This window comes from Gordonia desulfuricans NBRC 100010 (assembly GCF_001485495.1).
GTDB lineage: Bacteria > Actinomycetota > Actinomycetes > Mycobacteriales > Mycobacteriaceae > Gordonia > Gordonia desulfuricans.
In genome coordinates this window covers 1-57,640 of sequence record NZ_BCNF01000044.1, presented here as the reverse complement: position 1 = coordinate 57,640, position 57,640 = coordinate 1, and the positions used below count along the sequence as shown (strand labels likewise).

Sequence of the window (57,640 nt, the reverse complement as noted above, 5' to 3'; positions counted from 1 at the left end):
GCCCCGCGAACTCCGCCCCCGGCGGTGGACCGGTCCCGAACGGCCCCTTCGGATCGCGGGCACCGGGCGGTGCGCCACCGGCGGGCGGCAACCCGTTCGGACCGGGTGCCGGCGGGCAGCCGCCGTCTCCGCCGCCGGCGGCACCGCCTCGTGGCGGAAACCCCTTCCAGCCCTGAGACCTCCATCCCCTGAGACGACCCCGCGTCGAGGTAAGGACACCACGTTATGAAACGACTGTTGATCGTCGGCTGCGGCGGATCCGGCGGTGCCGCACTGGCCTACATGATGGACCAGCTGCGCTCCGACCTGGCCGGCCACGGCATCCATCGGTTGCCCGCCGGATGGCAGTTCGTCCATCTCGACGTACCCACCTCGCCGTCCCGGGTCGAAGGTGTCGGCAACGTCCGCGACCAGGGTGGCGTCTACGTCGGCACCGGCCCGGAGAGCGACAGCTACAAGGTCCTCGACAACGCGATGACCCAGCGCCTGGCCACCAACCAGGCGGTCGACGGGATCGCCACCTGGGCCCCGCGCGACCCGGACTCGGTGTACACCCCGCTGTCCACCGGAGCCGGCCAGTACCGGTCGCTGGGTCGCATGATCACCCTCAGCCGGGTGGGGCAGGTCCGCGACGCCCTGCAGCAGGCCTGGGATCGCCTGTACCTCAACTCCACCGACACCGAGATGCGGTCGCTGTCGATCCCCGGCGCCGGGACCTACAGTCCCGACGACCAGCCGATCGTGCTGGTCGTCTCCTCGATGGCCGGTGGCGCCGGTGCGTCGATGGCACTCGACGTCTGCCGCATCCTCACCCTGGTCCAGGGAGTCGACCCGCGCCTGATGGCCGTGTTCATGGTGACCCCCGACATCTTCGAGACGTTGCCCTCTTCCGCGGTCACCGGTACCCGCGCCAACGCGCTGGCCATGCTCGGCGAAATCGTCGCCGCACAGACCGGTTCGGCCCGCGAATCCGACGTCGCACTGTTGCGGGCCCTCGGCTACGAACGCGGTGAGGGCGAACGGATCCCGTTCGCCCGGGTCTTCCCGGTGGGCCGATACGTCGGCGCCCAGCGCACCGTCTTCGGCGACGGCACACCCAACGCCGTGTACCGCGGGCTCGGGCGCGGTCTGGCCGGCCTGACCATGTCGGGTCCGGCACTGCAGCAGTTCGTCGAGTGGGACCTCACCAACGGTGTCGGCGACCAGGGTTCGCTGGAGTTCCTCGGATGGGGCAACCGGCAGTGGAACAACATCCCTTGGGGCACTTTCGGTTACGCCAGCCTGTCGATGGGACGCGACCGCTACGCCGAGTACGCCGCCCAGCGACTGGCCCGCTCCAGCGCCGACAAGCTCCTGCACGGCCACCTCCAGCCCGGCAACAGCGCCTCCGACGAGGAACAGGTCAACGCGATCCTGGACAACCAGTGGGGCAACATCTGCCGGCAGCTCGGTCTGCCCGAGGGTGCCGGCGGCAACCTCGTCGGCCAGTGGCTGGCGTCGCCGGCCGTACTGTCGCACGAGCAGGTGAGCACGCACGGGATGCAGATCGTCAACGCCGCGGTCCGCCCGCGCATCGACCAGAACCCCGGCGTCAACGGCGAACAGTGGGCGGCCTCGGTCTACCGGGTGCTCGGCGAGCAACGCGACACCGTCAAGGGAGCCGCCGCCACCACCGCCTACTCGGTGGCCTACACCTGGCATCAGAACTTCGCCAACGCACTCACCTTCGTCACCACCGAGGCGATCGCCATGCTGGGCCTCCCCTATGCGACCGGCCTGGTGAAACGGGTCTCGCGCCTCATGTCGGATGTGATCCTGCCCGAATCCCAGCAGCTGTCGGGGTATGCGCCGGGCGACGTCGTCGAGGTGTCACCCGAGGTCGCGCGGACCCTCGCATCACTCAAGGGCACGTTGACCAACCCGGCCGGGGTGAGTGAGCAGGTCCTCGACGGTCTGCGCGGTCCGGTGCAGCAGGAGATCTACGCCTCCCTGGCGACCCGGGTCGCCGACGCCGCGAGTGCGATCGTCGGGGAGATCCTCGACCCGCTGATCACCGGCCTCAACGAGTCGCAGACGCTGCTGCGTCAGGCCGCGGCGGCACCCCGCCGGGAGACCGGCCTCGCCCACCTGCAGACCACCGAGTACGCGGCCTGGCCGTCGGACAACGACGAGCGCGTCGCCGAACGCTTCTCCGAGGCCGACAACGAGGTGATGCTGACCCGGTCGGGAGAGTTCAAGCAGCGCTACGAGATCGACCTCCCCAGCTCGATCGGCGCCCAGACCTCTGATCCGCACACCTTCCGCATGGCGGTGGGCCGCGCCGCCCACCAGGTGATCACCGGCCACTGGACCACGGTCGGCGGCACCCGCGCACCCGGTGACGTCCAGCCGACGGTGGAGCGCACCTCCGCATGGGTCTCGCGGGCCTTCCCGCGTCACCCGGAGAGCGGCGAGACCCTCATCGCCTCCCCCGCCACCTTCGACATCCACATCCGGCCAGGCGAACTTCTCTCGCGCGCACGGGAATTCGTGGCCCGCCCGGGCGAGGCCTTCCACCGCTTCTGCTCGGTCTCGTTGCGCGAGTACGTGACCGGCCGGACCAGCAGCGACGCCCAGGTGGCCGAGTCCGAGCTGGCCGCCCGCCGACGCGACCTCCTGCTCCGATTCGGCGAGGCGGTGAGCCTGGCCCGGCCGCTGGCCAGCGTGAACGAGAACGCCATGCAGGCCATCCACGGCGTCTCCGAGATGATGTACCGCTACAAGTTCTCCGCGGTGCCCTTCCACAGCCTGACCGTCGCCGACGAACTGTCGACCACCCTCGGGCAGCAGATGCGCGTCGACAAGAACAGCGTCCGCGCACTCGAGGGCGCGCTCACCGACGAGGCCAACATCAAGCGCATCGACATCTTCGGCTCGTACCCGAACTACTCGCCGCTGGCCTACGACGCCGTGGTCGAGGCGGCGTCCCGCCAGTGGCTGGAATCGTCGGCGGCCGAACGCAAGGCGTTCTGGACCCATCGTCGGGCCCGCCCGCTCGCGGCCAGCCTGCCGATGCACGTCGACGAACGCCGGGCGATGGTCGGCGGATGGATCCTCGGCCGCGCCCTCGGCCTGGTCTCGGTTCCCGAGGCGCCGTTCACGCAGGCCGCGCAGGTCTGGGACGGGGAGAACAAACGGTGGTTGCCGTTCCCCGCCCAGCTGCTCACCCCGCCGTCGGAGTTCCTCGCCGAATACGACTGGCTCCCGGCGATTCTCGAATCCGTGCTGCTGGCCATCGCCAACTCGCACCAGCCGCCGGCGATGAGTTCGATGCATCCGTACCGGGCGCTGCGCCGGGTCTACGACGCGGCCGCACAGAACACCACCTCCGGAATGGATCGGGACCAGCTCGCCGCCCGCCGCAACATCGCCGGCTGGTTGCGCTCCGGCGATCTCGGCACCGGTATCGCCTCGGTGATCGCCGACACCGGGCCGGGCTCCGACATCGCCACGCGCGCAGAACGACTCACCGCATACCTGACCGAGTACCGCACCTTTGTGGGTGCACACTTCATGCGCCCCGGCGACGGCGGCACCGACGGTCACCCACCGGCCCCGGGCGGTGGTGTCTTCTCGGTGATCTCGGTGCGCGAGCAGGCGTCGAAGACCCCGATCTTCCGCGACCTCGCCCCCGACGTGTACTGGGTCACCAGCGAACTGCTGGCGCTGATCCCGGCGGCGGTGGCCGACGCCGAACGGCCGATCGCCCCGGACACACCGAGCCCGGTACCCGTACAGGGACGTGAGAACGATTGGTCGGCACCGTCGATGGACTTCGGTTCGGCATCCGGCGGGAGCATCTTCTGATGACCGCACTGACGGTGTTCCTCGCCCCCAGCGGCCCCGCCGACGGCGTGCTGGCCGCACTCACCGACCTGTCGGCGGCCGGTCTCGTGGACCAGTTCGCCTGGGTCACCGACCCCGACACCGCCACGCCGGTGCAGTCACTCGTCGTCGTCGAGCGCGGGATCGCCCACGACCTCGCACTGACCGAACTGGTCACCACACGGCGGATCACGCTGCTGCGGATCTGTTCGGTCGTGCCGATCGCCGAGGGCACCCACCGGCTTCCGGTGGGCGCCGAACTCGGTGTGACCCGAGCGCTCCACTCGGCCACCGGGGCCGCACAGGTGGTCCGAATCCGGGTGGCGCTCACCGGCCCCGCCGGGATCGACGGACCGTCCACGGCACTGTCGGTCGAGGGCTGGCACAACGTCGTCGTATCGCCGGAGGATTCACGCGGCCCCGAGTTCGGCCGCATCCCCACCCCCACCGAGCCCACGTCCATCGATCACGGCCGCTTCGCCGGTCCGGTGATCGCGGGACTGACCGGACTGTGGAGCGGGATCGAGCACGCCCCGCTCGACGACGCGCCGGTGTTGCCCGGCAAGGTGATCCGGCTGGCCCGGTCGTTCTACCGGAAACTCGAGACCGCCGACGTCGAGTCGTCCCTGCGCGCGGAGATCCTGGCGCAGGACGGGCGTCTGCCGCTGCCCAGCGATCAGCGCATGCAGGTCGTGTACCTGCAGGATGCCGGGCTGGCGGGCCGGACGATGGCCTCGACGCTGTGGACCAAGCACAGCGCCGTCCTGCGTGGCACGCGCCTGTCCTACCCCACCCAGACGGTCGAGACCATCGGGGCCTGGGCGGCCATCAAGATGTTCCTCGGCTTCCTCTGGGCGTCGATCAAGAACGCCCCGGCGGCCTGGTACCACAAGGTCGCCGGCGGGTTGGCCCGCAGCGTCGCCATCGGCGTCCAGCAGGCCGTCTTCACCGACGCCCCCGCGGCCTACGAGGTGGTCGCCCACGGCCGCCGGGCCAACGGCCAGCACGCCGGATGGGCCGACATCGGCGAGGCCTCCGATCACCTGGGCGGCCTGATCACCGGCACCGGCCCCGTGCATGACGCGGGTACCGACCTGTCGGGGTTGTGGCAGGACTACGCCCGGGCGTCGATGACCCTCGCCGATGCGGGCAACCGCACGTCGGATCTGCCCCCGGTCCCGGTGGGGGCCGCGGTCGGGATCGTGCACGAGGCCGCCGGTGTGGTCCCCGGCCCGGGCGAACGGTTCACCGCGATCCCGGGTGTGATCGGTGCCGCGACCGAGATCGACGGGGTCGACGCCGTGGACGCCCTGGGCGTCGAGGATCTGCGCCGCCGCCTGGGCGATCTCCAGCGCGATCCGCACAACGGCCTCGCCGCCGGTTCCACCTTGTCGGCGTTGAACGACTGGCAGCGCCGGCACTCCGGCAGTTTCGGTGCCGCCGTCGGCGACCAGCTCGCGAAGTCGTTCGCCGGCTGCTGGTCCGAGGTCCAGGGGCTGTTCGCCAAACTCATGAACGCGCAGACCCCGCCGGACCCGGGATCACGCAATCTCGGACTGGCCCGCTGGGTGCAGGTGGCGGTGGTGCTGTGGCTGATCCTGACCGGCGTCTTCACCTATCTGGCGATCGCGGAGATCGTGGACTGGTGGGTGGCACCGACGGTGATCGTCGGCACGCTGATCGTGCTCGTGGTGGCGCTCGGCTGCGCGTTCATCAGTACCCAACGACGACTGTTCGCCCTACTGCACCAACGGAAATCCGTCATCGCCGAGCACGAGATCGATCTGCAGAACCTGCGGGCGGCGCTCAACGATCTGCGTCGTCTGTCGCAGGCCTACGGACAGTTCCTGGCCTGGAGCCGCGTCATCGGCGGCTTCCTCGCGGCACCGCTCGGACCCGACCTGCATCGCCCGGAGCAGGTCCTGCACATCTCGCGTGGAATGCCGATGTCCACCTCGGTGGGTGTCGCACGGCCTGCCGAGGCCGAGATCGCCACCATCGCAGGACATCTTCGGCGGGATCTGTTCCGGCCGGGGTGGCTCACCCGCTCGTGGGAGGACCTCATCACGCGGGCCGCACCACCGCAGCCCGGGGCACGTGACCTCGGTGTCGGTGCGTCGCCGCTGTGGTCCGAACGTGGCCGGCGCTCGGGCTCACAGCTCGACCGGTTCTCGACGGCGGTCCACACCGGCGCCGTCACGTCCTCGGGAGCCGACGTCGTGTGGCAGCATGCGCTCGACCTGCTCGCCGGCCCGATGGGCACCCTCGTCCCGCGGCTGCTCGCCTCGGTGCAACCGATCGATCGGGTCGAGACCACCATCGACGAGTTCCTCGGCGGGATCGATCGGCCGACCGAACCGAGCGGGTCGTTCTCGACCGACCTCCTCACCGACGGTGCGATCATGGACGCCGTCGCCAAGGTCGACATCGACTACCGGCGCGCCCAGCGGTGGGGACTCGGGATCATCTGCGCTGCAACCCAGCTCAGCGACGCTTTCACCGCAGACCATCTGGTGACCGTGGGCGACCAGACCCCGCGGGCCGACACCGACTGGGCGGCGCCACAGCCGATCGAATCCGGGTTCGGTGTCTCCCGGAACGGCCAGGACCCCACCGGGGCCCCTGGTCCGGCGACCCGACCGGACGAGTTCCGGGCACCCGAACCCGGCCGAGGATTCGAGTTCTGACATGACGAGCATCAGCCCCGAGACATACCTGGCCACCCTGCAGGTCTGGCGTGGATGGGCAACCGACCAGGGTTACCCGACTCCCGAACCGCCGCGGCTCGTGGAGATCTCCCGGATCCCGCAGCAGTGGGCCGACGGTCCGCTCAGCCCGCTGGAGACGGCGTACCGGGAGACCATCGATCACCTCCTGGCCCAGACGACCCTGGGGGTCACCCCCGAGATCGCCGTCGCGCACATGCCCGAACACCTGCGCGCCGCCCCCGATGTGCCGGATCCCGAACCGGCACCGCGCCGCGACGATCCGCCGGCCGCCGCCACCGCGACCGACGACCCGCAGGCCCGGATCCTGCGGGCCCTCATCGAGTGGCGCACCGCCCAGATCGCCAACGGGGTCGAGGGGGCCGACTCCATCAAGGACGTCACCCTCCGAAACCTGCTGCGACGCAATCAGACCAGCGTCAACCAGATCCGGCGGAAGCTGACCGGTGCCGCAGCCGCCCTGGCCCCGGAGATCGCCACGGTGATCGCCGCGTTCGCCGACGAGCCCACGGACAAGCCCGAGACGGTGACCCCGGAGCCCCGTCGCACGCCGCGGCCCCCGGTCACCCCGGCCGCGCCACAACCGACACCGACACCGACAACCGCACCGAGTTCACCGGCGGCATCCAGCGCCCCAGCCGCAGACACCACCTCCGCCCACACCACCGCCGACACCACCGGCCAGGCCGGGTCGGCCACCGGCACCGGTACCGGACGCACCTGGTCGCATGGCGACTTCTGCGAATACGACTATCCCGAAACAGATGTCGAACCCGGGCGGATCAAGGTGGGTACCGCAGGAGACGGCGTCCAGCTGAGTTGGGAATCCTGGCCGACCGAAGGCCGGGAGACCGTGCTGTACCGCGTCGTCTCCGGTGACGATGTCGCACCGTACAAGCCCGAGTCCGGAGAGCTGATCGGCGTCACCACCACCGCAGCGCTCGACGACGGCCGGTTCCTGGCCTCCGCCGTCCGCGTGTTCCAGGTCTGGTGTCACGTCGGCGTCGACGAAAGCTCCGCCCGCGCAGCACAACCGGTGAAGTGGGCCGAGGGCGAAGAGGTCAGCCCGGTGGAGGGGATGCGTCTGTCCGAGGAGTCCGGACGCGTCATCGGCGAGTGGTCGGTCCATCCGGGCACCCGCAGCGTCCGGGTGTACCGCATCCCACTCGAGGGCAGCGGACCGCCGGTCGCGAACCCGAGCAACCAGATCTGTTCCGATCAGCCGAATCTCACCGGATTCGTCGATTCCGGCGCCACCCGGGGAAGACGATTCCTGTATGCGGTCCAGGCCGAGGTGATGGTTAACGACTCGGCGCGACTGTCCCGCCAGGTCAAGAAGGACGTCCTGGTCACCGTCGACCTCGATCCGGTCACCGATCTGACCGTGACCATGTCCGAATCCGGCAGCACCTTCGACTTGCGCTGGAGTACACCGGAATCCGGTCAGCAGGTCCAGATCCACCGGTTCGCCTCACCGCCGCCGGCGGGCCTGGAGAACGAGGACCGTGACGCCTCGGCGATCACGGTCCAGGGCTTCACCGAGGAATCACGGATCAAGGACCCGGTCACCGCACTCGATCCCACCACCTCCCAGATGACGCGGGTGCTGTGGCCGACGGACTGGGAACGCGCCTACCTGACCCCGGTGACCCTCGCCAACGGACGTGTCCGGATCGGCACCACCCAGGTGCAGACACGTCCGCTGCCCGCGGTGATCAAACCGCGGATCATCGAACGATTCAACACCGAACTGATCACCTTCGGCTGGCCGGCCGGTGCGGCCGAGGTGCAGGTCTTCGTCGGTTCGACGACGCTGAGCCCCGAAGAGATCTGCTCCCAGTCGCGGCCATCCGCCGTGGTGTCGGCGTCGACGCACCGGCGAGACGGCGCGATCATCATGCCACAAAGGTTGGGTGCCAACGGATGTACCGTCTGTCTGGTACCGGTCGCCTACTCGCGCGGCGAGCAGATCCGGGGTGAGATCGCCACACTGGCCTATCCGGGCCTGACCCGGATGGAGTACCGGTTCGAATCGGTGCCGACCGACAACCCCCGATCACGTGTGCTCCGGCTGTGGGTCGGCTCGGAGAGCGAGCTCGCGAACCCGCCGGCGCTGGTGCTGGTGGCAAACCGCGAACGACTGCCGCTGGATCTCCGGGACGGACACAATCTGCAGTTCCTCGTCCGTGGTCAACGGACTCCGCACTGCGAGCTCCCCCACATCCAACCCGGGGTGCACCGCACCGACTTCTATGTCGATCTCGGCAACGAGTTCGCATTCGTGCGGGTGTTCGTCGACGACACCGCGGACCGCACACCGCGTGTGGCGCTCACCGACCCGCCGATGCAGCAGCTCTGGCAGTTCCGGGCGCCCACGCCGCAGGGGGACCAGGGATGACGGCTGCGCCGCCGCCGGCAGCGTCGCAGTACGCGCAACTGACCTACACCTCGTTCGACGACGGCGCCGGGCGCGGCGGATGGCAGGTCAAAGAGGTGCGGGGGGATCTGACCACGGCCCAGCGCGACACGCTGGTGGGCCGGGTCGTCACGCGGTTCGACCTCGATCCCCGTCTGCCCGACTTCCCCACCGAGGCACAGATCGCCGAGCGCCCGAGCCGGCTGGCGTACGCGCGGATGGACGACGCCGGGGTGTTCTGGCATACGACGGCCGCCGGCCCGGATGCCACCGGCAGGCCCGGAAATGTGTTCGCCCACATCGCCGTCGACCGCAGCCGTGCCCACCGGCCCGGGTATCGGCCGATCCGGCTCTGGGGTTCACCGGACTGGCTGCGGCCGTACCGCGCCGAGAACGTGGCCGCGGCCCGACTCGGTACCGCCGACATCCCCGCTCCCGGCAGCATCATCACACTCTCGTCGGTCGTCCGGTTCGTGACCGACGATGCCGTCGACCGGCAGGGCGTCTTCCGCGTCCTGATCGACGCCGTCACCCATGCCCTCGAGGACGGCCCGGCGGTGGTGCTGCTGACGCACTCGCACGACGCATCGGCCGCGTGGATCGCCGCCGTGTCCTACCTGCTGCCCCCGGAACTCGCGGGACGACTCGGATGGACCACCCATGATCGCCCGGATCAGATCCCGGCCCACATCGACCGCGGGACACATCTGATCGCCGTCCCCGCCGACAGTGTCGACGAGCGCACGGCCTTCGGTGGTGCGCTGGTGATCGACGAGAACGAGGCGCCGCTGCTCGGAGATGTGGGATCGGTGCATCGCGTCGCACGTGGCGAGGTGCCGGTCTCGGCGCTGTCCACCTTTGTCGAGGGTGTTCTCGAAGACGAGGACACCGCCGTCGCCGTGCTCCTGCGCCGCGACGAGGTGGGACTCGCACTCGGTGCGCAATCCACCTCGGGGGCATGGCCGTTGGCGGTGGCGATCGCCGAGAATCCCGCACTCGACGAGTTCCACGACGATGCCCTCCGCGTGGTCGCCCACGACGAACCGGCCGACACCGCAGCCCTTCCCGAGGCCGCGGCGTTGATCGCCCGGGCCCGCACGCAGTTCCCGATCACCCCGGATGAGGCACTTGCCCAGCTGCGCAAGGCCGTCGCCGGCCAGTCCGATCCGGGCATCCCCGCGTCCCGGTTCCTGGTGGCCGCGCTCGACGACAGGCAGTGGCTTCACACCAGTTCGTTCGGCAAGCTGCCGGCCGTCCAGGCAGTCGACCTCGGTGGGGTACGTGCCACGATCACGTCCCTGCTCGCCGATGCCGAGAAATCCGTCGACCACGAGCCCACCGGAACCGCCATCTTCGTCATCCGGCTCACCATCCTGCTCGATCAGCTCGCGCGTCATGACAGCGAGTTCGTCGAGGTCGAGGCCGAACTCACCCGTCTCTGGGAGAGAATCGACCCGTCGGTGATCTGGGATACGAACCAACAGTCGAATCTGGTGTTCATTCCGTTGGGGGTCCGAGCCAAGTTCGTGCGCCCCAGTCTTCTCCGCTGGAATCGTGTGCACCTCGAGGCCTTTCGCAGCCCGTTGTGGAACTGGGTCTTCGACGACGGTTCCGGTCGACCCCTGGAACCGCCGGCGAATCCATCCAATGCCGATCGGCGCCTGTACCCGATCGCGGTAGCAGCGTGCCTGCGCGGGACCCCGGCGGGCACACCCGATGCCCTGAACCTGGGCACCGAACAGCGACAGGCGGCCGTCACCCAGGCGATCGAGTTCGTCCTCGAGGACCTGACGCTCGACGACGCGCAGGCCAGGGACCTCACCGGCGAACTGACCCGCCTCGAGGCACCGGCCGCCGCCGATCTGCTGATGTGGACCCACGAGAAGCCCCGTCGGACCTCGCCGACCATGCTGCACGACCACGTGTTCTACGAGAATCCCACGCCGGACATGCTCTACGACCTGGCCGGACAACCGCGCGGTGTGGACGCCGCACAGGATGCCCTGGTCGCCGCGGCATGTCTGCGCAGGTTTCACATGAACCCGGGCAACATCCCGGACCCGCCGACCCTCATCGAGACCGTCCGCGTATGCATGGGTGATCCGGTCGGGTGGAACCGGCCGCTCGCCGAGGATCTGCGCCGGATGCTGTATGCCGGAATGCTCGTCGCGCAGTCCCGCGCGGCGGCGTTCGCGACCGCCGGGGGTCCGGCCGACGAGCGGCTCACACACCAGCGGCCGGACACCGCCAACAGACTCCTCGATCTCCTGGGGATACTCGTCGGCCGCAAGCTGCTCGACATCGGCTGGGTCGCGGCGCGCAGCTACCTGTCGCAGTTCGAGCACATCAGGATCGACCACGTCATCGCCGACGACCTCGCCACCGAAGAGCCGTGGGCCGACCGACTGCTGGACGAGGCGGTCCAGGACCAGCGGTATCACGGGCCGGCCACCGCCGACGCCCTGCGTGATGCCGTCTGGCCCGCGCTTCGCACCGTCACCGCCGCCGACGCCCAGGAGTTCTTCGCCGAGCATCCCAAACAGGCCTCGGCATGGCTGGAGTCCTTCAAGATCATCAGCCCGGAGACCTCAGGTCTCTGGCCCTTCCGCTCCCGAGAGGATCGCTGACATGGCCACCTACGTTCTCGACGGCAAGGCATCGGCAACACTGCCGCGCCGGCCGTTGGCCGTCCAGCTGGCGACCGCCACCCCCACCACGGGCGTACGACTGGCCGCCCGGACCGCCGACGGCGCCTCCACCCGCGTCATCCAGCAGTCCCCCGGACTGCTGATCCTCCCCAGGGTCGACGTGGAGACGACCATCGTCGCCGTACCCGACGCCGGGCGATCGAACTTCGACCAGGGCACCGTCGTGCACGTCTCGTTCGGTCCCGACGGCGGGAACGACCCGAGCGCCGATATCGCACAGCTGACCCCCCGTGACGTCTCCGGGATGAGCTTCATCGAGCTGGCGACGGTCGCCCCCGACGGCCCCGACACCCTCGTCGTCCAGACCCGTCTGACCATTCCCGACGCGCCGCTGCCACCGCTCGCCGCCAAGGCGCGTGTCGCATGCCGCGGCGTGCTCCGGCTCGACCAGGTCCCGGAGGCCGATGCGGTGACCGTCCGCTGCATCGTCGACAGCTCCGCCTCGATGGCGGCCCTGATCGCCTCGGGTGCGGTCGCCGCGGCCGGCGACGTCGTCGCGGGCGTCGCCGCTGTCGTCGGCGACCGTCCGACCATCGCCTGTACCCGGGCCGACGGCGCCACCGAAGAGATCGCCCCGGCAGATCTCGGCGAGTTCCTCTCCCGGCCGCCCGGCAACGGATTCGGCCTGCTGATGGGCTCGCGGCCGACGAGCCCGGCCGTGGGCAGGTCGCTGACCGTGATCATCACCGACGGACCCGGGACCGGGCTGACCATCGGCACCGGCCCGCGTTCGGGTGAGGCCACCCTGGTCATCTCACCTTCCCGGGCAGCCACCACACGGCCCGGCTTCATCGGCGCGCAGATCGAACCGCCACAACCCGGTGGAGACCCGCGGGAAGCACTGATCGCCTCGCCCGAACGTCTCACCACCGTCGTCGCCGGACTGCTCGCCGCGACCGAACTCGGGAGCGTGCGACGATGACCGGACCAGGCCCGGCACCGGTGAAATGCCCTCGGTGTTTCACCGCATTGCCCCACGACAAGGTCGCATGGACCGAGGCCACTCCGGAGTCGGTCGCGCACAACCCCACCGCCAGCGCCTACGCCGGGGTCGCCACGTCGACGGGGCAGGTCCACACCGCGAACCGCCCGGAGAACAGTCCCGACTGGATTCCGGCCAGCTTCGATGTGCACCGGCACGTCGAGGTGTGCGTGACCTGCCACTACACGCTGCCACCGATGTGGCGGTACGGCGAGGCCACCTGCGTGGCCATGGCCGGGGCCCGGTACACGGGAAAGACCGTGTTCATCGCAGTCCTGATCAAACAGCTGCAGCAGTACACCGAACGGTTCCACCGTGAGGTCATCCCCGCCGACGACGAGACCGCGAACCGCTATTCGGCGATCTACGAGACCCCGCTGTTCGTCGAACGCGGGATCGTGCAGGCGACACCGAGTGCGGCGTCGGAGGCCCACCACCCGCTGATCTTCGACCTCGGTGTGTGGGACGGCCTCAAGCGTTTCCTCGTCATCCGCGACGTGGCCGGTGAGGATCTGGAGGAGGCCAAGGTCGCCGGACCTGCCTGGGAGTTCTTCTCCCGCGCCGACGCGGTGTTCTTCCTGTTCGATCCCCTCCGGGTGGAAGACGTCTCCGATCAGCTCCGCGATCTGATCCCCGATTCCTCACGGGTCGGCGGCGATCCGCGCGACGTCCTGCGGGTGGTGATGCGGCTGATCTCCGGCGGGAACCCCCGGCTCGGTGTCATCCTGTCGAAATTCGATGCACTGCAGGAACTCTCACGGGTCAAGAACAGTGCCTGGGGTCAGGTGATGGGTCATCCGGGTGCGGCCTTCAACCGGGATCCGAGCCTGGTCAACCGGAGCTACGACGAGACCGACGGACAGCTCCTCGACGCCGAGGTGCGCAGTCTGCTCCAGCGCCTGCGGGCCGGGCCGTCGTTGCTCAACATGGTGGATCCGGTGACCGGGCAGCAGTACCACCACCGATTCTTCGCAGTGTCGGCCCTGGGTGAGTCACCCGAGGGAGAACGGTTGCACCCCAACGGGATCTCCCCCTTCCGCTGCATGGATCCCATCCGCTGGGTACTCGCCGATCGCCACGTGCTCCAGGAATGAGCGCATGCCGTGACACATCCCCCGAATCCCTTCGGACCCGACCCGTTCTCACCGAACCCGGCCCGGCACAACCCATTTGCGCCGGGCAACGTCGACCCGAGCGGGAACGACCTGTTCCGCCCGGCGGCGCCCACCGAATCGTCACCGCCGGCGAATCCGTTCGAGCCGCCGGCACCGGTACCGGCGTGGGCCGGGACACCACCCCCGCACCCGGGCGGGCCGGCAACCTTCGGCACACCGGCACCCGGGCATCTCGGCATCCCCGCCGCCGCACCGGTGCACACGCCGCGGCCACCGGCGATCGTGCTGAGCGCCGCCGCCCTCACGGCCGCGGGTCTGCTGGTCGTGGTGCAGACGGTCTTCGGTGTGATCGCGGTGTCGCGCGTGCGCGCATCGGCAGATGCCGCCCTCGATGCCGATCCGACCGGTACGGCCGACCGGGTGGCCGGGACCTGGGTCGACACCGGCCACTCCATCGGGATCGGTGCCACCATCGCGCTCGGGGTGATCTTCGCAGCGTCGTACGCACTGTTTACGATCGGTACCTGGCGGGGCCACCGGTGGCCGCGATATGCGGCGATCTTCCTCGCCGTGCTCTCGCTGTTCGGTCTGCTGGCCGGACCGGTCGTCATGGCGATCGTGGTCTGCGGACTGCTCGCCACGGCGGGATTGTGGTTGCCACCGTCCCGGCGCTACACCGAGCAGCGGCCGGCGGCGAGATGACGAGAGGACAACGATGACGACGACTCCGGATCGCCTGGCGGTGATCACCGTCGCGATCGAGTGGGACGGTGCACGCACGCCGGCCGGGATCGACCTCGACCTCGCCGCACTCGTCCTCGGCGACGACGGCACAGTGCTCAGCGACGACTACTTCGCCTTCTTCAACCAGCACGACACCCCGGAGAAGGCGGTCCGGCTGGTCGGCGGGAACGCCCACGACCCGCGCGAGAGCCTGACCATCGACACCCTGCTCCTGCCACCGAAGGCCCGCGAGGTGGCCATCGTGGTGACGGTCTATGACAACGCCGACGTGTTCGGCCGGTTCGAGGCCGCCACGATCAGCGCCGCCGACAGCTCCTGTGGCGCACTCGCCGAGTACTCGCTGTCGGCCGGGCAGCCCGATGTCCGGGCGCTGGTCTACGCGCGCCTGGTGCTCGAGGACGGCAAGTGGCGATTCCGGGCCACCGCCGAACGGCATGCGAGCCTGTTGTCGATCGCCTCGGCGTTCGGCGTCAACACCTGAGTTCACGCCCCGGGCCCCCCGGTGCGAAAGCACCGGTGACCACCGCCGAGATCGGTCGTACCGGAGTCCCACGCAGGGGCCCGACCTCGGCCTACCCTGGTTCACAGGTCGGGGCGACCGACGTCATGGGGAGGCAGACGATGAGCTCGGCACACCATTGGGTGGCCACCGGTCCGGACGGGTTGGCCGACTTCGCCTTCGTCGAGACCGAGGTACCCGCACCGGGTCCCGGCGAGGTGACCATCGACGTCGTCGCCGCGGGGATCAACCCGGCCGACCTCAAACATGCGGCGCGCGCCGAGACCTTCCCACTGCCGATCGGCTACGAGGTGTCGGGGCGGATCTCGGCCATCGGCGCCGACACCGAGATCGCCTCGGGTCCGGCGGGTATCGGCGACGAGGTGCTCGCATTCCGTGTCCACGGTGGCTATGCGACGTCGCTGACCGTCCCGGCGTCGACGGTGTTCGCCAAACCGGAGTCCCTCGGATTCGACGAGGCGGCAGGCCTGTTGCTGGCCGGGGTGACCGCCGCCGACATGATCCGTGCCGCCGAGGTCGCCCGCGACGAGCTCGTCGTCTTCCACGGCGCCTCCGGGGCGGTGGGCTCGATCCTGTTGCAGCTGGCCAGGATTCGCGGATTCCGGGTCATCGGCACCACCGGCGAGGCCGGCGCCGGGCGTGTGCGCGAGTTCGGTGGACTGCCGGTGGAGTACGGCCCCGGACTCGTCGACCGCATCCTGGCCCTGGCCGGTGACATCCCGATCGCCGCGGCCCTCGACGCCGTGGGCACCGACGATGCCGTCGACACCTCCCTCGCCCTGGTCGCCGACCGCTCACGGATCGTCACCGTCGCCGCCGCGGCGCGCGCCCGGACCGACGGGTTCATCGCACTCGGGGGTCGGCAGCCGGAGAGTCAGATGTTCCGGGATTCGGTGCGCACCAGCATGATCCGACTCGCCGGCAATGGCGAGGTGGTGGTTCCGATCGCCGCGACGTATCCGTTGTCGGCGGCACCGGACGCCGTGTCGGTGGTGGCCGGCGGACATGCCGGCGGCAAGGTCGTCCTGCGCCCCTGACCGCGCCGGCCGACGCACGACGTCCCGTGACCCCAATGCCGTGACCTCATCGCCATGACACCACCGCCGTGACCTGGCACCGCGACCTCGGCACCGCGACCTCGACGCCGTGACCTCGACGTGACGGCCCGACGATCAGTTCGGCCCGGAACCGCTCGACGGGGAGAGGACGTCGGCGTGCCCGTTGCGGCGGCACCAGCTCACCAGGTACCGCGCATGCAGACCGCACCAGCGGTAGACCGCGGCCTGGGTCATCGGCATGTCGGGATCGTGCTCGCCCCGCCGGAGGATGATCGGACCGAGGTAATGACTGGTCACCTTGTTCGCGGTGTTCGGCGACACCTTCGCGACGCGGGCCAGGGAGGCGTTGTCGGAGACGTGCCCGGCGGCGATCGCCCCGGCCATCCGTCCGCTGGTCTCGCCGCGGCGTCCGTCGAACAGCTCGTGCAGCGAGGTCCCGTCGGTGACCGGCGTGGGCGGCAGTCGACGCCCGAGTGCGGCGGTGCGGACCGCCTCGGCGAGCGCGCCGAGGCCGTCGGACTTGGCGATCACGCCGACCACCTCGGGACGGCGGCCGGCCTCGTCGAGCAGGTCCTGCTCCATACTGTGTCCCTGCGTGGCCAGCACGACCGGCGCCAGCCGGCCGTACCGGGTGAGCGCATCGATCACGTCGAGCCCATCGAACTCCCACTCGGTGACCGGGTGATTCCACACCAAATCGGCCACCACCACGTCGTAGCGCACCCGGCCGGCGACCCGCTGGGTGAAGTCGTCCCGGTCGACGGCCACATCGACGTGGGCGCGTTCGAGTGCCGTCGCGAGCGGACCGGCCACCATCCGCCCCAACGGCGAGGCGACCAGCACCCGGAGACCATTCGGCATGACATTCATTGTGTCCGATCAAGCGACTTCATGCGTAATCACGCATGAGATTGTGACTTTGGTGGTGTTTTCTGCTCGAAATCGGAGCGATGGTGCCAAACAGAGACCTGATCTATGCGGTACTCGCGGTAATGCTTGTTCGGTGACCTCCGTTCTCGGCCGTGAACTGCCACCCGCCGGCTCCCACAGCCCCGCCCTGACCGTGGCGGTGCTCGCGGAGGGCGGCATCGCCGACGCCGCATTGTGCGCGCTGTTGCAGAACGCCGGTCACGCGTCGTTCCTGGTGCACACCGCCGATCTCAGACCCGACCCGCTGCGACCGACGTCGGCGTCGATCGCGGTGGTCGTCGCACGCTCGGCCGATCACATCGAGGCCGCCCGCAACGATCCGTTGCTCGCCGACGCCCGGTTCGTCGGGCTCGGGGTGGCCTCCGGCGACCCCGACGGACTCGATCTCACCGACTCCCCCAATGCGGCGTCGGAACTGCTGGCCTTCCTCCAGCACGTCGCCGACGACCGGGCCCGCACCCCGCAGGTCATCCGCCTCACCCCGCGCGAGCGCGAGATCGTGGTGGCCTATGCGCTCGGCGGCACCACCCGTGAGGTCGCCGAGATCCATCACGTCGCCGAGAGCACCGTCCGCGAGCACTACCGCCGGGTGGTGCAGCGATACGAGGCGGTCGGGCGCAGCGTCGGCAACAAGTCCCGGCTGCTGGTCAACCTGCTCGCCGACGGCTGGGTGCGCCCCCAGGAGATCGTGGCCGCGGTGTGACCCGGTAATCGGCGCCGCCCGGTGACGCACGTGGCACAGTGAGACCTGTGTTGCTGCCGACGATGATCCCCAATGCGCCCGACCTCGCCGATGCCGTGATCGTCGGCGACGACCATCTGTCCCGGGAGGAGCTCGTCGGCGCGGCCACCGCGACGGCCGAACGAATCCGCGGCGCCCATACGCTCGCCGTGCTGGCCCGCCCGACCGTGTCGACGGTGCTGGCCATCGCCGGCGGTCTCGTCGCCGGCGTCACGATCGTGCCGATCCCACCGGATTCCGGGCACCGCGAACTGGTCCACATGCTCTCCGACTCGGGGGCCCAGGCATGGCTCGGCGAGGCCCCGCCGGACACCACACTGCCCTCGATCCCGGTCCGTCGATACGCCAAGTCGTGGCATTCACATCCCGAGCCGCCGGCCGACTCCACCGCCCTGATCCTCTACACCTCCGGCACCACCGGTATGCCGAAGGGCGTGCCGATCACCCGGCACGCGATCGCCGAGGGTCTCGACGCCCTCGCCGACGCCTGGGACTGGACCGCCGGTGACACCCTCGCGCACGGGTTGCCGCTGTTCCACGTCCACGGCCTGATCCTCGGTGTGCTCGGCCCGCTGCGTCGCGGTGGCCGACTGATCCACACCGTGCGGCCCACCCCGGAGAACTATGCCGCGGCCGCCCAGGCGGGTGCGTCGATGTTCTTCGGTGTGCCGACGGTGTGGGCACGGGTCGCCACCGACCTCGCGTCGGCGCGCGCGCTCGCCCCGGCACGGCTGCTGGTGTCGGGCAGCGCCCCGCTGCCGGTCCCGGTGTTCGACGAGATCCGGGATGCCACCGGCCACGAGATCGTCGAGCGTTACGGCATGACCGAGACCCTGATCACGGTGAGCACCCGGGCCGACGGCGAACGCCGGCCCGGGTGGGTGGGACTGCCGGTGACGGGTGTGGAGACCCGGCTGCAGGAGGCCGGCGAGGAGCTGCCGCACGACGGGGCGAGTGTCGGCGATCTGCTGGTGCGCGGACCGATGCTGGCCACCGGATACCTCCACCGACCCGAGGCCACGGCCGAATCGTGGTCGGCGGACGGATGGTTCACCACCGGCGACGTCGCGGTGATCGGACCCGACGGGATGCACCGCATCGTCGGGCGCCGCGCCACCGATCTGATCAAGTCCGGTGGTTTCCGGATCGGTGCCGGCGAGATCGAGACCGTGCTGCTGGCCCATCCGTCGGTGTCGGAGGTGGCCGTCGTCGGCGTCCCCGACGAGGACCTCGGCCAGCGGATCGTCGCCTACGTGGTGGGCTCGGCCGTCGAGGACTCCGAGCTGATCGAGTTCGTCGCCGAGGAGCTGTCGGTGCACAAGCGACCCCGCGAGATCCGGTGGGTGGAAGCCCTGCCGCGCAACGCGATGGGCAAGGTGCAGAAAAAGCTGCTGGGCTGACCGGCCGGGAACCGAAATCGGACATGCCACGTTCATTCGGATGACAGACCAGACCCGGGTGGGTCGCCTCGCACTTCACATACAGTGAGGGCCATCGCACGTAGAGTGGCGTTTGGCCGTTCAACGACAGAAAGGCACGACAACCATGGGCGTGAGCCTGAGCAAGGGCGGAAATGTCTCGCTGACCAAGGAGGCCCCGGGACTGACCGCGGTTTCCGTCGGTCTGGGCTGGGACGTCCGCACCACCACCGGCACCGACTTCGACCTGGATGCCAGCGCCATCGCACTGGGCACAACCAAGAAGGTGCTCTCCGACCAGCACTTCGTCTTCTTCAACAACCTGCGCTCACCGGACGGCGCGATCGAGCACACCGGTGACAACCTGACCGGTGAGGGCGAGGGCGACGACGAGGTCATCAACATCGACCTGGCCGGCACCCCGCCGGAGATCGACAGCGTCGTCTTCCCGGTCTCGATCTACGACGCCGACGCCCGCTCGCAGTCGTTCGGCCAGGTCCGCAACGCCTACATCCGCGTCGTGAACCGCGCCAACGGTGCCGAGATCGCCCGCTACGACCTGTCCGAGGACGCCTCCACCGAGACCGCGATGGTCTTCGGCGAGATCTACCGCAACGGCGCCGAGTGGAAGTTCCGCGCCATCGGTCAGGGCTACGCGTCGGGCCTCGCGGGTATCGCCCGCGACTACGGCGTCAACGTCTGATCTCCTCCCCGGTCATCGACAACGTCACCGATGCCGCACCCGATCACCGTCGAGTGCGGCATTCGTGTGCGACGGGCGTCGCAGCGCGGCGCGCCCAGCGCGGTCCGCGGGGCTGATCCCCGCGATCGACGGCGTAACGCCCACCGCATCTCCAGAAAGGCCACGCCCCAGTGGTTCTCCGAATATTCGGTCTGTCCATAGTCGTCACGATCTTCTCGCTGATCATCGCCTTCCTGTACGGCGGTCCGACAGCACTGTTCCTGACCCTGATCCTCGGAATCCTCGAGGTGTCGCTGTCGTTCGACAATGCCGTCATCAACGCCACCGTCCTGCGACGGATGAGCGAGTTCTGGCAGAAGATCTTCCTCACCGTCGGCATCCTCATCGCCGTCTTCGGTATGCGCCTGGTGTTCCCGCTCGCCATCGTGTGGCTGGCATCGGGGCTCAATCCCATCGATGCCCTCGACCTGGCACTCAACCCGCCGCCGGGCGATGCCGCCTACTTCGCGGACGGCAGCCCCAGCTACGAGACCATCATCACCGACGCGCATCCGCAGATCGCGGCGTTCGGTGGCATGTTCTTGCTGATGCTCTTCCTCGGATTCATCTTCGAGGAGAAGGAGATCACCTGGCTCAGCTGGATCGAGCGGCCGCTGGAGAAGATCGGCAAGCTCGATCAGCTCGAGGTGGTCATCGCGGCGCTGCTGCTGATCATCACCGCCGAGTTCATCGCACCCGACGACGAACGCTCCACCGTGCTGTTCGCCGGCCTCCTGGGCATGGTCACCTACATGGTGGTCAACGGACTCGGTGAGTTGTTCAACACCGACGAGGGCGAGGACGAGGACGAGGCCGACGACGAACGCGCCAAGAACGATCCGCGCGTCGACGAGGCGGCCGCAGTCGCCGACACCGAGCTCCGACGACGCTCCGGCCCGACCGATCTGGCCAAGGCCACCGGTAAGGCCGGCTTCTTCCTGTTCCTCTACCTCGAGGTCCTGGATGCGTCGTTCTCGTTCGACGGTGTGATCGGCGCGTTCGCGATCACCGCCGACCCGATCATCATCGCGCTCGGCCTCGGCCTGATCGGTGCGATGTTCGTCCGTTCGCTGACGGTGTACCTGGTCCGCAAGGGCACGCTGAGCGAATACGTGTACCTCGAGCACGGCGCCCACTGGGCGATCGGTGCACTGGCCGTGATCCTGCTGTACTCGATCGGTACCCACGTCCCGGAGCTCGTCACCGGTCTCGTCGGCATCGTGCTGATCGGCGCCGCGTTCGCCTCCAGCGTCATCCGGCGCCGCAACGAGCCCGAAGGCGCGAAGGACCACATCGAGATCTGATCGCGGAGATCCGATCGCACACGACAAACCCCCGGCACTCGGTGAGTGCCGGGGGTTTCGTTCATCTCGCGGCCGGTCGGGTCCCGGCACAACCTGCCCGAGGTTTCGACGCCCGGGTGGCCTCGCGCCGTCCATGATGGTTGAGCCGACGCGGAGCGCAGGGCTGACCCCTTGAATCCGCCCAGCGACAAGTCGAGTCGAAACCTCCGCCGGTCGACATCGGCGGGTGACCACTTCGGCGGTGGCCACCTCCCAACGCAACCTGACCGAGGTTTCGACGGCCGGGCGGCCTCGCGCCGTCCACGATGGTTGAGCCGACGCGGAGCGCAGCGACAAAGTCGAGTCGAAACCTCCGCCGGCCAACATCGGCGGGTGACCACTTCGGCTGTGGTCGCGGACACGCACATCTCACCGGGTTTCGACGACGGGCGGCCTCGCTGCGCGAGGACGACCTGCTCAACCACCAATGGCCACACGATAGTTGAGCCGACGCGGAGCGCAGCGACAAGTCGAGTCGTGCTCAACCACCAATGGCCACACGGTGGTTGAGACCGGCCACGCGCACAGCGACGAGACGAGTCGAGATCTCCACAGCCGACCACGGAACGAGGACGACCGGCCGACATGTGGGCGCGGCCTACCCCTGCTGCTGCCCCAGCTGCTGGTTGATGTGCTGGTTGATCTGCTGCAGACCGGGCACCGACAGCCCCGGGATCTGCCCCTGGATGGTGCGGATCACCGACATGTCGTTGCGGACCTTCTCGCTGGACTGGACGAGAACCGTTCCGCTGCCGGTGAAGTCGAACTGGCGTTCCTCACCGGAGTTGATCCCGAACCGGGCGCCGGCGGCGGCGATGAAGGAGTTCACCCACACCTGGTCGTAGTGGTGGCTCGGGGACGGACAGTCCGCCCAGCCGACGAGCGCCTCCGGGTCGACCCGCAGCGGCGGCTCGGCGAACATCACCGGACCGTTCGACGACGCGAGGAACTTGCCGCTGCCGACCAGCGTGAGGAACCCGGGCACGATGGACTGCTGCAACGACAACTGCGGTTGGAAGGCGAGCAGATTCGAGGCCCGGATGGTGAGGTTGCCGTCGTCGAGGTCGAAGGCGTTGATGTTGTAGCCGCGGTCGCCGATGATCAGCTTCCCGTGCCCTTCGGCGACCACATAGTCACCCAGGTACAGCGGTGCCGAGAACTGTTGGGCCACCATCTGCAACAGACTTCCCTGCAGGCCGTGCTGCAGCGAGGTGAAGTTCATCTGCCCGTAGTAGGCGATCATCGCACCCTTGGACATGAACCACGGCTGGGTGAGATCGATACAGAACGAGTAGTCGTTGTCCGGGATGTTGTCGTCGACCGGCAACGACATCGGGTTCCAGACCGTGTTCAACTGGCTCACAGCTTCTCCTCCGACGCCTGGACGTACACGACGCCGTGTCCGTTGCACTCCAATTGCATTGCCTCGCCGCCGGTCCGGCCGACGTTGCGCCAGCTCATCGCCGACCGCAGGGTGGTGTTGACCTGTCCGGCGGATGCGACGAATGCCTGCGGGTCGACGGTGACCTGCGGCCGGTCCGGCGCGACGGCCAGCTCGAAGACCCCGCCGTGACCGAGGATCACGACCTGCCCGGCCCCCGAGAGCTGGGTGGTGAACATGCCCTGACCGGTGACCGCACCCGCGGCCGCATTGCGCAACGACCCGAACAAGCCACCGCCACCACCGCCGCCGCCACCGCCCTGCGAGGCGACCGAGACGATCGAGGCCTGCAGGCCCGAGGTGTAGGCCAGAGTGCGGGAGGCCTCCACCCGGATCATCCCGCCGACGGCGCCGACGTCGACGATCTCGATCTCGATGCCCTTGAAGCCGTAGTGCACCACGCCCTGTCCCTGGGCGATCATCGTCGACTCGTGCTCACCGGAGAGCATCCGGCCGGCCATCCCGCCGACCCCACCCATCCCGCCGGGGGCACCGGCGACCTGGTGGGGTTGGAAGTAGACGTTGCCGGTGTAGAAGAGCATCGCGCCGCGGCGTGCCACGATCGGGCCGCTGCGGCCGATGTCGACGGACACGACCTTGCTGTTGACCTTGGTGAACATCGTTGTCGCCCTACCGTTCCGCCGGTTGGATGGAGACCACACCGGTGCCGTCCCAGCGCAGCGAGAACGCCTCACCGCCGCCCTGGCCGACCGCTGCACGCCAGGTCACGTCGGTGACGAACGACTGGCTGAGCGCGCCACGGGCGCAGACGAAGGCATCCGGGTCGACGACCACCGGGAACTGCGGCGACACCTCGAGGTGGATCAGCGGACCGCCCTGCGACAGCAAGGCGATCTGCCCGTGGCCGCTGACCGTCGTGGTGAACAGGCCCTGCCCGGAGGTCGCGCCGCGCACCCCGGCGAAGGTGATGTTGGTCTGCAGGTTGCCGTTGAGCACCATCAGCTGCTGCGACTCCACCTGCAGGGTGTCGCCGTTGAGCTCGATGATGGTGGTCTCGGCGGCATCGTGGGCGAAGTAGACGACGCCGGTCCCGGACGCCTCCATCAGCGACAGGCCCTCGCCGGTCGCCCGTTGCTTCATCCCCGCGAGCAGGCCGTCACCCCCGCCGAAGCCGGCCGACTTGAAGCTCACCTGCCCCTCGTAGGCGACCATCGATCCGGACAACGCACGGACCGCGGTGTTGTTCAACCGGGCCTCCACGACCCGCTTCGAACGCTGCACCAGTTGCACCCGCCACCCCTCTCGGCCGGCGCGGCCGCCAGACGCAGGCCGCGTACGACGGTGAAGATAGTCGATAGCATCGGGTGCGTGCCCAGGAACTCTTCGCGTCGATGGTTCGGGGCCAGGTCACGCCCGAATCCCGACCTCGGTGAGTACACAGGACGAATGACGGCGGCGTTCCTGGCGTCGGAGACCGCGCTCGCCGACATCGACTCCGCCGTCCAGGTGGCCCACCAGCTCGACCCCCGCTCCCGAGTGCGGGCCGACTGGACTGCGCTGCGCGAACGGTACGGCCAGGTCACCGCCGAGTACCTGCGTCTGTCCGGGGCGGCCGCCGCCGATCCGCCGCCTCGCGCCGACGAGTTCGCCCGCTGCACCGACGCCCTGGTGGCGATGACCGACCAGATGGCACGGTTCGGTCAGGCCCACGCCCGCGAACTCGACCGGGCCCGGCATGCCGTGACCGAGCTCGGGGTGCTCGATCAGCGTGCCCGGACCGCAGCGACGTCGGCCGGCCACGCCCTCGAGCAGGCCCCGGCGTCGTTCATGCGACTGACCTCGGTGTCGCAGGCCGCCGACGGCCTGAGCGGTGCGATCGGGGCCTACGAGCAGGCAACCGACCTCCCGGCCCGGCGATCCACGGCGAACGCACTGATCAGCGCCGCCCAACGGGTGGACACGGCGCTGTCGGCGGCGCCGGGATTCACCGAGCGTGCCCAGCGCGTCATTCGATCGGTCGATACTCGCCGCGGCGGGATCGTCACCCGCGCCGAGCGGGTACCGGAGACGATGTCGGCGTTGCGCCGTGAGTTCAGTGGCGAGTGCTCGGCGGATCTGCAGACCGCCGAGGCCGGTATCCGTCGCAACATCGAGGCCGCCGAGGCCGATCTCGCGCGGGCCCGCGAGCGCCTGGCCGACGCCCCCGACCAGGCCATCGCCGACGCCGAGAACGCCCGCGACGATCTCGACGCCGCGGAGTTCGCCGTCGACTCCGTGCTGAGCCGGCTGGAGTTGCTGCGCCAGGTCCGCGCCGACCCGGCCGCCACCGAGCAGCGTGTCCGATTCCGGCTGCGTGACGCACAGCACCTCGCGATGAACAGTAACCTGGTTGACGAATGGGGATCGGTACTCGATGCTCAGGCCGACCGGATCTCCCGTGCGCACACCCGACTCGAACGCGTTCACCCCGACTACTGGGCATATCTGACCGAACTGCGAGCCGTGGAGGACCGTGTCGCCGAGATCGTCAACCGGATGAGAGGACAGGTGGCGGCGCGATGACCGCAACGGCTTCCGAGGACACCACCGCACCGGCCGTCGAGGGCCCGGCACATTTCCATCACCTGGCCGAGGACACCCTGCAAGGTCTGTTTCTCCATCGGCCCGAACCGATCTCGCAGTTCTGGGATGCCCGCCGCCTGGGTGTGGCGCTCGGTGCCACGCTGTACGTCCCGGCGACGCGACCGAATCTGGCCGAGGTGATCTCGCGGCGGTTCGCATCCGGGGTGATGACGATGGTGATCGACCTCGAGGATGCGGTGGCCGATCACGAGGAGCCGGCGGCCATCGCGAGTGCGATCGCCGCGATCGCCGAACTCGAGGGCACCCCCGCCGGGCAGATGCTGTTGTTCGTGCGAGTGCGCACCGCCGAGCAGATCGAGACCATCGCGTCCCTGACCGGCGGTTCGGATGTGCTGACCGGCTTCGTGATCCCGAAGTTCGACGCCCACAACGCGATCCACGCCCTGCAGGCCGTCCGCACCGCCGGCACGGCGACCGGCCGGCATCTGTGGGCGATGCCCGTGCTGGAGTCCGCGGCGATCGTCCACCGGGAGACACGCGATGACCAGCTGTCGCTCCTGTCGAGCCATCTCGACGAATACCGCGACATCGTCCCCGCGGTGCGGATCGGTGCGACCGACATGTGCGGGCTGTTCGGGATCCGCCGCGACCGCGACCTGACCATCTACGACGTGCGGGTGGCCGCCGACGCGATCGCGAGCGTGGTCAACCACCTCGGCCGCGCCGACGGCGGACACGTCATCACCGGACCGGTGTGGGAGTACTTCGCCGACCACGAACGACGATTCGCGCCCACCTTGCGGCACACGCCTTTCCGCGACCACGACGCGGTGTGGTTCCGCCAGGAGCTGGTCAGCCGCGACATGGACGGCCTGCTCCGGGAGATCGCACTGGACCGGGCCAACGGCATGAACGGCAAGACCGTCATCCACCCCCGCCACGTCGCCCCGGTACACGCACTGAGCGCGGTGACCCACGAGGAGTACCACGACGCCCTCGACGTCCTCGCCACCGAGGCCGGGGGCGTGGCCCGCTCGTCGTACGGGAACAAGATGAACGAGATGAAACCCCACCGCAATTGGGCCAACCGTGTGATGGATCGCGCCGCCGCCTTCGGTGTGACCAACTCCGGGATCAGCTTCGTGGACCTGCTGACCGCCGCGGACGTGGCCGCATGAGCGCGATCGGATCGACCTCCGCGGCAACGGGTCCCACCGACTGGGTGACCGAACGGTTCGGGGTGCAGATCACCGGCGATCCCGACGCCCGGTGGGAGCTCTCGGATCTGCTGATCCTGGGCCTACGCCGCAATCGCCGTCGGGCCCACCTGCTGGTGTCGACGGTGCTGGGCAAACACATCCCCACCCCACCCGAGCAGGTGCGCGGTGCCGCCGACGCCCTCGGCGACGCGGTGATCGGGGTCCTCGGCGCCCAGGATGGGGCCCGCAGCACCGTGATCGGCTTCGCCGAGACCGCCACCGGACTGGGACATTGCGTGGCCGAGCGGATCTCGGCGCAGGTGTACCTGCACTCGACGCGTCGGCAGGTGGGTGACGCGCAGGTGCACGGCACCTTCGAGGAGGGGCATTCGCACGCCACCACCCATCTGCTGCAGCCCAGCGACGCCGCCCTGCTGCGCATCGATCCGGGCGCACCGCTGGTCCTCGTCGACGACGAGATCTCGACGGGGTCGACGGCGATCCGGGCGATCTCGGCACTGCACGCACTCGCCCCGCGGGATCGCTACGTGGTGGCCTCGCTGGTGGACATGCGCACCGACGCCCACCGGGCCGAGTCCGAGCGCTTCGCCGCCGAGGTCGGGGTGCGGATCGACCACGTGTCGCTGGCACAGGGTGAGATCACGTTGCCGGACAGTCTGGTCGACGATGTGTGGGCGCTGACCGCACCCGAGCTCAATCCGGTCGGGAGGCGCGGGTCGGTCACCGAGGTCACGCTGGACTGGCCCGCCGACCTGCCCGACGGCGGCCGGCACGGCTTCCTGCGTACCGATACGGCTGCGTTCCACGCGGCGGTCACCGCGGCGGCCGGGCAACTCGCCCCCGCCCTCGCGGCCGATCGTGACGTGGTGGTGCTCGGTCACGAGGAACTGATGTACCTGCCGCTGTGCCTGGCCGAACGCCTCTCGGCGGCCGGGGTGGCCACCAGGTATCAGACCACCACGCGCTCACCGGCCCATGTCCGCGACGAGGCGGGCTATCCGCTGCGTCGCGGATTCACCTTCACCGCACCGGAATCCGACCCGGGCACACCGCGATTCGTCTACAACGTGCGGGCCGCCGACGCCCCCGCCGACGCACCGCTGCCACAGGTCGTGCTGGTGATCGACTCGCCCGCCGACACCGACCTGCTGCGCGCCGACGGTGGGGTGCTCGACGTACTCACCGCCGCCGGTCACGACGTGTGCGTGGCGATCGTCCCGGCCACCACCCCCACCGCACTCGCCGGCCGCACCCTGCCCCTCGAGACGGAAGGTGTCGTGTGAGCACCCCGACCACCGTGACCCCGCCGCTGTACGGACCGGCCTTCGGCTCCTATGCCGCCGACGAGGTGACGTGGCTGCTCAAAGACCTCTCGCATCTGTCCCTCGAGGGTGATCTCACCGAGCGGGAACGCAGGATCCAGTCCGGTGCAGCCCATTACGCGGAGTCCCTGCCGATCGAGTATCAGCCGGGCGAGCAGTATCAGGCACTGTTCCACGAGACGCTGACCGCGTCGGCGGACCGGCTGGCCGAGGCGGTCGGCGTGGTGGCCGAACTCGTCGTCGCCGAGCGCACCGAGGTGCCCACGCTGGTGTCGCTGGCGAGGGCCGGCACCCCGGTGGGCATCCTGATGCGTCGCTGGATCGGTTTCGCGCACGGCACCGATGCCCCGCACTACACGATCTCCATCGTCCGCGACCGCGGGATCGACCGGGTGGCACTCGATCACATCGTCGCCCGGCACGACCCGGCGTCGGTGGTCTTCGTCGACGGGTGGACCGGCAAGGGGGCGATCGCGCGTGAGCTGTCGGCGGCCCTGGACGCCTACGCCACCGCCGGGGGTCCGCGACTGGACGGCGAGCTGGCGGTGCTGGCCGATCCGGGCTCGTGTACGACGACATTCGGCACCCGCGACGACTTCCTGATCGCCTCGGCCTGCCTGAACTCGACGGTGTCCGGGCTGGTGTCGAGGACGGTGCTCAACGCCGACCACATCGGACCCGGAGAGTTCCACGGCGCCAAGTTCTATCGTCATCTGATCGATCACGACGTGTCGCGGCTGCTGCTCGACACCGTCTCGGACCGGTTCTCCGCCGTCGCCGACACCGTGGCGCACCGCGTCTCGCAGATGCAGTTCGCCGAGACCGCCGTCGCCGACCGCCGGCCCACGTGGTCGGGGTGGGCCTCGGTGGAGGCGATCGCCGCCGAGTACGGACTCTCGTCGATCAACTTCGCGAAACCCGGTGTGGGCGAGACGACCCGGGTGTTGCTGCGGCGGGTGCCGTGGCGGGTGCTGGTGAGCGCACCGGATCTGCCCGAGCATCGTCATATCCGGCTGCTCGCGGCCGAGCGCGGGGTGCCGATCGAGGTGCGTCCCGATCTGGCGTACTCGTGTGTGGGCCTGATCAAGGAGGACGCGTGACCGCCCTGGTCGCCACCGACCTCGACCGCACCCTGATCTTCTCCCGCACCGCCATGGGCGAGGAGCAGTTCGCCTGCCTCGCACCGGAATGTGTGGAGATGTATCAGGGTGGACCGCTGTCGTATCTCACCCCCGATTCCCGAATCCTGCTGGAGGAGCTGGTCGCCCGGGTTCCGGTGGTTCCGGTCACCACCCGCACCCCGGCCCAGTTCACTCGGATCATGCTGCCGGGCGGCCCGTTTCGATATGCGGTGGCCTCCAGTGGCGGGCGCATCCTGACCGACGGATCCGACGACGCGGCGTGGCGGGAGACCGTCGAGCGGCGGGTGGCGTCGACGTCGGCCACCCTCGACGAGGTGACCGCCGCCCTGCGCGCCCGGATCGACGAGCGCTGGGTCCGCTCCCTGCGGACCGCCGACGACCTGTTCTGTTACCTCGTCGTCGACCTCGACGCCCAGCCCGCCGACTTCCTGCCCGAATGGCAGCAGTGGTGCGGTGACCGGCAGTGGATGGTGTCGCAGCAGGGCCGCAAGATCTATGCGCTGCCGCAGCCGGTGACCAAGTCCGCCGCCCTCGCCGAGGTGCGGGCCCGGCTCGTCGCCGACGGGACGCTGCCCGCCGACGCCCCGGTGCTCGCCGCCGGCGACGGCCGCCTCGACACCGACCTGCTCGAGTACGCCGACCACGCGATCCGCCCGTGCCACGGCGAACTGCACGAGATGGGCTGGAACCGACCGCATGTGACGGTCACCGAGCGGCCCGGTGCACTCGCCGGCGAGGAGATCCTGCGATGGTTCACCGGGCGGGTGGGCGGGGCCACGGCCCTCGCCACCTGACTCGTGACAACTCGCACACCAGATCCAGGTCGAACGGGGGGGTGAGCATCGTTCGCACTTCCGTCCCGTGTACTCCTTCGTTGACCTCGGCGACGGCGTCGTATCCGAGCGCCGCGATCGTGGAGCTCGGGTGGCCGGCACGGGCTCCTGGTGGCGTGTACAGCCCGATACCGATGCAGTCGGGCGACAGCCCCATCGAAACGGCTGCTCACGGGCTCCGTGTGCCCGGCGCCGCGAACGGCCGACCACCCGGCGTTCCTCGCTCGGGCCCATCCCTGGTGCGGGCGACGGTGGTATCCGCGATGGTATCCAGCTGTCATTCCGTGTGGGATCTACACTGGGATCGAGAGGTGATCATGATGACAGCAGCGCATCCCCGACCGGACTTGGCCGCCTACACCGAAGCGGCTCGTATGTCGCAGCCCGAACTCGTGTCCATGTTGCGAGATCTGCTCGGCGCGCGGTTGGTTGCCTACCTGGGCCGGGTGAGCGAGACGCGTGCGGTGCGGCAGTGGGCCGCTGGCACCCGCACCATCGCCAACCCGGAGGACGTCGAACGGCTCCGGATTGCCTACCGCGCCGCCCGGCTGATCACCGAACGCGACACCCCCGCCGTCGCACAAGCGTGGTTCCAGGGCCTCAACCCGATCCTCGACGACCGTGCGCCGGCGTTGCTGTTGCGCGACGGAGAACTCGCCGACGTCGGCCCCCAGGTACTCGCCGCCGCCCGCCAGTTCGCCGCGGTGGGATGAACCACCCGCACCACCGCTCGGCGATCGACACTCCACGCGGCCCGATCACCACTACCGTCCACACCGGTACGCCCGTCTATCGGGTCGGGTACGCGCCGAGTCCGTGGGAGTGGACGCCGTGGGAGTACGCCACCGACGGCCGCTTCGTCGGCCGCTGGGATGACCCCGAGGGGGTGTGGCGCACCCTGTACTGCGCCGATACTCCCTGGCCTGCTACCTCGAAGTTCTTGCGTTCGCCCGCCCCAGCCTGCAACTGATCGCCGATCTCGACGAGATCGTCGTCGACGATGAGGACGAGGAGCACTACCCCACGCTGCCGCCCGGGCAGGTTCCGCGATCGTGGTGTGAGGCGCGGATGCTCGGCCACGGCACCCTGACCGGACGGTTCGCGGTGCCCGCCGACCCGGACAGTCTCGCCACCCTCCGGACGGTGTTTCGGCCGCTGGCCATCCGCTACGGGCTGGATGACCTCGACACCGCCGCTCTCCGGGACGGGCGGCCGCGCGGACTCACCCAAGCCATCTCCCACTGGATCTACGCCCTCACCGACCACGGACAGGCAGCGGTCGACGGGGTCGAGTTCGACTCCCGCCACGGTGACCGGCTGCGTATGTGGGCTCTCTACGAACGTGCCGCCGACCCCGATGTGAGCCCGCACATCGACGTCGTCGACGACTCCCCGATCGACGCCGCGGATCCGCAACTGGCCCGCGCCCTGACCCTCCTCGGACTCGAGTGGACCCGCTCGTAGATCGGCCCGAACAGGCTGCGCCGCAACGCCGAGCGAGCATGAATCGGGTTCCACCAGCCGTGGCGGGGCATACGATCGGCTCCTCGAGGCCGGGATCTCGTACCTGCACCGCTACTTCGCGGTGCACGGCTCCGGCTTTGCCGGCTCTTCCCGATCGACGGTGCGGAGAACGTGTCAGAACGACGGGCTCACCGGCGAACCCGGCCGGAACCGGCACCGAGGCCGTCATGCGACGCTCGCGGTGCCGGCACCGAGGGCCCGCCGAGAGTGGCATGACCACCGCCCGGCGGGTCGTCCTCACCCCGCGAGCTCACGCTCCCGGCGGACCGCAGGTGACGGGAAACCGTGGCCGCGGGCGCAGACGGTCACGACGATCGCGGGGAGCAGCAGCGCCAGCACCGCCCAGGGCAATGCACCCGCCCCGACTCCGCCGAGCAGCAGTCCGCCGACGACGCCACCACCGGCGATACCGATGTTCCAGCAGGTGACCACCAGCGATTGTGCGACATCTCCGGCCGGGCCCGCGGCCTCGGCGGACGCGGTCTGCAGCAGTGTCGCCGCGCCACCGAAGGCGAGACCCCACACGGCGACACCGACGAACACGAGCCAGTGCACCTCCCCGGCGAGACCCAGGGTGAGCGCCGCGGCGGCGAATCCGCCCGAGCAGCCGATCATGAGCCGACGCAGCCGCCGGTCGATGAAGGCACCCGTGATGGCGATACCCGCCAGCGAGAAGACACCGAAGACGAGCAGCACCGCGTCGACGCGGCCGGCCAGGCCGAGGGGTGCCAGGAACGGAGCGATGTAGGTGTAGAGAACGTTGTGCGCCAGGACGAAGGCCAGCGTGACGACCAGGACGGGGGCCACCCCCGGGATGCGGACGGTGCGCCGGAGCGGGATGCGGTCCGCCCGCGCCTGGCCGGGGAAATCCGGGACGGTGGCGAGCACCCAACCGATGAGGGCGAGGGTGAGTGCGGTCATGATCCCGAAGGTGAACCGCCAGCCGACGAGCTGCGCGAGGAAGGTGCCGAGCGGGACCCCCACCGACAGCGCGACCGGAGCACCCGCCATCGCGATGGCCATGGCCCGTCCCCGCTGTCCGGGTGTCACCATGCGGCGGGCATATCCGGCCAGGAGCGCCCACAGCAGACCGGCGACGACACCCGCGACGAACCGGGCCGTCATGGTGAGCAAATAGCTGTGCGACACGGCGGTGACACCGTTCGCGATCGCGAATCCCGCCACCGCGAGGATCAGCAGACGACGGCGCGGCCACCCGATGGTCGCCGCCGTCAGGGGCACCGCGGCCAGCGCCGAACCGATCGCGTAGACGGTGACGGTCTGGCCGGCCGCGGCCTCGGTGACGCCGAGATCGGCGCTCATCCCCGGCAGGATCCCGGCAGGCAGGGCCTCGGTCATGATCGTGATGAAGCCCGCGGTCGCGAGTGCGAGCAGACCTGCCAGCGGCAGCCGGTCGGGCGCACGCGGAGCGTCCCGTACGGCGCCGGCCGGTTGCGAGGGGCCGGCCGGTTGCGAGGGGCCGGCCGGTTGCGAGGGGCCGGCCGGTTGCGAGGGGGTGGGCGGTTGCGAGGGGGTGGGCGGTTGCGAGGGGGTGGGCGGGGGCTGGATTCGTGTCATGGCACCATCGTCAAAGGCTGACGTTGACGTCAAGGTCAAGCCCGGACACCGCCCGACGACAGTGAGGCCGGACACATGGGGATCGACACATGAGAATCGGGGAGGTCGCCGAGCTCACCGGCACATCCACCCGCGCGCTGCGCTACTACGAGAACGAAGGGCTCGTCGTGCCGAGGCGACAGGCGAACGGGTACCGCGACTACGACGACTTCCTGGTCGACCGCGTCGTCCAGATACGCGGTCTGCTCGACACCGGGCTACCGACCCGCATCATCAAGCAGATCCTGCCGTGCCTGGACAAGCCGCGCACCATCCACTTCGCCGAGGCGACGCCGGAGATCCTCGCCACCCTCGAACGCGAGCGCGATCGGATGAGCGGCCGGATCGACTGCCTCACCCGCAACCGCGACGCGATCGACGACTACCTGAAAGCCGTCCGGGCGCTGGCCTGAACGCCCGGTCGATCGCCGTGGGGCACATGACCGGAACGGCCGGGGCCCGATGACGACCGCGCGGCCGCGGCTGGGCCCCGCCGCCGACCGGGGACACCGCGTCGGGCGCCGGTGATGGAATGATCGGTGGCATGACCGCTCTCACCAAGGGACAGAACGCCGCACTCCCCGTCGCCGACGTCGCGATCTCGGTACAGGTGGGCGCCGCCGCCGACGTATCCGCGCTGCTGGTGACCGACGCCATCAAGGTTCGCACCGACGCCGACTTCGTCTTCTACAACCAGCCGCACGGGCCGGGTGTGGAACTGCAGAACCCCACCACACAGCCCGTCCTGGTGGTGCGGACCGCCGCGATCCCCGCCGACATCCACGCGGTGCGTGCGGTGATCACCCTCGACGACGCGTCGTCGAGCTTCGGTCGGCTGGCCCCGCCGACCGCGCGGGTCACCGACCTGACCGGCCGGGAACTGTTCTCCTTCACCATCACCGAGCTGAGTTCGGAATCGGTGGTGGTGGCCCTCGAGCTGTACCGCCGCGGTACCGACTGGAAGGTGCGCGCCGTCGGGCAGGGATATGCCGGCGGCTTCGCCGATCTGATCCGCGATCACGGCGTGTCCGTCGACGACGCCCCGGCGACGACACCTGCGGCCCAGGCACCGCCGGCGTACACGCCCCCGCCCGCAGCGCCGGTCCACACACCACCGGCACCGCCCGCCTACACACCGCCGCCGGCCCCCGCAGCTCCGCCCGCACCCCCGGCGTACACGCCGCCGGCCGCCCCGGCCGAGGTCAGCCTCACCAAGAACAAGCGCGTGAACCTCACCAAGGGGCAGAAGGTCACCCTCCGCAAGGACGGCGGCGTCGCCCTGACCCGCATCCGGATGGGACTGGGCTGGGACCCGGTCAAGCGGGGCGGCTTCTTCGGCCGGTCCCGCGACATCGACCTCGACGCCTCGGTGCTGATGTTCTCGCGCGGGCAGGTGGCCGAGGTGGTCTACTACGGTCACCTGCGCAGCAGCGACAACTCCGTGCTGCACTCGGGCGACAACCTCACCGGTGAGGGCGAGGGCGACGACGAGGTGATCAATGTCGACCTCACCGCCATCCACCCGGCGATCGACAACCTGATCTTCATCGTCACCTCGTATCAGGGCCAGACCTTCGAGGAGGTCGCCAACGCCTACTGCCGCCTCGTCGACGAGACCACCGGCGCCGAGCTCGCCCGCTTCACGCTGCAGGGCGGGATGCCGTTCACCGGCGTGACGATGGCGGTGATCCACCGGGAGGGCGCCGAGTGGAAGCTGCGCGCGGTGGGCGACGGCTTCCAGGGCAAGACCCCGAAGGATGCGCTCCCCCAGGTGCTACATCACCTGAGCTGACCCGGCGCGATCGGCATCGGATCGGGCCGGCGCCGACGCGCCCGGTCCGTGCGGGCCGTACATCGCGGCGTACCAGAGGGATGCGAGGGTGTCGATCGCGTGGTCGTCGGCGGGTCGGTCGACCCCGAGATCGCCCTTGCCTGCCACCCACACCCAGCAGAACGACTCCAGCATCGACATGATCGCCGACGCCATCAGTCCGAGGTCGGCGTCGGCGTCGAGGTGTCCGGCGGTCTGGGCGGCGGCCAGGTGGACCCCGATCCCCCGCACGCCCACCGCACGGACCTCGCGCCACCGCTGGTCGTACTTGAGGTCGGTCATCGACATCTGCACCATGCCGATCATCTCCGGGATGTTCTGCCGGAAATGCCGCAGATAGACGGCCACCGCGCCTCGCACACTCTCGTACGGGTCGGCCGACATCGCCCGCATCGACTCGGCGACCATGTCGTCGGTGAACTGATCGAGCAGGGCGTCGAGGAGCTGCGCCTTGTTCTCGTAATAGTTGTAGAACGAGCCCGGTGAGCGGCCCGCCGCCCGGGCGATGTCGGCGATCCTGGCGTTGAAGTACCCGTGCTCGGCGAACACCGTCCGCGCTGCCTCGAGCAACGCGTTCTCGGTGCGTTCCCCCTTGCTCATGGCCACCACGACCGCCTCCTGTCCTGCTGGTCCGTCGTCACAGTGCGCAGCGACAGAACTAAATCCGAAGTCAGTTTTCAGCCTAGACCAGTGCACCCGCCCGACCGTCGCCGATGGGACAGACCGATCACCACGGTCAGGAAGCCGAGACGTCCGATACCGGCTCACGCCGAACGGAGGAGGTCCAGACAGCCACCGGCAACCGCCTTGTCGCGCAGCCGGTCCGGGGTCGCACCGAGCGCTGCGACGGCGCGGGCACGCCGGAAGTGCAGGCGCGCTTCGTGTTCGCGGGCGGCACCGGTTCCGTCGCAGATCTGGACCAGTGCGCTCGACGCCGCGATGTAGCCGTCGGCGGCCTCCGCCCGGGCCAGCAGCGCGAGGAGGTAGCCGGCGGCGGGTCGGTCCGGGTCGGGACGATCGAGGTGTCCGGCGGCGGCATGGACCAGGGCACGGGCGGCTGCCCCGATCACCGCGGTCTCCGAACAGCGATGGGACACCGCCCGAGTGGGACCCGCCGGTGCCGCGGACTCACCGCCGAGCCCGGCACACTCGACCATCGCCCGCAGGCAGGCGGTGACACCGCCGACCTGTTCGGCGGCCAGCAGCAACGCCGCGGCGGCCCGATGGTGGTGCATCACCGTCTGATCGCCGGCGGCACCGAGCAACACGGCGGGTGCCCCCGACACCTCGACGTAGGCCAGCGGTGTGGCCCCGTCGACACCGCGGATCGGAAAGCGTTGCGTCACCGCGGAATCGAGGACGACGAGACCCAGTGCCGGACCGCCAGGGGCATCGAGTTCGGCGAGGACCGCGTCGGCGACGGGTCCGTGGGTCATCGCCCCGAGGCGTCCGCCGACCAGCCCGTCGGCGAATCCGGCACGCGGACCGCCGACCTGGATCGGTGCACCGATCACCGCCTCACCCGCCACCGCCGCGGCAACCACCTCGGCGACCGGCCGGGACATCTCGGTGGCACCGGCCACGGCGAGCAGATGGGCCATCAGCACCGTCGCACGCACCGGGCCGGGATACGCCGACGCCGCACACTCCTCCACCGCCGCGACCAGATGGGTGAGCCCGAGTCCCATCCCGCCCGACCGGCGCGGCGCGCCGAGTCCGGCCAGTCCGATCCGACCGGCCAGGAGCTTCCAGCACTCGGGATCGAATCCGGCGCGATCCCAGCACTTCTCGTCGACCCCCTCGGCGCGGGGGCCGGTGAACCGGTCGGCCGCCGGGTCGGCGGAGAAGTACGCACGCAACGTCGCGCGGATGTCGTCCGGGGAGATCGGGACCGCCGACGGCGCGCTCACACGCCCGTCCACGAACGCTCCCCGAGCCAATCGGTGATGACCTCCACCGCCCGGTGCAGGTGCGGGATCTGTTCGCGACCCGAATAGTAGTGTGTCGCACCGTCGATGGTGTGCAGGGTCTTGTCCGGATGGCCGATCCCGTCGAACAGGCGATGCGTGTGACTGGGAGTGCAGGCGTTGTCGGCGGAGTTGCCGATCACCAGCGCCGGGACCGCGAGATCGGCTGCGCAGCGCGGGCCGTCGCCGTTGGCGTCGTCGATACTCCACTGCGACAGCCAGCTCCGCAGCGTGGTGAACCGCGCGAGACCCACCGGCCCCATGTTGACGACCCGCGGATCACCCAGGTAGCAGCCGGGTTCGCGGTCGTTGGGATCCTGGGTGAGATCGAGCCACCGCGGATCGGCCATGGTGCCGTGCACGATGAACCCTCGCTCCATCAGCGGCTCACCGGAGTCACGCAGATCGGCCAGCTGTTCCTTCACCCATCCGGTGATCCGGCGGTTGCGGTCGACCTGGGCCGACCGGTAGCGGGTGAGGAACTCCTCGGTGTACGGCGGCTGATTCGGGTTGTCGGGGTTGTAGAGATCGAGTTCGGGATCACGCTGTGCCGGGTCGGTCTCGTCGATGATGGAGGGATCCATCCATTCGGTGAGCGTGCCGTGACGGCTGACATGTGCCGCGAGCAGCATCAGACCGTCCGCGGCGGGCAGGTCGAGCCGGGTGAGGTCCGGCGGTTCGCCGGCCGGGGTCGCGGTGACCGTGGCGTGCTGCGCCTGCTGCTGGTAGTACTGCGAGAGGGCACCGCCCCCGCTCCAGCCCGCGAGGACGACATTGCGATATCCCAGTCGCTCCTTGGCATCTCGCACACATGCACCGAGGTCGGCGACCACCTTCTCCATGATCAGGGCACTGTCCACCCCGCGGTAGCGGCTGTTGCAGTAGATGACGTGATGGCCGGCCCGGGGCAGTGCGTTGGTCATCGGGAGATAGGCGCCGCCTCCGATCGGATGCATGAAGACGACGACGGTGTCGGAGTCGATTCCCTTGGGCTTCAACAGATAGCTCTCGAGCACCACCGACTCGGTGACCCCGCCGTAGGTGTCGCGGTAGGCGGAGGTGTCGTCGAAGACGATCAGATACGGGATGCGGTCGTACTCGAATCGGTTGCCGCTCATACCTGCACCTCGGCGGGGACCTCGGTGGGTGCGGTGCCGAGGACGGCCGGGGTGGGTGTCAGACGACGCCGGGTGTCGACGGCGATCACCTTCCATTCGACGCGGGTGTCGGTGTCGAAGCGGCGTCGGGCACGCTCGCGGGCACGTTCGGGGATGCCGTGGTGGATGCCTTGCGGCGCATGGGAGATGAGGCCCGGCGGCATGTCGACGCCGAACATGGCGCCGCCGTGGAAGAAGGCGATCTCGTCGTAGTCGGTGTTGCGGTGATACCAGGGCAGCCGTTCGGTCCCGGCCCGCCCCTCGACCGGGCGGGGCAGGAAGTTCATCACGTAGACGCCGGTGGCCTGCATGAACAGATGCACCGTGGGTGGCAGATGGACCGAGTCGGAGGTGATCACGTCGTAGTCGTCGATGTTGTAGGCGAACGGGAAGTTGTCACCACGCCAGCCCTCGACGTCGAGCGGATGGAACCGATAGAACACCGAGGTGGCCCCGACGCGCTGCCGGAACCGGATCTCGTACTCCTCGGCGCCGTCGGGGGCCGGGTCGGTGAACACCTCCGGCTCCGGGACCACCACCAGCGACGGGTCGAACGGGAAGTGCCTGCCCAGCACGCCGGCCTCGGGCACCCGGTACTCGTCGGTGGCCTCGATGATCAGCAGCGTCGACGGTTCGGCGGGCCGCTGACGATGGGTGACGCCCTTCGGGAGGTACAGGTAGTCGCCGGGGCGATAGGGAAGACGGCCGAATTCTGTTTCCAGATAACCGGTTCCGGCATGGACGAAGATCAGTTCGTCACCGTCGACGTTGCGGCTCCAGAACGGTGCGGCGGCACCGCGTCGGCTCAGCGAGATCCGGCAGTCGTCGTTGTGGAACATCACCAACGGCTCCCCGGCCGGGTCGGTCTCGTCGGTGGGCGTGAGGTCGGAGATCATCCGGTCGACGCCGGCGAGATCGCCGACCGCACGGTATTGGGTCGGATCGTTGCGGCGGTAGAGATTTGCCGTGCGGCCGGTGAATCCGGACCGGCCGAGCTCGTCGTCCTTGAGGCCGTCGAGGTCGCGGTGCAGCTGCCGCGGCGTACGGCCCTTGGTATGGTGGATGAACGATTCCATCGTGGGGAACTCCTGACGGTCGATGAGGTCTGGTGAGATCAGCGCTGCGACAGGCCGAGGCCACGTCCGGCGATGGCGGCGTGGGCGAACTCGTCGGTGCAGCCGACCACGTGGAGCACCGGGACCCCGAGGATGAACTCGCTCCAGGCGATCGTGTCGGGGTCACCGAAGTCGATGACGGCGTGGTCACCGAGGACGGCCGCGGCGAGGTCGGCGACGGCGTCGGCGGCCCGGGTCATCACGAGAGCCCCGACCGAGCCGGCGACCGGTTCGAGGTCGTGGGTCCACGACCCGGGCGTCAGCGCCGACACCGCACGCAGCGCGGTGATGGCGGCGACGACCCGGGCGATGTGCGGACGCAGCACCGGATCGGACTCGCCGTCGAGGCGGCGGATCAGCGCGAGAAGACGCTCGGTGGACGCCGGGGTGAACGGCACGGACTCACCGCGGGCGCCGGTGGCACGCGAGCCGTCGTCGGGCGAGGCAACACGTTCCTCGCAGATCATCATCGCCATCCGCATCAACCCCCAGTGCAGTGACGGAGCTCACTTCCGTCGGCATTTTCTGATGCTAGATTCAGATTCAGAAATCGACAAGCGTTTTCCGGAAATGGCATTCTCGTATCGGCTCGGTCGAGTGCGACATGCGGTGTCGCCCGTCGTGAGGAACGCGGTGTCACCCGTCATGTGGCACGCGGTGTCGCCTGCCGTGTGGCACGCGGGAGGCCTCGGCCCGACTCGTTGCCAGGCCGACAGCACAGGCCGCGGACCAGGTAATTTCGGAGTCGGCGGAGGGAGACACCGATGGCGGCAGCTCACGGGATCGAGCGGGCGGACTTCGACGACCCCGGCCTCACCGGCTTCCTCGAGGCCCACCTGAGCGACATCGCCCCGACCGCACCGGCAACCAGCCGCCACGCCCTGACCATGGCCGAGCTCATGGATTCGTCGGTTCGGCTCTGGGTTGTCCGGCAGGACGGTGACGTGGTGGCGACCGGAGCTCTCGCCCGGCTCGAACCAGGCCACGAAGAGCTCAAGAGCATGCGAACAGCTCCGGAGTCACGCGGACGAGGGATCGCGCGGCTGCTCCTGGAGCACCTGCTGCTCGACGCCCGAACGCGAGGAGTGACCAGGGTGTCGCTGGAGACCGGTTCGATGGACTTCTTCGAGCCCGCCCGCCGCCTCTACCGCTCCGCCGGATTCGTTGTGTGCGGTCCGTTCGGGCGTTACCCGGCAGATCCGAACAGCGTGTTCATGACGCTGGCGTGGTGAGTCGTCGCGGGTCGGGCGCCACCCGCAATTCTCGGACATGGCCTGGTCCGGCTCGTGCCGTGTGTCCGTTGCACCTGGTGGTTCGGGGGTGTTCTCCCCGCGACGCCGCCTACAGTGGACACCCATGACGATGCATGCGGATGCCACCAACCCCGATCTGATCACCGTCGACGTCCCGACGCACTGGTACAACCTCGCGGCCGAGCTCGACACGCCGATCCCGCCCCACCTGCACCCGGGCACCAAGGAGCCGGTCGGCCCCGAGGATCTGGCCGCCCTGTTCCCGTCGGGACTGATCGCCCAGGAGGTCTCCACCGAGCCCTACATCGAGATCCCCGAGCCGGTCCGTGAGATCTACAAGATGTGGCGGCCCTCGCCGCTGTTCCGCGCCCGCCGGTTCGAGCAGTCGCTGAACACCAAGGCGCGCATCTACGTCAAGTACGAGGGTGTCAGCCCGGTGGGCAGCCACAAGACCAACTCGGCTGTCGCGCAGGCCTACTACAACAGCATCGACGGGGTCACCAAGCTCACCACCGAGACCGGTGCCGGCCAGTGGGGCAGCGCGCTGGCCTTCGCCGGTGCCCAGTTCGGCATCGACGTGGAGGTGTGGCAGGTCCGGGCGTCGTATGACTCCAAGCCCTACCGCGGCTACCTGATGCGCACCTACGGCGGCACCGTGCACCCGAGCCCCTCGGATCTCACCGAGGCCGGCCGCGCGATGCTCGCCAAGGACCCCGACACCACCGGCTCGCTCGGCATGGCCGTCAGCGAGGCCGTCGAGGTGGCCGCGAGCAATGCCGACACCCGGTATGCGCTCGGCTCGGTGCTCAACCACGTGGTGCTGCACCAGAGTGTGATCGGCCAGGAGGCCGTCGAGCAGCTCAACGCCGCCGAGCCCGGTGGCGCCGACGTCGTCTTCGGTTGCGCCGGTGGCGGATCGAACCTCGCCGGCCTCTCCTTCCCGTTCCTGCGGGAGAAGATCCACGGCCGGTCGAATCCGCGGATCGTGGCCGCCGAGCCGTCGGCCTGCCCGTCGATCACCCAGGGCGAGTACCGCTACGACCACGGCGACGTCGCAGGCCTCACCCCGCTGCTCAAGATGCACACGCTCGGAATGGATTTCGTTCCCGATCCGATCCACGCGGGCGGTCTGCGCTACCACGGCATGGCCCCGGCCCTGAGTCACACCGTGGAACTCGGTCTGGTCGAGGGCATCGCGATCGGACAGCACGACGCCTTTGCCGCCGGTGTGCAGTTCGCCCGTACCCAGGGCATCGTCCCGGCACCGGAGTCGACGCATGCGATCGCCGCGTGCGCCGCACACGTCGCCGACAACGACACCGAACAGGTCGTGGTGATCGGCCTGTCCGGTCACGGCCAGCTCGATCTGCCCGCCTACGCCGAATTCCTCGACGGCAGCTTCTGAGAACCGTTGCGGTGGTTGCGTTCCGGCCCGGCTTCCGGGCCGGAACGCACCCACCCGCCACGTGGCACTCAGTGCGCCGGCGACCACACCCAGTCACGGACCTCCGGCAGATCCTCGAAGTGTTCGCGCACGTGATCATGGTGACGGGCCAGTTGGGCCCGGCAGTACTCGGCCAGCTCCGCACCCTTCTCCGGTGCGCGCCGTGACCGGGCGAGCGCCTCGAGCACCAGGTGATAACGGCTCATCCGGTTGAGCACCACCATGTCGAACGGCGTTGTGGTGGTTCCCTGTTCGTTGAATCCGCGGACGTGGAACCGGCCCGGATGGGTACGGCCGTGCAGGAGCTGGTGCACCGCCCGCGGATAGCCGTGGAAGGCGAAGACCACATCGGTGTCGCGGGTGAACAACTCGATGAACCGGTCCTCGGGCAGCCCGTGCGGATGGTCGGCGTGCGGCAGCAGGGCCATCAGGTCCAGCACGTTGACCACCCGGGTCCGCAGATACGGCACCCACTCGCGCAACAGCTGTGCCGCCGCCAGGATCTCCTGGGTGGGCACATCACCGGCACCGGCCAGGACGATGTCGGGTGCTCCGGCGTCGACACCGGACAGGTCACCGGATCGGATGCCGGCGCGCTCGGTACCCGCCCACGGCCAGATCGACGCGCCCGCGGCCGCCTGCTCGTTCGCCTCGTCGAGGGTCAGGTACTGCAGGTGCGGCTGTTTGTCGGCGACCAGCACGTTGACGTGGTCGCGGCTGCGGAAGCAGTGGTCGGCGATCGACAGCAGCGTGTTGGAGTCCGGCGGCAGCCAGACCCGCACCACGTCCGGGGCCAGCGGCAGCACCAGGTCGATCAGACCCGGCCCCTGATGTGAGAAGCCGTTGTGGTCGTTGCGCCAGCAGGTGGAGGTCAGCAGGATGTTCAGCGATGCCACCGGCTCCCGCCACGGCAGGCTCGTGGCGTGCTGCAGCCATTTGGTGTGCTGCACCACCATCGACGCCGACACCATCGCGAACGCCTCGTACGTGGCGAACAGGCCGTGCCGTCCCGACAGCGTGTAGCCCTCCAGCCAGCCCTGGCACAGGTGCTCGCTGAGCACCTCCATCACCCGGCCCGATGCCGACAGCCCGTCGTCGAAGTCGGTGGTCGGCAGCTGCCAGCAGCGGTCGGTCTCCTCGAACACCGCGCCCAGGCGGTTGCTGGTGGTCTCGTCCGGACAGAACAGCCGGAAGGTGCCGCCGCCGTCCGGGGTGGAGTTCTCGCGGTAGATGTCACGCATGAACTCGCCGAGCACCCGGGTGGTCTCGTGCACCACCACACCCGGTTCGTCGATCTCGAGGGCGTAGTTGCCGATCGGGGGCAACCGCAGCGGTCTGAGCAGGCGACCGCCGTTGGCGTACGGGGTCGCACCCAGGCGCAGATCCCCCGCCGGTGCCAGTGAACTGATCTGCTCGACGACCGCACCGTCGGCGTCGAACAGTTCCTCGGGCCGGTACGACCGCAGCCACTTCTCCAGGATCTCGAGGTGCTCGGGATTCTCCCGCACCCCCGACAGCGGCACCTGATGCGCCCAGTGTGTGCCCTCGATCTTCTTGCCGTCCACCACCTTCGGGCCGGTCCAGCCCTTCGGCGTACGCAGCACGATGGCCGGCCACCCGGTGTCGGGCTGCGCATCGTCGGGCTGTGCCCCATCCGTGCGGGCCAGGGCCTGGACGGCCCTGATCGTGCGGTGCGCCTCGACGATCGCCGCGCGTAGATCACCGAACACCGCAGCCGGATCGGTGCCCTCGACGAACACCGGTCGCCAGCCCTGACCGCCCAGATAGTCGGAGATCTCGGCGTCGGTGCTGCGGCCCAGCACCGTCGGCCCGGCGATCTTGGCCCCGTTGAGATGCAGGATCGGCAGCACCGCCCCGTCGCGCGCCGGGTTGAGGAATGCCGGGATCTTCCACGACCCCGCCAGCGGACCGGTCTCGGCCTCCCCGTCGCCGACGACGCAGGCGACCACCAGGTCGGGATGGTCGTAGGCGGCACCGGCGGCGTGCACCAGGGCATAGCCCAGCTCGCCGCCCTCGTGGATGCTGCCGGGGGTTTGCACGCTGACGTGACTGGGTATCCCGCCCGGCGTGGAGAACTGCCGGCACAGCCGCCGGACGCCGTCGGCGTCACGGGAGATGTGCGGGTAGATCTCGGAATAGGTGCCCTCGAGATAGGTGTTGGCCACCAGCGCCGGACCGCCGTGACCCGGGCCGGTGACGTAGAGCCATTCCGTCCCGGTGTCGGCGATGATGCGATTGAGGACCGCATAGATCGCCGACAATCCGGGGCTGGTTCCCCAATGTCCGAGCAACCGCGGTTTGATGTGTTCGACGGCCAGCGGTTCACGCAAGAGCACATTGTCCTGCAGATAGATCTGCGCGATCGTCAAGTAGTTCGCTGCGTCCCACCACCGGAGATCGGCGGCGAGATCGGCCTTTTCGTAGGAACGATGCGGTATCTCGCGAACGTCGGGCATGCGATTTCCCCTTCGCTTGAATCGATGGTGCCGTACGGACCGATTGCGCCGAATGCATAAATGGCGCACATCGATGGATTTCCCCTGCGATTCCTGACCACCTTCATACCCGCCATCGGCGACATTGTCAGGGTGTCAGCCGGAAGGACTCTGGCACTTCACCAACCTTTCATCGGAAATGGCTTGTCTGTCATGTTCGCATATGGCCACGAAATTCACCGGATCGATGAACGAAGGAAGTCACACAATGGGTTCGGTGGACGGGCTGCGACCGCACCCGCCCACCGTCACCCCTCGGCGCGACGATACGACTGGCGCGGACGCCCGGTCCCGCCGTACTGCAACGACATCGTGAGCCGGCCAGCACCGACCAGCGCGGCGAGGTGGCGGCGCGCGGTGGCCGCGGAGATCCCGATTCGTTCGGCGACCTCGTCGGCAAAGAGCACCGCGTCGGCGTCGAAGAGGTCCAGCACTCGCTGTTCGGTGTGCGAGACCGGCGTCCGGTCGGCGCGGGAGGTACCGAATCGCAACGCCGACAACGCCACATCCACCATGCCCTGATCGACCGTCGGTGCGGCGAGCGCCCGCCGGTACTGCGCGTAGCCGGCCAGGCGGCGGGCGAGTTCGGTGTCGGGGAACGGTTTGATCAGATACGCCAGCGCACCCGCCCGCATCGCGGTCCGCACCGCGTCGGCATCGGTCTCGGCACCCACCACGAAGCAGTCGCGGTCGAGATCGGCGATGACGTCGATCCCCGATCCGTCGGGGAGATACACGTCCAGCAGCACCAGTTCGATCTCCGGGTGATCGGCCAGCGCGGCGCGGGCGGCGGCGATCGATCCGGCCCGTGCCACCACGTGAAAGCCGCGCACCGCGTCGACGATCGCCGCGTGCAGGGCCGCCACACGGAAGTCGTCGTCGACGATGAGCACCCCGTGCCCGTCGGTGTCGGTCATCGGTGCCCTCCGGTCTCGGTGTCGGTGTCGGTGTGGCCACCGGGGTCGTCGGCGGCCGGGTCGTCGATCACTCCCGGCAAGCGTGCCACCAGCACAGCTCCGCCCAGATTCCCGCCCGGGTCGGCGACCACCACGTCCCCGCCGATCCGCCGCGCCAGCTGTCGCACCACCGCCAGGCCCATGCCGCGGCCGCCGGGCACCGCCGCATCCACCTTGGTGGTGACGCCCTCGGCGAAGATGTCGTCCGGGCGCTCGAAGGCGATACCCGGGCCCGAGTCGGCGACGGTGATCAGCATGGTGGTGGCGTCGGTCAGGATCTCGACCTCCACCTCGGCCTGCGCGGAGCCGGCGGCCGCGTCGATCGCATTGTCGAGCAGGTTGCCGACCACGGCGGTCACCGTGACCGCATCGGTGAGCCGGCCCTCCACCCAGGTCTGCGGACCCAGTCGCAGACCCACCCCGCGTTCGCGCGCGTGGGCGGCCTTGGCCTCGAGGAAGGCCTGCAGGTGCGGTTCGTCGACGTTCTCGATGCCGTCGATCGCCCCGCCCGCGCCGGTGCCGGTGAGTTCGTCGAGGTAGGCGCTCGCCTCGTCGACGTGGCCGTGCCGGAGCAGCCCGGCGAGGACGTGCATCCGGTTCGCGGTCTCGTGCCGCTGGGCGCGCAGCGCGGTGCTCATCACCCGGATCGAGTCCACCTCGCGGGCGAGTTCTTCGACGTCGGTGCGGTCGACGATGGACATCACCATGCCGAGGTCACGGCCGTCGGCGACGACATGATGCGATGACAGCAGGATGATGTTGTCGCCGATGGTCGCGGCCACCGGATCGGCGGTGGGGACGTCGAGGACGCTGCGCACCCGCGGGGTGAGCCCGAGGGTGTCGATGTGCCGTCCGACCGGACGCTCGAGGCCGAGCAGCGTCCGGGCGCGGGTGTTGGCGACGCGGACCACCCCGGACGGGTCGACGGCGAGCACACCGTCGCCGAGCGAGTGCAGCACCGCGCGCTGTTCGCGGACGAGTTCGGCGAGGTCGTCGGGTTCGAGCCCCAGGGTCAGTCGTCGCCAGCGCCGGGCGAGCAGCAGCGACCCGAGCGCCCCCACGCCGAGGGCGGCCAGCGCGATCGACACGGTGACCCCCACCGCATGCCGGGTGTCGGAGGCGAGCTTCGCGGTGGAGATCCCCACACTGACCAGGCCGACAGGTGCAGGTGAACCGGTCACGAAGATCGGGACCTTGGCGCGGACCGACTCGCCGAGGGTGCCGCGGTCGGTGGTGATGTCGACGTCGCCGGACAGGGCCGTCGACGGGTCGGTGGAGACGTGGACACCCACCTCGGCGGGGTCGGGGTGGGCCAGACGGATGCCGTCGGCGTTGGCGATCACCACGAACAGGGCCCCGGTGCGGCGGGTCACGGCCACCGCCTGGTGCTGCAGGGGTGCCGCGACCAGGGTGTCGTGGTCGAATGCGGTGCCCTGGTGTGCGGCGACCTGCCCGATCACGTCGGGGTCGGACGCCATGGTCTGGGCGATGGCGAGGGCACGCTGGGCGTACTCGTCGCGGATGCGGTCGTCGGCGCCGGTGACGACGATGCCGAACCCGACGCCGAGGCTGACCGCGATGACGGCGAGTTGCAGGAGCAGTACCTGCGTTCGCAATCGCATGCGGTCAGCCTAGGCAGTCGGGTGCGGTGGGTGGTCCGAATGAGGGCGCTGGTCAGAACGGGATGGCGCCGACCAGGACTCCGGTGCCGAGCATGACCAGCGACACCACGGCGGCGCGCCAGAGGACCTTCTTGTGGTGATCGGCCAGGCCCACGCCGGCGAGTGCGACGAGCAGCAGGATGGCCGGGACCAGCGGACTCTGCATGTGGAAGGTCTGGCCGGTGATGGAGGCGCGGGCCATCTCACTCGGGTCGATGCCGTAGCGGGTGGCGGTCTCCGAGAGCACCGGCAGGACGCCGAAGTAGAAGGCGTCGTTGCTCATCAGGAAGGTGAGCGGGATGGACAGGACGCCGATCACGATCGCCAGGTGCGGGCCCATCCAGGTGGGGATACCGTCGGCCATCCAGTGGGCGATGGCGTCGACCATCCCGGTACCGCTGAAGACGCCGGTCAGCACGGCGGCGGCGAGGACCATGGCGACCACCGACACGATGCTGGAGCTGTGCCGGGTGATGGCCTCCTGCTGGTCCTTCAGGTGCGGGAAGTTCACCGCGAGGGCGATGGCGGCGAAGATCATGAACAGCACCGGGATGGCGACGATGTCCATGCCGAGGATCGCCAGCAGGGCGACGGTGAGGGCGGCATTGACCCAGAACAGCTTGGGGCGCAGGGTCTTGCGTTCGGGGTCGAGGACGCCGGTGAAGGCCGAGTGGTCGTCGTCGCCCTGGACCGGCTGCGGGGCGTCGGGGCCGGATGGGATGTCGCGGCCGGATGGGGTGACCGGCAGGTCGGCGGTGTGCGGTGCGTCGTCGTCGCCGATGCCGGCGCTGCCGGTGCCGGTGCCGGGAGCATCGGAACCGGCCTCACCGTTCGGGCGGCGCCGGCCACCGATGCGGAACCGACGGCCAGTCGGGGTGCCGGTGGCGCCCCCGACGCCGGCACCGACGAGTTCGGTCTCCTGCGGGGCGAGAATCGAGTCCTTGACGACGATCCGGCCGATCCGACGACGCTCCAGCACGCCGAGGTGGAAGGCGAACAGCAGGACCACCAGCATGCCCACGGCCAGGGCCGGGACCATCGGCAGGAACACCGAGTTGGTGTCGATCTTCAGGGCGGTGGCGGCACGCGCGGTGGGGCCACCCCACGGCAGGATGTTCATGGTGCCATTGGCCAGGCCCGCCACCACGGTCAACACCACCGGGGACACACCGAGTTTGAGGTAGAGCGGCAACAGTGCAGCGGTGGTGATGATGAACGTCGTCGATCCGTCACCGTCGAGGGAGACCACCGCGGCCAGCACGGCGGTACCGACGACCAGTCGTGCGGGATCGTTGCGGACCATCCGGACGATGAATCGGACGATCGGGTCGAAGAGTCCGACGTCGATCATGATGCCGAAGAAGACGATCGCGAAGAACAGCATCGCCGCGGTCGGCGCGAGGGATGTGATGCCGTCGGAGATCATGTCGCTGATCCCGAGTCCGGCACCGGCGAACAGACCGAAGGCCACCGGGACGAGGATCAGCGCGACCACGGGCGTCGCGCGTTTGGTGATGATCAGGAACATGAAGGTGGCGACCATGGCCAACCCGAGTGCTACCAACATTGCCTTGCTCTTTCTGCCGAGTACCGACCACCTGTGTCGGCTGCTACCAGAGAAGTGTTGGCGTTACCCAGATCACAGTCACGCTTGTGCGCGTAACTGGTGTTTTGCGCATTACGCGCTGACGCCGATGACCCCACCCGGCGTCCACGGGTGGGGTCATCGACAAGGCTCTGCCGGGTGGACCGGCGAGAGAAGCTTCGGAAGGATCAGGCCCAGACCCAGATCCAGCGACGGCTGCGCGGGTCGAACTGACGCACGCGACGCTTGCGGCGGGCCGGGGTCTGGTTGTTCTTCTTGTTGGCGTTGCGCTGCTGGGGCATTGAGGCCCTCCCTCTTTTGTTGAGTCGAGATCCGCTGTGGGCGTTTCTCTCTGACGGACTCAACAATGCCGCCCCACCCTTGTGGCCCCATGGTGCTCACCTGCCAGGTTCCTGGCCGCGCCTTCCGTGGCACCGCGACCCGGGGTCAGTCGGGCAGCATCGGGGCATCGGCGCCGTGGTGGCGGCCGACGAGGACCGCGCGGGTGACCGCGTCCCGGCCGAAGCGGTTGCGCAGCTGATCCATCGTGGTGTCGAGGGCGGCACCGGTGTCCTCGGCGAAGGGCAGGGTGAGCTGGACGGTGTCGGCGTCGTCGAGGTTGGCCAGCGACACCCCGATCAGACTGCAGCCGCGTTCGGCGATCAGTGGTCTCACCTCGTCGAAGAGTCCCCGTGCGCCGGCCATGATGATCTCGGTGCGGTCGGTGGGCTCGGGCAGTGTGCGCGACCTGGTGGCGGTGGCGAAGTCGTGGAATCGTAACCGCAACACGATGGTTCGGGTGACACGCTCGGCGGCGCGCAGACGTTTGCCGAGGCGTTCGACGATGGCGATGATCGTCGCATCGATCTCGTCGGCCGAACGTGGCCGACGCCCCAGTGCGCGTTGGGAACCGATGGATCCGCGCCGCCTGCCGGTGTCGACCCGACGCGGATCCTGCGCCATCGACAGTGCGAACAGATGTCGCCCGGAACCCGGTCCGACGATGTGGGACAACGACTTCGGGCCGAGTTGTGCGATGTCGCCGACGGTGCGCACGCCGGCATCGGCGAGTTTCGCCTCGGTCACCGGACCCACACCCCAGAGCCGTCGGACCGGAAGTGGGTGTAGGAAGGCGAGTTCGGTACCCGGCGCCACCTCGAGGAGGCCGTCGGGTTTGCCGACCGCGCTGGCCACCTTCGCCAGGAACTTGGTACGGGCGAGGCCGACGGTGATCGGCAGGCCCACCTCGACCCGGACACGACGGCGCAGTTCCGCGGCAATAGCGACCGGGGTGCCGGCACTGCCCGGGGTGTGGCGCAGACCCGCCACGTCGAGGAAGGCCTCGTCCACCGAGATGCCCTCGACGAGCGGGGTGGTGTCGTGGAAGATCTCGAAGACCTCGCGACTGGCCTGCATGTAGTCGTCGAAGCGTGGGGTCACCACGATCGCGTCCGGGCACAGCGCCCGCGCCTCGTGGCCGGGCATCGGCGATCGCACGCCACGGGCCTTGGCCTCATAGCTCGCGGCGAGCACCACACCCCCACCCACGAGCACCGGCCGGCCCCGCAGGTGTGGATCGTCACGTTGCTCCACCGAGGCGTAGAAGGAGTCGAGATCGGCATGCAGGATCGACGCCTCGGCGCGGTCTGCACTGTGGACGTGCATGGCATGACCTCGCTGTTCAGAAGCGGTGCTGGGGCCGCCGGTCCGGGACTCGGCGTACCGGCGGTCGGGCCGCCGCCCCTGCAGCCTACCTCGAACATGTGTACGAGGAAAGGCCGCACGCAGTCCAGGTGGGTGGTCGGCTCGGATACGTTGGGACGAGCACAGTTCTGGGCGCGCCGGCCTCCGGTGCCCCGTACCGAAAGGACACCGATCATGTCCACCAGCCGTCTGGTGCCACCGGTCGCCGACGATCCGCATGCCCTCGACGGACTGCGTGCCGAGGTCCGTGACTTCGTCGCCGCGCAGCGCGACGGCGGGACGATCGGCCGCGATGTCGACAGCTGGCTGACCGGCTGGGACGAGAAGTTCTCGCGCGCACTCGCCGCCCGCGGCTGGCTGGGGATGACGGTGCCGGTCGAGTACGGCGGCCACGGCCGCAGCCACGTCGAACGATTCGTGGTGACCGAGGAACTGCTCGCGGCCGGCGCACCGGTGGCGGCCCACTGGATCGCCGACCGGCAGATCGTCCCGTCGCTGCTCAAGTACGGCACCGAGCACCAGAAACACCTGTTCCTTCCCGCGATCGCCCGCGGCGAGTGCTATTTCGGCATCGGGATGAGCGAACCCGACGCCGGCTCCGATCTCGCGAGCGTGCGCACCAGGGCGGTCCGCGTCGACGACGGCTGGTCGATCACCGGCACCAAGGTGTGGACCTCCGGCGCGCATCGCGCGCATGCGTTCATCTGCCTGGCCCGGACCGCACCGCCCGACCCGCAGCACCGCCACGACGGGCTGAGCCAGTTCATCGTCGACCTCCGGTCACCGGGCGTCGACATCCGCCCGATCGTCTCGATGAACGGCGGGCACCATTTCAACGAGGTGATCCTCGACGACGTGTTCGTCGCCGACGAGATGGTGTTCGGGTCGATCGGCGACGGCTGGACGCAGGTCACCTCGGAGCTGAGCTTCGAACGCAGTGGGCCCGAACGGTTCCTGTCCACATTCGAGCTGCTCGCCGAGACCGCCGAACAGATGCGGGCCGGTACCGTCCCCCACCATCCCGACCTCGGACGACACGTGGCACGGATCGCGGGTCTGCACCAGATGTCGTCGGCGGTGGCCGGTGCCCTCGAACGTCACGAGCCCGCCGACACCGCGGCCGCCGTCGTCAAGGTCCTCGGCACCTCCACCGAGGGCGACATCGCCGACTTCGCCGATCTGCTCACCGGGGACCACTCGTCGGTGCGCGCCGAGTACGACGCGTTGCTCGACGACGCGGTGATCCAGCGCCCCGGTTTCACGCTGCGCGGCGGCACCAACGAGGTCCTGCGCGGTGTGATCGCACGGGGATTGGGGATGCGCTGATGACGACACGACCGACCGTCGACCCCGATCTCGTGGCGATGATGTCGGCGGTGTTCGCCGAATACCGCCGCACGCATGCGCCCACCACCGGAATCGCCTTGTGGGACACCGGTTTGTGGACTCGACTCGAGGAGTTGGGTCTGGTCCGGCTGACCGGTGACGAGCAGGCCGGCGGCAGTGGCGCCGGCTGGTTCGAGGCCGCCGAACTGATCCGGGCCGCGGTCTGGCACGGGGTGCACATCCCCCTCGCCGAACACGACCTGCTCGCTGGATGGCTGCTCGAGTCGGCCGGGCTGGATGCCGGTCCCGCCCGCCGAACCTTCTGTGTGCTCGACGAATTCGGGGTGGTACGCGCCGTTCCGTGGGCCTCGCAAGCCGAGAAGATCGTGACGGTGTGGCGCGACCGCGATCGGTTCGTGGTCGCCGACGTCGACGCATCCGCACTCGGCATGTCCTCGGGTGCCAACCTCGCCGGCGAACCCCGGGACACGGTCACCGCAGAGGTGTCGTCGTTGTCGGGGATACCGGTGGCCGACACCGTGATCGACCAGATGATGCTGCGCGGAGCCCTCATCCGGGCACTGCAGGTGTGTGCCGCCCTCGACCGCATCGTCGAACTGTCGGTCACCCACACCACCGACCGCACCCAGTTCGGCCGCCCACTCGCGAAGTTCCAGTCCGTGCAGAACCTGGTCGCCGACATGGCCGCCGAGGCCGCGCTGGCCCGAGCCGCCACCCACGGCGCCCTCGCCGAGGCGGTCGACACCGACTGGTCGGGAAGCGGTCTCGAGTTCCGTGTCGCCGTCGCCCGTTCGTGTGCCGGACACGCGGCGTCGGTGGTGGTCCGCAACGCCCATCAGGTACACGGCGCGATCGGGACCACGATGGAACATCGGCTGCACGAGTTCACCAAACCCGCGCTGGCCTGGCGGTCGGAGTTCGGGTCGGTCCACCACTGGGACCAGCTGATCACCACCGCGGCGATCGCTGCCGGACGCGACGGTCTCTGGCCGCTGATCACCGGATAGGGTTGACCTCGGCTCGGATGTGGTTGCGGACAAGTCGATCTCACCGGGTTTCGACACGGGTCCTCGCCTGGCGACTCGGTCCCGGCTCAACCATCCAGTGGTGCACGATGGTTGAGCAACCTCTTAACCTAACCCGACTCAACCAGCCAGTGGCGCACGATGATTGAGCCGCCACCACACCCCACCAGCCACTGCCATACGATGGTTGAGCCGACGAGGAGCGAAGCGACGAGTCGAGTCGAAACCTCCGCCGGCCGAACTCGTCACGCAACCAGTCGACGTCAGCCCGCCCGCTGCACGCGCACGACGACGTCCTCGATGTGATGGCCGCCGCCTGCGGGGCGGCCCCGATCTCGGGTCTCGTCGGTGACCACCGTCCAGTCGTCGCCGAGCAGGCCGAGGAAGTCGGTGGGCTGAACGTAGTCGTCCGGATCGAAGCCGTGGGCGCGCACGCCCTCGGGCGCATGGGCAACCACCAGCAGGGTGCCTCCTGGCGCGACGGCGTCGACCAGTTTGCGGGCCACCGCAGCATGTTCGGTGGGGATCGGGAAGTAGTGGGCGGTGATCAGATCGTACGGGGCACCGGGTACCTCGTCGACGGTGAGATCGGCACGCGTCCACGAGATCTCCGGGCGGCCGTCGATCTCACGTGCCCGATCGATCGCGACCTGTGAGATGTCGACGGCGGTGACGGTCCAGCCGGCATCGGCGAGCCATCGGGCGTCGGCGCCCTCGCCGGAGCCCACCTCGAGCGCCCGGCCGGGCCGCAGATCCGAGACCTCCACCGGCAGCGCCGGATTGACGTGGGCGGTCCACAGGCGGTCGGTGTCGCGGTAACGGGCATCCCACTCGTCGGCGGAATGCGTGGTGACGGGTCCGTGCTCGTGTTCGCTCATGCCCCGACTCTGGCATGCCGCCGGGGCCGCGTCGAGGAGCATTGCCACATGCGCAAGAACACCCCGTCAGCGAGCGACGTCGACCACCGCGGCGATCCGGTCGATCGCCTCGGTGAGCACCTCCGGTGAGCATGCCACGTTGAGGCGCGCGAATCCCTTGCCCTGTTCCCCGAACGCCGGACCGCGATGCAGCGCGACACGGCCCTGCTCGAGGATCGGGTCGGCCGGGTCGTCACCCAGGCCGGTGGCGCGAAAGTCCAGCCACGCCAGATACGAGGCGTGCGGCCTGCGCATCGTCACCGACGGAAGTCGCTGTGCCACGAGGGTTTCCAACAGATCGAAGCTCTCACCGATGGTGGCCAGCACCTCGTCGAGCCACTCATCACCGTCACCGAATGCCGCCGCGGCACCCGCGCGCCCCAGGATGCTGGTGCGGAAGGCCACCTCCTCGGGCTGGCGGTCTACCAGTGCCCGCATCGGATTGGACCCGACCACGGTGAACGCACACTTGGCCCCGGCGAGGTTGAAGGCCTTGCTCGCCGAATGGGCGGCGATCCCCACCTCGCGGGCGGTGTCGTTCACCGCGAGGAACGGCACGAACTCCACCCCGGGATGTACCAGGGGCGCGTGGATCTCGTCGGAGATCACCACCGCACCGTGTGCGGCAGCCAGGGACGCGAGGGCCTCGAGGTCGGTGCGGGGATGCGGCAGGCCGAGCGGATTGTGTGGATGGCACAGGATGATCGCCCTGGCCCCGGCGACGAAGGCGTCGCGGATACCACCCAGATCCAGGCGCCACGACGAGCCCAGGTCCACCAGGGGCACCTCCACGGTGCGGCCCCCGGCCTCGGGCACGATGTCGAAGAACGGCGGGTACACCGGCGGGGTGATGATCACCGGATCCCCGGGTTCGATGGCCACCCGCAGCGCCTCGACCAGCACCACCGACACATCGGTCGTCGGGTGCACGTCGTCGGGCGCCACCGTCCATCCCCACCGGCGGTGGGCGAAACCGGCGAACGCCTCCCCGGCGGCACCGGCACTGCCGGCGTAGCCGAGATCGTCGGTGCGGATCTGCTCGATCATCGCCTCGGCGACCACCGGCGCGAGGGGATAGTCCATCTCGGCGACGAACAACGGCAACACGTCGTCGGGGTAGGTGCGCCACTTCTCACTGGTGCGACGGCGCAATTCGGCGAGCGGTGGGGCGGTCGGGCGCGGACGGGCGTTACCGGTGTTCACGTTCTCGTTGTACCCGCAACACCCTCGGCGCGGGCAGACTGGAGCGCATGGCCTTTCCCATTCGCATCGGTGTCCAGCTCCAGCCCCAGCACGCCCCCGAGTACTCCCTGATCCGCGACGCGGTCCTGCGCGCCGAGGATGCGGGTGTCGACGTGGTGTTCAACTGGGACCACTTCTATCCTCTCTACGGCGATCCGGACGGCGCCCACTTCGAGTGCTGGACGATGCTCGGTGCCTGGGCCGAGCAGACCGAGCGCGTCGAGATCGGTGCGCTGGTGACCTGCAACTCCTACCGCAACCCGGAGCTGCTCGCCGACATGGCGCGCACCGTCGACCACATCTCGGGCGGGCGGCTCATCCTGGGCATCGGCGGCGGCTGGTTCCAGAAGGACTACGACGAGTACGGCTACGAGTTCGGTACGGCCGGCACCCGCCTGGCCGACCTCGGCCAGGCGCTTCCGCGCATCGACGCCCGCCTCAAGCGCCTCAACCCCGCCCCGACCCGCGACATCCCGGTGCTGATCGGCGGCAGCGGCGAGAAGAAGACGCTGCGCTATGTGGCCCAGTACGCCGACACGTGGCACGGCTTCAACGACATCGAGACCTACCGGCACAAGACGGCGGTGCTCGCCGACCACTGTGCGGCGGTCGGCCGCGACCCGGAGACCATCGAGCGGTCGGCCGGCCTGCAGTTCAAGGGCGACGTGGATGCGCTGCTGCGCGATGCGGACGCGATCAGCGCCGAGGGCGTGTCCCTGCTGACCGTCGGCGTGACCGGTCCCGACTACGACCTGACCCCGCTGGAGGCGCTCTGCCGCTGGCGCGGCTGAGCCGGCCGGATTCGCCGTGGCGGTCCACGGACAGAGGACGAGACCGGCCATCCGGGCGGATGCGTTGACTAGATTGTTCGGCATGGCAACCGCTCGGATGACGCGTCTCGTACACGCCGCAGCCCTCATGATGATCACGCTGGTCCTGGCGTTGCTGTCGTCGGTGCTGCTCGGCTCGGTGCTGGCCGGTCGAGCCGACGCGCAACCGCCCGGCCGACTCCCCGAACCGGTGTCGGACCCGGCGGACGTGCTCACCGAGTCCCAGCGCGCCGACGTCGACGCCGCGGTCGACCGCCTGTACAGCGATCACGGCATCCAGCTGTGGGTGGTGTACGTGAAGTCGTTCGACGGCATGGCCAACGACACCTGGGCACGCCAGACCGCCGAACTGAGCCTGCTCGGCGACAAGGACATCCTGCTCGCGATCGCCACCGACGACCGCGAGTACCGGCTGACCGCACCGCCCAATGCGTCGACGGCCGACATCACCGACGCCGACCTCGCCACGATCGCCACCGACGACGTCGTACCGGCGCTGAAGAAGGCCGACTGGGCCGGTGCGGGGATCGCCGCGGCCGACGGCATCGCCGCGGCGATGACCCCGTCCAACACCGGCTGGATCGTCGCCGGGACGGTCGGCGGTGTCGCCGTCGTCGGCGGTGGCGGCGCGTGGATGTACTCACGGCGCAAGAAGCGGCGCGCGGTGGAGACCGGGGTGGAGGCATTGCGCGAACACGAGCTGACCGCCGACCAGCTCGTCGCGCAGCCGCTCGACGTGCTCGACCCGTGGTCGCGGGAGGTCCTCACCGACACCGACAACGCGATCCGCACCAGCGAGGAAGAGCTCGCCCTGGCCGTCGGCGAGTTCGGTCCGGCGCAGACCGCGCCGTTCCGCAACGCCCTCGACGATGCCAAGCAGGCACTCGCGGCATCGTTCATGCTGCGGCAGCGCCTCGACGACGACATCCCGGAGACCCCGGACGAGCGGCGCACCATGCTGCTGCAGATCATCACCACCTGCACCGACGCCGACAAACGACTCGACGAACAGGTCACCGGCTTCGACGAGATGCGCAACCTGCTGATCAACGCGGCGGCCCGCTTCGACCAGATCACGCGCTCGCTGGTGGATCTGCGGACCCGGATCGAGGCGTCGACGACGCAGCTGGCCGACCTCGTCGCCCGCCACGGCGAGCAGACCTGCACCCCGATCCTGCACAACGTGGACCTGGCCCGCGAGGAGATCGACTTCGCCGAGCGCAGCGCCGACCAGGGCCGGACCGCGATCGCCCGCCCGGCCGGTGAACAGGGGCCGGCGGTCGCCGACATCCGGGCCGCCGAGGGCGCCATAGACCAGGCCACCAAACTGCTCGACGCGATCGACAACGCGGAGGGCAACATCGCCGCGGCCCACACCCAGATGCCGGCGCTGATCACCGAGGTGGAAGGCGAGCTCGCCGAGGCGGCGCAGCTGACCACCGACGGCGGGCCCGCGCTGGCGACCGCGGTACAGACCGCGTCCGCCGCCCTGGCCGCGGCGAAGTCCGGCTTCGCCACCGACCCGCTGGGGGTGTTCACCGCGCTGGTCGACGCCGACGCCGAACTCGACGACGCGCTCGACGCGGCGCGCGGTGCCGCCGCCGAACGCACGCGTCGTGCCGAGGTGCTCACCGCGGCGCTGACGTCGGCCGACGCCAAGGTGTCGGCCGCCCGGGACTTCATCGCCACCCGCCGCGGCGCGGTGCAGTCGGTGGCCCGCACCCGGTTGTCGGAGGCGGAACGGCTGGTGCAGGACGCGCACGCCGCCTCGACGTCCGACCCGGTCACCGCCACCGACACCGCCCGCCGCGCGGGCTCGCTGGCCGATCAGGCGCTGATGGCGGCCCAGGGTGACGTGGTCAGTTGGCAGCGCACCCAGCAACCGCCGCGCCAGCACGGATCGGCCGCCGGCGCCGTACTGACCGGCGTGCTGGTGGACAGCTTCCTACGCGGCGCGACCCGCGGCGGCGGATACGGCGGGCATCGCGGCGGCGGCTACACCAGCGGTGGCCGCAGCCCCGGTTCGTTCGGTGGGTCGTCGAGCTCCGGACGGATCGGCACCGGCGGACGGTTCTGATCCCACAACCCCGGCCACGACGCGGGTCGGGTGACGCCGGTTGCGTGACGAGCTCGGCCGGC

At 69.5% G+C, this 57,640-nt stretch carries 45 protein-coding genes; 28 read left to right on the top strand and 17 right to left on the bottom strand.

Annotated elements, in window-relative coordinates; all coding sequences use genetic code 11:
• Positions 1–225: 225 nt before the first annotated feature.
• The 9 genes from GD1_RS07760 to GD1_RS07720 all read left to right on the top strand — a co-directional run bounded on the left by GD1_RS07760 (position 226) and on the right by GD1_RS07720 (position 16,112).
• Positions 226–3,846 carry a tubulin-like doman-containing protein gene (locus GD1_RS07760; protein WP_059036586.1) on the top strand — a complete coding sequence of 1,207 codons (3,621 nt, stop codon included), beginning with the start codon at positions 226–228 and terminating at the stop codon, positions 3,844–3,846.
• A complete protein-coding gene (locus tag GD1_RS07755; protein ID WP_059036589.1) occupies positions 3,846–6,551 on the top strand; it encodes a hypothetical protein in 2,706 nt (901 codons plus the stop codon). Before GD1_RS07760 ends, GD1_RS07755 begins: the two co-directional genes overlap by 1 nt.
• 1 nt (position 6,552) lies before the next feature.
• Positions 6,553–8,988, top strand: a complete 2,436-nt coding sequence (locus GD1_RS07750; RefSeq protein ID WP_059036585.1) for a SaeA-related protein — start codon at positions 6,553–6,555, stop codon at positions 8,986–8,988.
• Positions 8,985–11,633, top strand: coding sequence for a GAP1-N2 domain-containing protein (locus tag GD1_RS07745; protein ID WP_059036584.1), 2,649 nt, complete (start codon positions 8,985–8,987; stop codon positions 11,631–11,633). Before GD1_RS07750 ends, GD1_RS07745 begins: the two co-directional genes overlap by 4 nt.
• Before the next feature lies 1 nt (position 11,634).
• Complete coding sequence (locus GD1_RS07740) at positions 11,635–12,636, top strand: hypothetical protein (RefSeq protein ID WP_059036583.1); 1,002 nt, start codon at positions 11,635–11,637, stop codon at positions 12,634–12,636.
• Positions 12,633–13,790 (top strand): TRAFAC clade GTPase domain-containing protein, encoded by a 1,158-nt coding sequence (locus GD1_RS07735; RefSeq protein WP_053777220.1) that lies wholly within the window; start codon positions 12,633–12,635, stop codon positions 13,788–13,790. The genes GD1_RS07740 and GD1_RS07735 overlap by 4 nt, the downstream gene beginning before the upstream one ends.
• A gap of 9 nt (positions 13,791–13,799) precedes the next feature.
• Entirely contained in the window at positions 13,800–14,513 is a 714-nt protein-coding gene (locus tag GD1_RS24985) for a hypothetical protein (protein WP_059036582.1), read from the top strand.
• 13 nt (positions 14,514–14,526) lie between these two features.
• Positions 14,527–15,036 (top strand): TerD family protein, encoded by a 510-nt coding sequence (locus tag GD1_RS07725; RefSeq protein ID WP_059036581.1) that lies wholly within the window; start codon positions 14,527–14,529, stop codon positions 15,034–15,036.
• A 140-nt stretch (positions 15,037–15,176) separates the two neighbouring features.
• On the top strand, positions 15,177–16,112 hold the full coding sequence (locus tag GD1_RS07720; RefSeq protein ID WP_059036580.1) for a quinone oxidoreductase family protein: 936 nt from the start codon (positions 15,177–15,179) through the stop codon (positions 16,110–16,112).
• A 135-nt stretch (positions 16,113–16,247) separates the two neighbouring features.
• On the opposite strand, the gene GD1_RS07715 is transcribed toward GD1_RS07720, so the two are convergent.
• Complete coding sequence (locus GD1_RS07715) at positions 16,248–16,994, bottom strand: MSMEG_1198 family transcriptional regulator (protein ID WP_373855264.1); 747 nt, start codon at positions 16,992–16,994, stop codon at positions 16,248–16,250.
• 142 nt (positions 16,995–17,136) lie between these two features.
• Between GD1_RS07715 and GD1_RS07710 the strand changes: the two genes are divergently transcribed.
• From GD1_RS07710 to GD1_RS07695, 4 genes are all read left to right on the top strand, one after another.
• Positions 17,137–17,766: a helix-turn-helix transcriptional regulator gene (locus tag GD1_RS07710; protein ID WP_059036578.1), complete on the top strand. Its 630-nt coding sequence runs from the start codon at positions 17,137–17,139 to the stop codon at positions 17,764–17,766.
• Positions 17,767–17,813: 47 nt separating this feature from the next.
• Positions 17,814–19,205 carry an acyl-CoA synthetase gene (locus tag GD1_RS07705; protein ID WP_059036577.1) on the top strand — a complete coding sequence of 464 codons (1,392 nt, stop codon included), beginning with the start codon at positions 17,814–17,816 and terminating at the stop codon, positions 19,203–19,205.
• 145 nt (positions 19,206–19,350) lie between these two features.
• Entirely contained in the window at positions 19,351–19,926 is a 576-nt protein-coding gene (locus GD1_RS07700; RefSeq protein WP_020794038.1) for a TerD family protein, read from the top strand.
• Between the two features lie 170 nt (positions 19,927–20,096).
• Positions 20,097–21,269: a DUF475 domain-containing protein gene (locus tag GD1_RS07695; RefSeq protein WP_020792869.1), complete on the top strand. Its 1,173-nt coding sequence runs from the start codon at positions 20,097–20,099 to the stop codon at positions 21,267–21,269.
• 637 nt (positions 21,270–21,906) lie between these two features.
• Here the strand turns inward: GD1_RS07695 and GD1_RS07690 are convergent.
• Genes GD1_RS07690 through GD1_RS07680 form a run of 3 tightly spaced genes read right to left on the bottom strand, consistent with a single transcriptional unit; the run spans position 21,907 to position 24,000 of the window.
• On the bottom strand, positions 21,907–22,671 hold the full coding sequence (locus GD1_RS07690) for an AIM24 family protein (RefSeq protein ID WP_059036576.1): 765 nt from the start codon (positions 22,669–22,671) through the stop codon (positions 21,907–21,909).
• A complete protein-coding gene (locus GD1_RS07685; protein WP_059036575.1) occupies positions 22,668–23,369 on the bottom strand; it encodes an AIM24 family protein in 702 nt (233 codons plus the stop codon). Before GD1_RS07685 ends, GD1_RS07690 begins: the two co-directional genes overlap by 4 nt.
• A gap of 10 nt (positions 23,370–23,379) precedes the next feature.
• Complete coding sequence (locus tag GD1_RS07680) at positions 23,380–24,000, bottom strand: AIM24 family protein (protein WP_059036574.1); 621 nt, start codon at positions 23,998–24,000, stop codon at positions 23,380–23,382.
• A 156-nt stretch (positions 24,001–24,156) separates the two neighbouring features.
• Here GD1_RS07680 and GD1_RS07675 point away from each other — a divergent pair, with 156 nt between their 5' ends.
• From GD1_RS07675 to GD1_RS07645, 7 genes are all read left to right on the top strand, one after another.
• Positions 24,157–25,272 (top strand): hypothetical protein, encoded by a 1,116-nt coding sequence (locus tag GD1_RS07675; protein WP_059036573.1) that lies wholly within the window; start codon positions 24,157–24,159, stop codon positions 25,270–25,272.
• Positions 25,269–26,471, top strand: coding sequence for an HpcH/HpaI aldolase/citrate lyase family protein (locus GD1_RS07670; protein WP_059036572.1), 1,203 nt, complete (start codon positions 25,269–25,271; stop codon positions 26,469–26,471). Before GD1_RS07675 ends, GD1_RS07670 begins: the two co-directional genes overlap by 4 nt.
• Entirely contained in the window at positions 26,468–27,796 is a 1,329-nt protein-coding gene (locus tag GD1_RS07665; protein ID WP_059036571.1) for a phosphoribosyltransferase family protein, read from the top strand. Before GD1_RS07670 ends, GD1_RS07665 begins: the two co-directional genes overlap by 4 nt.
• The gene (locus GD1_RS07660; protein ID WP_059036570.1) at positions 27,793–28,935 is read left to right on the top strand and encodes a cysteine protease StiP family protein; all 1,143 of its coding nucleotides are present in this window, start codon (positions 27,793–27,795) and stop codon (positions 28,933–28,935) included. Before GD1_RS07665 ends, GD1_RS07660 begins: the two co-directional genes overlap by 4 nt.
• Positions 28,932–29,771, top strand: a complete 840-nt coding sequence (locus GD1_RS07655) for an HAD family hydrolase (protein ID WP_059036569.1) — start codon at positions 28,932–28,934, stop codon at positions 29,769–29,771. Before GD1_RS07660 ends, GD1_RS07655 begins: the two co-directional genes overlap by 4 nt.
• Positions 29,772–30,130: 359 nt before the next feature.
• Entirely contained in the window at positions 30,131–30,523 is a 393-nt protein-coding gene (locus tag GD1_RS07650; RefSeq protein WP_053777285.1) for a hypothetical protein, read from the top strand.
• Between the two features lie 175 nt (positions 30,524–30,698).
• Positions 30,699–31,274, top strand: coding sequence for an RES domain-containing protein (locus tag GD1_RS07645; protein WP_244882582.1), 576 nt, complete (start codon positions 30,699–30,701; stop codon positions 31,272–31,274).
• A gap of 297 nt (positions 31,275–31,571) precedes the next feature.
• On the opposite strand, the gene GD1_RS07640 is transcribed toward GD1_RS07645, so the two are convergent.
• On the bottom strand, positions 31,572–32,912 hold the full coding sequence (locus GD1_RS07640) for an MFS transporter (protein WP_083533955.1): 1,341 nt from the start codon (positions 32,910–32,912) through the stop codon (positions 31,572–31,574).
• Between the two features lie 89 nt (positions 32,913–33,001).
• Here GD1_RS07640 and GD1_RS07635 point away from each other — a divergent pair, with 89 nt between their 5' ends.
• Together GD1_RS07635 and GD1_RS07630 are read left to right on the top strand one after the other, a co-directional pair.
• Complete coding sequence (locus GD1_RS07635; protein WP_059036568.1) at positions 33,002–33,364, top strand: MerR family transcriptional regulator; 363 nt, start codon at positions 33,002–33,004, stop codon at positions 33,362–33,364.
• Positions 33,365–33,495: 131 nt separating this feature from the next.
• Positions 33,496–34,743: a TerD family protein gene (locus GD1_RS07630; RefSeq protein WP_053777287.1), complete on the top strand. Its 1,248-nt coding sequence runs from the start codon at positions 33,496–33,498 to the stop codon at positions 34,741–34,743.
• Here the strand turns inward: GD1_RS07630 and GD1_RS07625 are convergent.
• From GD1_RS07625 to GD1_RS07605, 5 genes are all read right to left on the bottom strand, one after another.
• Complete coding sequence (locus GD1_RS07625; protein ID WP_059036588.1) at positions 34,726–35,382, bottom strand: TetR/AcrR family transcriptional regulator; 657 nt, start codon at positions 35,380–35,382, stop codon at positions 34,726–34,728. The genes GD1_RS07630 and GD1_RS07625 overlap by 18 nt on opposite strands.
• Before the next feature lie 164 nt (positions 35,383–35,546).
• On the bottom strand, positions 35,547–36,692 hold the full coding sequence (locus GD1_RS07620; RefSeq protein ID WP_162128802.1) for an acyl-CoA dehydrogenase family protein: 1,146 nt from the start codon (positions 36,690–36,692) through the stop codon (positions 35,547–35,549).
• Complete coding sequence (locus GD1_RS07615; protein WP_059036566.1) at positions 36,689–37,867, bottom strand: alpha/beta hydrolase family protein; 1,179 nt, start codon at positions 37,865–37,867, stop codon at positions 36,689–36,691. The genes GD1_RS07620 and GD1_RS07615 overlap by 4 nt, the downstream gene beginning before the upstream one ends.
• Positions 37,864–38,982: a homogentisate 1,2-dioxygenase gene (locus GD1_RS07610; RefSeq protein ID WP_053777228.1), complete on the bottom strand. Its 1,119-nt coding sequence runs from the start codon at positions 38,980–38,982 to the stop codon at positions 37,864–37,866. The genes GD1_RS07615 and GD1_RS07610 overlap by 4 nt, the downstream gene beginning before the upstream one ends.
• Positions 38,983–39,020: 38 nt before the next feature.
• Positions 39,021–39,497, bottom strand: a complete 477-nt coding sequence (locus GD1_RS07605; protein ID WP_059036565.1) for a hypothetical protein — start codon at positions 39,495–39,497, stop codon at positions 39,021–39,023.
• A 288-nt stretch (positions 39,498–39,785) separates the two neighbouring features.
• On the opposite strand from GD1_RS07605, the gene GD1_RS07600 reads away from it, so the two are divergent.
• Positions 39,786–40,253: a GNAT family N-acetyltransferase gene (locus GD1_RS07600; RefSeq protein ID WP_059036564.1), complete on the top strand. Its 468-nt coding sequence runs from the start codon at positions 39,786–39,788 to the stop codon at positions 40,251–40,253.
• Positions 40,254–40,377: 124 nt separating this feature from the next.
• A complete protein-coding gene (locus tag GD1_RS07595; protein WP_053777230.1) occupies positions 40,378–41,679 on the top strand; it encodes a TrpB-like pyridoxal phosphate-dependent enzyme in 1,302 nt (433 codons plus the stop codon).
• Between the two features lie 68 nt (positions 41,680–41,747).
• On the opposite strand, the gene GD1_RS07590 is transcribed toward GD1_RS07595, so the two are convergent.
• From GD1_RS07590 to dinB, 5 genes are all read right to left on the bottom strand, one after another.
• On the bottom strand, positions 41,748–44,195 hold the full coding sequence (locus GD1_RS07590; RefSeq protein WP_059036563.1) for a phosphoketolase family protein: 2,448 nt from the start codon (positions 44,193–44,195) through the stop codon (positions 41,748–41,750).
• 287 nt (positions 44,196–44,482) lie between these two features.
• Positions 44,483–45,151: a response regulator gene (locus GD1_RS07585; protein ID WP_059036562.1), complete on the bottom strand. Its 669-nt coding sequence runs from the start codon at positions 45,149–45,151 to the stop codon at positions 44,483–44,485.
• The gene (locus GD1_RS07580; RefSeq protein ID WP_059036561.1) at positions 45,148–46,812 is read right to left on the bottom strand and encodes a sensor histidine kinase; all 1,665 of its coding nucleotides are present in this window, start codon (positions 46,810–46,812) and stop codon (positions 45,148–45,150) included. The genes GD1_RS07585 and GD1_RS07580 overlap by 4 nt, the downstream gene beginning before the upstream one ends.
• 52 nt (positions 46,813–46,864) lie before the next feature.
• The gene (locus GD1_RS07575; protein ID WP_059036560.1) at positions 46,865–48,418 is read right to left on the bottom strand and encodes a CitMHS family transporter; all 1,554 of its coding nucleotides are present in this window, start codon (positions 48,416–48,418) and stop codon (positions 46,865–46,867) included.
• Positions 48,419–48,883: 465 nt separating this feature from the next.
• Positions 48,884–50,101: a DNA polymerase IV gene (gene dinB, locus GD1_RS07570; RefSeq protein WP_059036559.1), complete on the bottom strand. Its 1,218-nt coding sequence runs from the start codon at positions 50,099–50,101 to the stop codon at positions 48,884–48,886.
• Positions 50,102–50,314: 213 nt separating this feature from the next.
• On the opposite strand from dinB, the gene GD1_RS07565 reads away from it, so the two are divergent.
• Entirely contained in the window at positions 50,315–51,466 is a 1,152-nt protein-coding gene (locus GD1_RS07565) for an acyl-CoA dehydrogenase family protein (protein ID WP_059036558.1), read from the top strand.
• Positions 51,466–52,494 (top strand): acyl-CoA dehydrogenase family protein, encoded by a 1,029-nt coding sequence (locus tag GD1_RS07560; RefSeq protein ID WP_059036557.1) that lies wholly within the window; start codon positions 51,466–51,468, stop codon positions 52,492–52,494. Before GD1_RS07565 ends, GD1_RS07560 begins: the two co-directional genes overlap by 1 nt.
• Before the next feature lie 281 nt (positions 52,495–52,775).
• On the opposite strand, the gene GD1_RS07555 is transcribed toward GD1_RS07560, so the two are convergent.
• Positions 52,776–53,390: a class I SAM-dependent methyltransferase gene (locus GD1_RS07555; RefSeq protein ID WP_059036587.1), complete on the bottom strand. Its 615-nt coding sequence runs from the start codon at positions 53,388–53,390 to the stop codon at positions 52,776–52,778.
• A 66-nt stretch (positions 53,391–53,456) separates the two neighbouring features.
• Positions 53,457–54,632, bottom strand: coding sequence for a MalY/PatB family protein (locus tag GD1_RS07550; protein WP_059036556.1), 1,176 nt, complete (start codon positions 54,630–54,632; stop codon positions 53,457–53,459).
• 47 nt (positions 54,633–54,679) lie between these two features.
• Between GD1_RS07550 and GD1_RS07545 the strand changes: the two genes are divergently transcribed.
• Both GD1_RS07545 and GD1_RS07540 read left to right on the top strand, forming a co-directional pair.
• Positions 54,680–55,462: an LLM class F420-dependent oxidoreductase gene (locus GD1_RS07545; RefSeq protein ID WP_059036555.1), complete on the top strand. Its 783-nt coding sequence runs from the start codon at positions 54,680–54,682 to the stop codon at positions 55,460–55,462.
• Between the two features lie 127 nt (positions 55,463–55,589).
• Entirely contained in the window at positions 55,590–57,578 is a 1,989-nt protein-coding gene (locus GD1_RS07540; RefSeq protein WP_373855267.1) for a TPM domain-containing protein, read from the top strand.
• Positions 57,579–57,640: the final 62 nt, after the last annotated feature.

Coding starts and splice junctions, on each gene's coding strand:
- GD1_RS07760 (WP_059036586.1), top strand. CDS start 226: ATGAAACGACTGTTGATCGTCGGCTGCGGCGGATCCGGCGGTGCCGCA.
- GD1_RS07755 (WP_059036589.1), top strand. CDS start 3,846: ATGACCGCACTGACGGTGTTCCTCGCCCCCAGCGGCCCCGCCGACGGC.
- GD1_RS07750 (WP_059036585.1), top strand. CDS start 6,553: ATGACGAGCATCAGCCCCGAGACATACCTGGCCACCCTGCAGGTCTGG.
- GD1_RS07745 (WP_059036584.1), top strand. CDS start 8,985: ATGACGGCTGCGCCGCCGCCGGCAGCGTCGCAGTACGCGCAACTGACC.
- GD1_RS07740 (WP_059036583.1), top strand. CDS start 11,635: ATGGCCACCTACGTTCTCGACGGCAAGGCATCGGCAACACTGCCGCGC.
- GD1_RS07735 (WP_053777220.1), top strand. CDS start 12,633: ATGACCGGACCAGGCCCGGCACCGGTGAAATGCCCTCGGTGTTTCACC.
- GD1_RS07725 (WP_059036581.1), top strand. CDS start 14,527: ATGACGACGACTCCGGATCGCCTGGCGGTGATCACCGTCGCGATCGAG.
- GD1_RS07720 (WP_059036580.1), top strand. CDS start 15,177: ATGAGCTCGGCACACCATTGGGTGGCCACCGGTCCGGACGGGTTGGCC.
- GD1_RS07715 (WP_373855264.1), bottom strand. CDS start 16,994: ATGCCGAATGGTCTCCGGGTGCTGGTCGCCTCGCCGTTGGGGCGGATG.
- GD1_RS07700 (WP_020794038.1), top strand. CDS start 19,351: ATGGGCGTGAGCCTGAGCAAGGGCGGAAATGTCTCGCTGACCAAGGAG.
- GD1_RS07685 (WP_059036575.1), bottom strand. CDS start 23,369: ATGTTCACCAAGGTCAACAGCAAGGTCGTGTCCGTCGACATCGGCCGC.
- GD1_RS07675 (WP_059036573.1), top strand. CDS start 24,157: ATGACGGCGGCGTTCCTGGCGTCGGAGACCGCGCTCGCCGACATCGAC.
- GD1_RS07670 (WP_059036572.1), top strand. CDS start 25,269: ATGACCGCAACGGCTTCCGAGGACACCACCGCACCGGCCGTCGAGGGC.
- GD1_RS07665 (WP_059036571.1), top strand. CDS start 26,468: ATGAGCGCGATCGGATCGACCTCCGCGGCAACGGGTCCCACCGACTGG.
- GD1_RS07650 (WP_053777285.1), top strand. CDS start 30,131: ATGACAGCAGCGCATCCCCGACCGGACTTGGCCGCCTACACCGAAGCG.
- GD1_RS07640 (WP_083533955.1), bottom strand. CDS start 32,912: ATGACACGAATCCAGCCCCCGCCCACCCCCTCGCAACCGCCCACCCCC.
- GD1_RS07635 (WP_059036568.1), top strand. CDS start 33,002: ATGAGAATCGGGGAGGTCGCCGAGCTCACCGGCACATCCACCCGCGCG.
- GD1_RS07630 (WP_053777287.1), top strand. CDS start 33,496: ATGACCGCTCTCACCAAGGGACAGAACGCCGCACTCCCCGTCGCCGAC.
- GD1_RS07625 (WP_059036588.1), bottom strand. CDS start 35,382: ATGAGCAAGGGGGAACGCACCGAGAACGCGTTGCTCGAGGCAGCGCGG.
- GD1_RS07615 (WP_059036566.1), bottom strand. CDS start 37,867: ATGAGCGGCAACCGATTCGAGTACGACCGCATCCCGTATCTGATCGTC.
- GD1_RS07610 (WP_053777228.1), bottom strand. CDS start 38,982: ATGGAATCGTTCATCCACCATACCAAGGGCCGTACGCCGCGGCAGCTG.
- GD1_RS07605 (WP_059036565.1), bottom strand. CDS start 39,497: ATGGCGATGATGATCTGCGAGGAACGTGTTGCCTCGCCCGACGACGGC.
- GD1_RS07600 (WP_059036564.1), top strand. CDS start 39,786: ATGGCGGCAGCTCACGGGATCGAGCGGGCGGACTTCGACGACCCCGGC.
- GD1_RS07595 (WP_053777230.1), top strand. CDS start 40,378: ATGACGATGCATGCGGATGCCACCAACCCCGATCTGATCACCGTCGAC.
- GD1_RS07590 (WP_059036563.1), bottom strand. CDS start 44,195: ATGCCCGACGTTCGCGAGATACCGCATCGTTCCTACGAAAAGGCCGAT.
- GD1_RS07585 (WP_059036562.1), bottom strand. CDS start 45,151: ATGACCGACACCGACGGGCACGGGGTGCTCATCGTCGACGACGACTTC.
- GD1_RS07580 (WP_059036561.1), bottom strand. CDS start 46,812: ATGCGATTGCGAACGCAGGTACTGCTCCTGCAACTCGCCGTCATCGCG.
- GD1_RS07575 (WP_059036560.1), bottom strand. CDS start 48,418: ATGTTGGTAGCACTCGGGTTGGCCATGGTCGCCACCTTCATGTTCCTG.
- dinB (WP_059036559.1), bottom strand. CDS start 50,101: ATGCACGTCCACAGTGCAGACCGCGCCGAGGCGTCGATCCTGCATGCC.
- GD1_RS07565 (WP_059036558.1), top strand. CDS start 50,315: ATGTCCACCAGCCGTCTGGTGCCACCGGTCGCCGACGATCCGCATGCC.
- GD1_RS07560 (WP_059036557.1), top strand. CDS start 51,466: ATGACGACACGACCGACCGTCGACCCCGATCTCGTGGCGATGATGTCG.
- GD1_RS07555 (WP_059036587.1), bottom strand. CDS start 53,390: ATGAGCGAACACGAGCACGGACCCGTCACCACGCATTCCGCCGACGAG.
- GD1_RS07545 (WP_059036555.1), top strand. CDS start 54,680: ATGGCCTTTCCCATTCGCATCGGTGTCCAGCTCCAGCCCCAGCACGCC.
- GD1_RS07540 (WP_373855267.1), top strand. CDS start 55,590: ATGATGATCACGCTGGTCCTGGCGTTGCTGTCGTCGGTGCTGCTCGGC.